Source organism: Fulvimonas sp. R45, assembly GCF_030504985.1.
In the GTDB taxonomy this organism is placed as follows: domain Bacteria; phylum Pseudomonadota; class Gammaproteobacteria; order Xanthomonadales; family Rhodanobacteraceae; genus Rhodanobacter_A.
Window position 1 is genome coordinate 224,911 of sequence record NZ_JASERU010000005.1, and the last position, 46,125, is coordinate 271,035.

Here is a 46,125-nt window from a genome sequence, read left to right on the forward strand (position 1 = left end):
GAACGCGCGCGCGCGGGCGTCGATGGTGCGGGTCTGGTCGCACAGCACCACGCCTTGCGTGCGCGTGCCGCTGCCCATCAGGGTGACGCTGAAGCCGGTTTCGCGCGATGCGCTGCCGCCCTGCGTGATGGGTGCGACCAGCAGCAAGCCAGAAGCCTTGTTGAAGGCGTCGGCGGAGAGCACCAGCACCGGCCGCGTGCCGCGGATTTCATGCCCCTTGGTCGGATCGAGGCTGAGTTCGAGGATGTCGCCGCGCGCGGGCACACCGCGGCTCACAGCAGCTCGCGCCCGGCAGGTGCATCTTCAAGCGAAGCTTGGTCGCGATGCCATGCGGCCGGGGATTTGGGGCTTTGTGCCAATCGATCCGCCAGACTGCGGCGAGCCGGTGTCACCGACAACTTGCGGCCCTCAACCGCCAGCTCGACGACCGACCCGGCTTCGACCGCCATGGTCTGGGCAATGCTCTTGGGAATGGACAGGATGATAGAACCACCCGATTGGCGCAGGGTTGCGGCACAGGACATGGTGTTTCCCTCAAGTTTTACTGTTGTAAAACTTTAGCATTTACATCCCACTCTTGCAACGGCACGGCGGCATGGCTCGAGGCCGGGCCGCCGCGGAAAATCGGGACGGCTGCCCGTCAAATCGCGAGCACCTTGCGCACTGTCTTCGGCGCTGCCGCAGCACGTGCGGCAGCGCCTTGCGGGTCATCAAACCATCGGCAACTTCAACCCCTGCTCCTTCGCGCACTCAACAGCAATCTCGTACCCCGCATCCGCATGCCGCATCACGCCGGTACCCGGATCGTTCCACAACACCCGCGCAATGCGCTTGTCCGCCTCGGCGCTGCCGTCGCACACGATCACCACGCCGGCGTGCTGGCTGTAGCCCATGCCCACGCCGCCGCCGTGGTGGAAGCTCACCCAGGTGGCGCCGCCGGCAGTGTTGAGCAGCGCGTTGAGCAACGGCCAGTCGGACACGGCGTCGCTGCCGTCCTTCATCGCCTCGGTTTCGCGGTTCGGTGACGCGACGGAGCCAGAGTCGAGGTGGTCGCGGCCGATCACCACCGGTGCCTTCAGCTCGCCCTTGCGTACCATTTCGTTGAAGGCGAGGCCGAGCTTGTGCCGCTGGCCCAGGCCCACCCAGCAGATGCGCGCTGGCAGGCCCTGGAAGCTGATGCGCTCCTTCGCCATGTCCAGCCAGTGGTGCAGGTGCGGGTCGTCGGGGATCAGCTCCTTCACCTTCTGGTCGGTCTTGTAGATGTCCTCCGGGTCGCCGGACAGCGCCACCCAGCGGAACGGGCCCACGCCGCGGCAGAACAGCGGACGCACGTAGGCGGGCACGAAGCCGGGGAACGCGAACGCGTTGTCGCAGCCTTCGTCCTTCGCCATCTGGCGGATGTTGTTGCCGTAGTCGAAGGTGGGGATGCCCTGTGCGTGGAACGCCAGCATCGCTTCCACGTGCTTCTTCATCGATTGCTTGGCGGCCTTGGTGGTGCCGGCCGGGTCGCTCTTGCGGCGCTCGGCCCACTGCTCCAACGTCCAGCCCTGCGGCAGGTAGCCGTTGACCGGGTCGTGCGCGCTGGTCTGGTCGGTGACGGCGTCGGGCTTGACGCCACGGCGCACGAGTTCGGGCAGCACGTCGGCGGCGTTGCCGAGCAGCGCGATGGATTTCGCTTCGCCGGCGGCGGTGTACTTGGCGATGCGCGCCAGCGCATCGTCGAGGTCCGTGGCCTGCTCGTCCACGTAGCGGGTCTTCAGGCGGAAGTCGATGCGGCTCTGCTGGCACTCGATGTTGAGGCTGCACGCGCCGGCGAGGCTGGCTGCCAGCGGCTGCGCGCCGCCCATGCCGCCGAGGCCCGCGGTGAGTATCCAACGCCCTTTCAGCGAACCGCCGTAGCTCTGCCGGCCCATCTCCACGAAGGTTTCGTAGGTGCCCTGCACGATGCCCTGCGAGCCGATGTAGATCCACGAGCCGGCCGTCATCTGGCCGTACATCATCAGGCCCTTTTTATCCAACTCGTTGAAGTGCTCCCAGTTCGCCCAGGCCGGCACCAGGTTGGAGTTGGCGATCAGCACGCGCGGCGCGTCCCTGTGCGTGGGGAACACGCCCACCGGCTTGCCGGACTGCACCAGCAGCGTCTCGTCGTCGCCCAGCTTGCGCAGGCTGCGCAGGATCGCGTCGAAGCATTCCCAGTTGCGCGCGGCGCGGCCGATGCCGCCGTACACCACCAGCTCCGCCGGGTTCTCCGCCACCTCGGGATCGAGGTTGTTCTGGATCATGCGGAACGGCGCCTCGGTGAGCCAGCTCTTGCAGCTCAGCTCGGTGCCGCGCGGCGCGCGGATGGTGCGGGTGGTGTCGATGCGGGTGGGGGCGTTCATGGCGATCTCCGACAGGACAGACCGTGAGTATACGGCCCGACCGAGGGCACGACCTCAGGCATCGACCATGCGCCGCAACATGCCCGCGCCGGCGCGCAGCGGCCGTGTTCCGCGCCAGCGTACGCAAGGAGAAACCGGCATCGCATTCGGTTCCAAGCGCTGCATGATGCGATGTAACCGCGCACCGTGTTGGCGCGAAAAGCCCTCCATCGACATCGTGAGGAGGCGACGTGACGCAACCCGTATCATCCCGAAAATATCGCCATGGCCGCTGGCTCCGCTGGGCGCCCGTCGTCGCCGTGCCTGCCGCCTTCGCGCTCGCCTTCGGCTACGCCGGCGGCTGGCTGGCGCCGCACCGGCTCACGCCGAAGCGGCTGATCGACCAGTTCCAGGCCAACGCCGGCGTGCATCCCGGCTACCGGCGCAACCATGCCAAGGGCGTGTGCGTCAGCGGCTATTTCCAGAGCAGCGGCCAGGCCGCGGCGTATTCGGTGGCGCAGGTGTTCACGCCGGGGCAGCGCACGCCGGTGGTCGGCCGCTTCGCGATCCCCGGCGGCAACCCGTATGCACCGGACAGCAGCGTGCCGATCCGCAGCATGGCGCTGCGCTTCACCCAGGCGGACGGGCAGCAATGGCGCACCGGCATGAACAGCATGCCGGTGTTCCCGGTCGCCACACCACAGGCGTTCTACGCGCAGCTGCAGGCGGGTCAGCCCGACCCGGCCACCGGCAAGCCCGACCCGGCGAAGCTGGCGGCGTTCTTCGCGGCGCACCCGGAAACGGCGGCGTTCCGCGCCTGGGCCAGGACCGCGAAACCCTCGGCCAGCTTCGCCACCGACAGCTACTGGGGTTTGAACGCATTCGAATTCGTCGATTCCGACGGCACCCGGCACGCGGTGCGCTGGCAGATGGTCGCGCAGGCGGCCGCCGACGGCGCGACGCCCCCGGACAACCCGGATTACCTGGACGCCGACCTGCGCCGGCGCCTGGCACAGGGGCCGCTACGCTGGACATTGCGGGTGACCCTGGCCAACCCCGGCGACCCCACCGACGACGCCACCAGGGCCTGGCCCGCCGACCGCACGACGATCGACGCCGGCACTCTGGTGCTGCAGGCCACCGAAGCGCAGGACAGCGGCCCCTGCCGCGACATCAACTACGACCCGACGGTGCTGCCGGACGGCATCGCCATCTCCGACGATCCGCTGCTGCCCGCGCGCTCGGCCGCCTATGCCGATTCCTACCTGCGCCGCACTAGCGAGGAAGCGCACCTGCCGGGTGCTGCCCGCCCATCCGCGAACACGCAACCGGAGGCACGCCGATGAAGACCACCCCCGGCATGTTCGCCCTGCCCGCCCGCATCCTGCACTGGCTGATGGCCGCGCTGATCCTGGCGATGCTGTTCATCGGCGTCGGCATGGTGGCGTCGGTATCCGAACGCCACGCGTGGCTGCTGCGCATCCACAAGCCGCTCGGCATCGCGATCCTGCTGCTGGCCGTGGTGCGCCTCGCCGTGCGCCTGCGGCATCCGCCGCCGCCGCTGCCGGCGGACCTGCCGGCGCCGCAGAAGCTTGCCGCGCACGCGTCGCACTGGCTGCTGTACGCGCTGATGATCGCGATGCCGCTGGTCGGCTGGGCGATGCTGTCGGCCGGAGGCTACCCAGTGATGCTGAGCGAATCGCTGCGTCTGCCGCCGATCGTCCCGGCCAGCGCGACCGCGTTCGCGATCCTGCGCCACCTGCACGGCTGGCTGGCGATGCTGCTGTTCCTCACCTTCCTCGCGCACCTGGGCGCGGCGCTGTACCACGGGCTGATCCGGCGCGACGGGGTGCTGGCGAGCATGCTCGGCGGAACGCGCAAGTCGTGACGCGGCCGCGGTAGCGGAATCTCAGTGGCAGCCCTGCGGCGGCTGCAGCTTCGCGTGGAACAGCACGTCGTAGGCCAGCGTGCCCATCACGGCGTAGCCGCGGTCGTTCGGATGCAGGCCCGCGTCGCCCGCGCAGACGGTCGCCATGCCGACCGGCAGCGGCGACTGCTTCGCGACCCGCGGCGGCGGCGTGTACGCGCCCGCCACGGCGCTGGCGAAATCGACCACGCCATCGAACGTGCCTGAGTGACGTATCCATTCGTTGAACTGCAACCGTACCGCTTCCCGCTGCGGGCTGTACCAGTCCTCCACCCCGGCGAACGGCGTGACCGTGCCGGCGTAGATGCGCAGGTGGTGCCGGTGGGCGACGTCGGCCAGCATGCGCATGGATGCGATCAGGTCGCCGGCCGATGCGCCGTTCGGATAGCCGGCGGCATCGATGCCACGGTTGATGTCGTTCGCGCCGAACAGCACGACCACGTCGGTGACGCCGGGGCGGTCGACCACGTCGCGCAGGAAGCGCTTCAGGCCCGAAGCGCCGGCGCCGGGCGCGCCGATCTGGTCGGTGCTCAGCTCGTCGGCGCTGATGCCGGCGTTCACGACCGCCGCCGCGTCGCCGTGACGCTGGGCGAGGCCGGCCAGCACCGCGGGCCAGGTCGTGCCGGGTGCGCTGGCGAGCGCGCCGTCGGTGATCGAGTCGCCGAACGCGACGATGCCGCGCGTGTCCGCCGGCGCCTCGACCTCGACGCCAGCAAGCAGATAGACGTGGTCGCCATCCGTGCGGGGCAATGTTTTCGCGACGGGGCGTTGCGCCAGCGACGGTTGCCGCGTGGCGTCGCCGTCGACCGCGTACGTGGTGTGCGCCTGCTCCATCGGATGGACATCGGCGAGCTGGGCCGGCTCGTCGAAATACAGGCTGACGACCACGTTCGACAGCGCCGGCACGCGCAGCGCGACCGGATCGCTGACCGCCTCGCTGCCGGGCGCGATCGTGACCGCGGGCTTTCCGCCGTCGAAGCTCAGCGGCCGGTCGCTGCGGGGATCGATCGCGGACAGGTCGCCGGCATCGCCGGCGCCGAGCGCGATGCGCGCGGCGCTCACGGTGAGCGGCACACGGCCGTAATAGTTCGACAGCCGGATGCGCACGCGCCCGCCGCCGGCGCTCGCGTTCACGCTCTGGCGCAGGGTCAGGTGATCGACGGTGGGCGCGCGCACGAGCGGCTGTCCGTAGGCGTCCGGCACCGGCTTGCCGTCGCTGCCGGTGACCTGCTTGAACCGCGACGTCATCGCCTGCCCCCAGGTGGCGACCCACTTCTGCGCCACGGGTTTCGCGGGAGCGGCGCAGGCCGGGAACAGCAGGCACCCCGACAGCAGCGCCGCCAGCACGACGGCGAACCGCGCATGGGTATTGCGAACTGCGTGTGTCATGCGTGCCTCCTCGGGAAACGAACGGGTCGCCGCCCGGATCGTTCGGCAGCCCGCCGCCGCTTGTCAATGCGGCGGACCATCGCCGCGGCGCGAAAGGCCGGTGCCATTGATGTCCGAAAACGGCGAGTCGCGCCGCCGTTCCGGTGCTAGCCTGCATGCATGAACGATCCCCATGCCAGCCACCTGCCCGATCCGCGCAGCTGCGAACAGGCGCGGCTCAGCCGCGACGCCCGCTTCGACGGGCTGTTCTTCACCGCCGTCAGCAGCACCGGCATCTATTGCCGACCGGTGTGTCCCGCACCGTCGCCGAAGCGCGAAAACGTGCGCTATTACGCGAGCGCGGCGGCGGCGGAGGCGGCGGGTTTCCGGCCCTGCCTGCGCTGCCGGCCGGAACTGTCGCCGGGCAACGACGTGTGGCAGCGCGGCGACCACGTGGTGGCGCGCGCGCTGAAGCTGATCGAGCACGGCGCGCTGGAGGACGGCTCGCTGGAACAGCTCGCCACGCGCGTCGGCCTGGGTGCGCGGCAGTTGCGCCGGTTGTTCACGGAACGGCTCGGCGCATCGCCGCTCAGCGTGCACACCACGCGCCGCCTGCTGTTCGCGAAGCAGCTGCTGACGGAGACGAACCTGCCGGTGACGGAAGTCGCGCTCGCGTCCGGCTTCCGCAGCCTGCGCCGCTTCAACGCCGCGTTCGCGCAGGCGAACCGCATCGCGCCGCGCGAACTGCGCCGCCAGCCACGCGCGGCGACGACGGACGGTGCGCTGGTGCTGCGGCTGGCGTACCGCCCGCCGTTCGATTTCGCGTCGCTGCTCGGCTTCCTGCGCGGCCGCGCCTTGCCCGGCATCGAGCAGGTGGACGAAACCTCTTACGCACGCATGTTCGGCCCCGCCGACGCGCCGGGCTGGCTGCGCGTTTCCGCCTGGCCGCGCGGCGAGCATGCGCTGAAGCTGGAGCTGCATTGCCCGCAACCGGCGCAGATGCTGGGCGTGGTGGCGCGCGTGCGCCGCCTGTTCGACCTGGACGCGGATCCGCGCGCGATCGCAGACGCGCTGCGCGGCGAGGCCACGCTGCGCCCGCTGCTGCGCAAGCGCCCGGGCCTGCGCCTGCCGGGCAGCTGGGACGGTTTCGAGATCGCGGTGCGCGCGATCCTCGGCCAGCAGGTGAGCGTGGCCGCGGCGCGCACGCTGGCCACGCGCCTCGTGCAGCGCCACGGCGTGGCGCTCGCGACAGCCCCGCTGCCGGGGCTGGACCGGCTGTTCCCCACGCCGGAAACGCTGGCGGATGCGGACCTGCGCGAGCTCGGCGTGACCGGCGCGCGCGCGGAAACGATCCGCGGCATGGCGCGCGCGCTGCTGGACGGCCGCGTGGATTTCCGCGCCGAGCAGTCGCTGGACGACTTCGTGGCGCGCTGGGTCGCGCTGCCCGGCATCGGCGAATGGACCGCGCACTACATGGCGATGCGCGCGCTGAGCCATCCCGACGCGTTCCCCGCCGCCGACCTGATCCTGCGCCGCGCGGCCGCCGCCGACGGCGGAACGCTGCCCACCAGGGCGCTCGCCGCGATGGCCGAGGCCTGGCGGCCGTGGCGCGCCTACGCGGTGATCCACCTGTGGCGCGGCATGGCCGACGCGGCGCCCATGGCGCGCGCCCCACCGAAGCGAACCCGGGGAGCCGCCGCATGACCCACGCCCACGAAGCCGTCTGGTACGACGAGCTGCCCACGCCGATCGGCCGCCTGCGCCTGGTGGCCGACGGACAGGGCCTGCGCGAGGTGTGGTTCGAGACCGGCCGGCATCAGAGGAAGCCGGCGTCGCACTGGATCCGCGACGCGGCGAAACTCGCCTTCGCCCGCATCCAGCTCGGGGAATACTTCGCCGGCACGCGACAGGTGTTCGACCTGCCGTTGCATCCGCTCGGCACGCCGTTCCAGCTCGCCGTGTGGCGGGCGCTGGCCAGGATTCCCTACGGCAGCACGATCAGCTACGCCGAGATGGCCCGCCGCATCGGCCAGCCGCAGGCGGTGCGCGCGGTGGGCGCCGCGAACGGCCGCAACCCGCTACCCATCGTGCTGCCCTGCCACCGCGTGATCGGCAGCGACGGCAGCCTCACCGGTTTCGGCGGCGGCCTGCCGACCAAGCGCTTCCTGCTCGCAATGGAAGACCGCATCGCGCGCGGCGACCTGTTCGCCATGCCCTGAGGGGCCGTCGGCGATCCCCGGGCACCGCATGAGGCGCCCGCCCCCGCGCATCCGCGCCCGTCATCCGGACGAAAGCTCCCGCCGACATCGCTTCGGCTCGTTATCTCCGCGCAGCCTTGCCACGGAGCTGCGCCTCGTCGTTCTGGCACGGGCTGCCTGTCATGGAGCCATGGTCCGTCAACCCGGCGCTGGCCGCGTGCCGTGGAGCCATGGCTCGTCATCCCAGCGCAGACCGCGTGCCGTGGATCTTTGGCCCGTCATCCCGGCGCAGGCCGGGATCCAGTGACGTTGGTGCAAGGTTGTCGCGAAAATCCGTTGCTTCCGCTGCTGGATCCCGGCCTGCGCTCGCTACTATCCGGAATAATTTCAAACACCCGTGGCCGCCTGTGATATGTACCGGCACCTCGCTCTGGCCCGTCATCCCGGCGCAGGCCGGAGGCGCCTTATCAACAGACGAAGGTCTGGTCATCCAGTAACCGTGCGGCCTGAGCGAGCGTGGTCGCTACTGGATGACTCGCTGCGCTCGCCCCTTCGGGGCCGCCCTGCGGGCATTCTGCGCGCTGCGCGCTTGTCCGGCCTGCGCCGGGATGACCAGCCGGGGAGGTGGTCGCTACCAGAAATGAAATCGCCCCTTGCTGCATCTCGTTAAACAGCCTGGACATTCACTCTCCAGCGGCGTCTCCGAATTATCCCGGACAGCAGTGGGCCTGCGCCGGGATGACGCCCCCGACCGATGGCCTATGGCGTCGTGCCGCGCACGATGTATACACTGTATACATGCCACGCCCGACCACCGCCGAGAAGATCCTGCACGCCGCGCACAAGCTGTTCGACCGCGAAGGCGCGGATGCCGTCACCATGCGCCGTGTCGCCGATGCGGTGGGCATCACGCCGATGGCGATCTACCGCCACTTCGCCAACCGCGAGACGCTGCTGAAGCGCATCTCCGACGACAGCTTCCAGTCCGTGGCGGACGCATGGCGGCAGCAACCGGACCGCGGCGGCATCGTCGAACGCCTGCTCGCCACCCAGATGCTCTACCTCGACTACGCGTTGGCCCATCCCCACCTGTTCGACCATGCCTTCTCGATGCGCCGCGACGACGCACGGCGCTACCCCGAGGATTTCAGGGCGCGCCGCTCGCCCACGCTGAACGTGGTGGCCGACACGCTGGCCGAAGGCATGCGCGAGGGCGTGCTTCGCCGTGACGACCCGTGGGACGTGGCGATGACGCTCTGGGCGCACACGCACGGCCTGGTCGCGCTGTACCGCGCCGGCCGCTTCAACTACGACGACACACGATTCCGCGCGTTCTACCGCGCATCGATCGGGAGATTGCTCGATGGCCTCAAGGCTTGATCGACGGCGGCTCGCCGCCGGGCTTGCGGCGACGGCACTGTCCGCACTGTGCTGGTGGTTCGGCAGCGGCCTGCATCCGCTGTGGTGGCTGACCTGGCTGGCGCCGTTGCCGGTGCTGTGGATGGCGCCGCGCACGCGCGCACGCTGGGCGGCGCCGGCGGCCTTTGCGGCCTACGCCATCGGCGGGTTCAACCAGTGGAGCTACCTGCACGGCGACATCGGCCTGCCGATGTCGACGATCGTGCCCGCCATCGGCGGGCCGGCCCTGGTGCTCGCGCTGGCCGTCCTGCTGTACCGACGCCTGCTGGCGCACGGCCGGGTGCTGGCGGCGACGCTGGCGCCGGCGATGCTGTGGGTAGCCGCCGAATACGCCAACAGCCTGCTCTCGCCGCACGGCACGTTCGGCTGCATCGCCTATTACCAGATGGGCGCACCGGTGGCGATCCAGGTCGCCGCCGTCACCGGGCTGTGGGGCATCGGCTTCCTGCTGCTCCTGTTGCCGACTGCGCTGGCGATGCTGGCGACGCCCCGGCAACCCGCCTGGCGTGGCCGGACGCCGGCGCTGGCGCTGGTGGCGCTGCTGGTCGCCGCCAGCCTGGCCTACGGCGTCCTGCGCCTGCGGGCGCCCGCCACCGCCTCGCTGCGCATCGGCCTGGTGTCGCTGGAGAAACCGATCCGCCCCGCGCTGGACGAAGCGGCGGGCCAGGCGCTGGAAGCGCGCTATCTCGCCGCGATCGACCGCCTGGCCGACGCAGGTGCGAAGGTGATAGTGATCCCGGAAACCTCGTTCGCCACGGATGCGACCACCGTGCCGGCCTTCGCGCGGCTGGCGCAGCAGCGCGGGCTGACCATCGATGCCGGCATCGACGCCCGGGCCGACCCGCACACCGAGCGCAACATGGCGATGGTGTTCGAGCCGGGCGCCGTGTCGCCCGCCACCTACAGCAAGCACCACCTCATCCCCGGCTTCGAGCGCCAGTACACGCCGGGGCGCGGCTACCGCATGCTGGACGGTGCGCCACGGATCGGCTTGGCGATCTGCAAGGACATGGACTTCCACGACATCGGCCAAGCCTATGCGGCGCGCGACGCGCAGCTGCTGCTGGTGCCCGCCTGGGATTTCCACACCGACGGCTGGCTGCACAGCCGCATGGCGATCATGCGCGGGGTGGAGAGCGGCTTCGCCATCGCCCGCGTGGCCCGCTCCGGCCGCCTCACCCTGAGCGACGACCGTGGCCGCGTGGTGGCCGAGGCTTCCAGCGAGAAGCACGACGCCGAACGGGTGGGCGACCTGCCGCTGCGCACGACGCATACGCTTTACGCGCGCTGGGGCGACTGGTTCGCCTGGCTGGACCTGGCCGGGCTGCCGGCCCTGCTGGTGCTGGCATGGCGGCCCGCGCGTGCGGACCGCTGAGCCGGCGGAGCGTCAACCGCCCGACGGCTTCCCGTGCCCGGAGCTGCCGCCCGACTTGCGCGCATGCCGCTCCACCGGCTGCGGCGTCACCGCGTTCTGGTAGCTGTCAAGCAGGCTCTGCTGGCGCGACTGGTAGCCGTTGCGGCGCGCCTGGTCGGCCTGCTCGATCTGCTGCGTGGCGTTGGCGTTGTTCGCGTAAGGGCGCTTGATGCTGTCGGAAATCCGCTGGCGCTGCTGCTCGGCGATGCGGTTGTCGCGCAGCTGGTTGCTGATCTGCTGCTGGCTGGTGTTCTGCTGCCACTGCATGCGCTGCTGCGTGGTGTCGTGCTGCACCACGGGCCGCGACTGCGCCGCGGCCAGCCCGGCCCATGCCAGCGCTACGGTCCCCAGCACGAACAGGGCGCCGCGGACATGCCGGTGCAAGGAACTTGTCATGGCCATTATCGAGCCTCTGCGCGATCATGGAAGGATGTTTTCCATCCTGAGACATGCCTCATGAAATTTCCGTTTCGCGTGTTGTGGTGCCTGCTGGCAGCCGTCGGCGCCGGCTGCGCCACCCACCCGGCCGCGCAGCGGCCCGCGGCGCCTTCCGTGGCCACCGCCCCGGCGCGGGCGCGCACGCCGCTGCTGCTGGTCTCCATCGACGCCTACCGCGCCGACTACTACGACCGCGGCCTCAGCCCCACGCTGGCGATGCTGGCGAAGACCGGCGTGCATGCCGATGCGATGCAGCCCTCGTTCCCTTCGCTGACCTTCCCCAACCACTACACCCTCGTCACCGGGCTGCGCCCCGACCACCACGGCATCGTCAACAACACCATGGTCGACCCCGTGCTCGGCAAGTTCTCGCTGGGCAACCGCAAGGCGGTGAGCGATGGCCGCTGGTGGGCCGAGGGCACGCCGATCTGGGAGACCGCCGATGCGCACGGCCTGCGCACCGCCACCATGTTCTGGCCGGGCTCGGAAGCGGACATCCATGGTCACCATCCTGATTACTGGAAGCCTTTCGACGACAGCGTCACGGCCGACCAGCGCGTTGACCAGGTGCTGGCATGGCTCGACCTACCTGCCGCGCAGCGGCCGGCCTTCCTCACCCTGTACTTCGACGCCGTGGACCACGCCGGCCACAAGTACGGCCCGGATTCCCCGCAGGTGGACGACGCGCTGCGCCACGTCGACGCCGCGATGGCCCGGCTGGTGCAGGGCCTGAAGCAGCGCGGCCTGTTCGACCGCATCAACCTCATCGTGCTGGCCGACCACGGCATGGCCGCCACGCCGCTGGCGAACAGCGTGCTGATGGACAAGCTGATCCCGCTGGACGACGTGCGGGTGGTGAGCTTCGGCATCGTGGCCGGCTTCAACCCGAAGCCGGGCCACGACTTCGCCGCGATCGAGCGCCAGCTGGAGCAGCCGCAGCAGCACATGCGCTGCTGGGACAAGACGCGTATCCCCGCCCGCTTCGCCTACGGCCACAACCCACGCGTGCCGCAACTGGTCTGCCTGGCGGACACCGGCTGGCGCATCACCACCACCGATTACCTGGCCAGCCACAAGGGCCACGTCAGCCTGGGCGAGCACGGTTACGACAACGCCGACCCGCGCATGCGGGCGCTGTTCATCGCGCACGGCCCGGCGTTCCGCGCAGGCCTGCGCGTGCCGGAGTTCCCCAACGTGGACGTGTACCCGCTGATGGCGCACCTGCTGGGCATCCCGCCCGCGGCCAACGACGGCGACTATGGCGCGGTGGAAGGCATGCTGAAGCCGACGGCACGCTGAGCCGGCTGATGCACTGAACCCTCTCCCGCTCGCGGGAGAGGGGTTGGGGAGAAGGCACGGCATCGCCGCCACGCCCCGCTCCGCCCGTACCCTCTCCCGCCTGAGGCACCCTCTCCCGCGAGCGGGAGAGGGGTTCACCGGGGCAGCATGAGGCAAGCAGGGCTCAGTAACCGATCACCTCGCCGTCCTTGCGCATCTCGGTGGCGCCCCAGTACACGTGTTGCCGCGCGTCGTAGCGGATCGCTTCGTAGCCGCCAAAGGCGCCATGGCCGGGCTTCACCCACTGCACCTTGTAGCCGCGCTTTTCCAATGCGGCGCCCAGCGCCGGGTCGAAGCCCGACTCCAGTTGCACCGTGCCGATGCCGCGCGACGGTTGGCCGGTGGGCTCGGCGTTGCCGAAGTGCCGCCAGCGCGCGGCGTCGCCGGCTTCCTGCACGTTCATGCCGAAGTCGATCATGTTCACCAGCACCTGCACCTGGCCCTGCGGCTGCATGTCGCCGCCCATCACGCCGAACGCCAGCCATGGCTGGCCGTCGCGGGTGACGAAGGCGGGGATGATGGTGTGGAACGGGCGCTTGCCGGGCGCATAGACGTTGGCGTCGCCGTCGTGCAGCGAGTACAGCGCGCCGCGGTCCTGGAACATGAAGCCCAGTCCGTCGGCGACCAGCCCGGAACCCATGCCGGCGTAGTTGGACTGGATCATCGACACCATCATGCCGTCGCTGTCGGCGGTCTCGAAGTCGGTGGTGTCGCCCTGGTACAGGCGCGGGTCGCCGGGGCCGATGGACGGGTTGGCGTGGTCGAGGTGGATCAGCTTGCGGCGCGCGTCGGCGTACTTCTCCGACAGCAGGCCCTGCATCGGCACGTCGTAGAAGCGCGGGTCGGCGTAGTACCTGGCCAGGTCCTCATAGGCCAGCCGCTTGGCCTCCAGTTCGGCGGTGAGCGTGTCGGCGCTGCCGGCGCCCATCGTCTTCAGGTCGAAGCCCTTCAGCAGGTTCAGCATCTCCAGCGTGGCGAAGCCCTGCCCGTTCGGCGGCAGCTCGTAGACCCGGTAGCCGCGATAGTCCACCGAGGCCGGCGTCACCCATTCGCCGTGGAAGCCGGCGAAGTCGGCGTAGCGCAGGTCGCCGCCGATGCGTTTGAAGTAGGCATCGATGGTGTGCGCGATGCGTCCCTTGTAGAACGCGTCGCGGCCGCCCGCGGCGAGCTCGCCCAGCGTGCGCGCGAGGTCGGGGTTGCGGAACACCTCGCCCTGGCGTGGCGTGTGGCCGTCGACCAGGTAGGTCTTGCGCGCGTTGTCGAGTTCCTCGATCAGGCCGTGCTCGCGCTCGAACGCGGCGAAGTTGCCGCGCCAGTAGCTCGCCACGATCTCGGTCACCGGGAAGCCCTCGCGGGCATAGCGGATCGCCGGGGCGAGGTCCACGGCCATCGGCAGCTTGCCGAATTTCGCGTGCAGCGCGAACCAAGTATCCACCGTGCCCGGCACGGTGACCGGCAGCGAGCCGAACAGCGGGATGGTGCCCTTCGCCGGCAGTCCCGCGCGCGCGTAGGCGGCCTTCACCTCGGCGCGCATCCTGGCCAGGTCGCGGCCCTTCGCCGACGGGCCGGAACCGTTGTAGCCGTAAAGCTTGCGCGTCTTCGGGTCCCACACGATGGCGAAGCAGTCGCCGCCGATGCCGTTGAGCACCGGCTGGGTGAGGCCGAGCACCGCGTTGGCGGCGATCGCCGCGTCCACCGCGCTGCCGCCCTTCTTCAGGATCTCCACCGCCGCCAGCGAAGCCAGCGGCTGCTCGGTGGCGGCCATGCCATGCTGCGCCAGCACCGGCGAGCGCGTGGCCCACGGCAACCCCGCGTAGCGGTCGCCGCGGCCCGGCGCGGCCTGCGGCGGCGAGGCGCCCGCCACTCCCGCGCACAGGCCCAGCAGCAGGCCCGGAAGACAACGGCGCAACGACTCGGCAACGACAGGCATGGCGACTCCCCTACGGACCAAAGCCGTGGTCTAGCACGCCGCGGCCGTCGCCTCCAGTGTCACTCGTCCCTGTGTCCGCTCAGGGCATTGCGCCCTTGCTCATCGGTGTCGGCGGGGTGGCCACGTTCACCAGCGGCTTCAGCCGCACCAGGCCCAGCGAGATGGCGAGGCCGGCCAGCACCAGCAGCCCCACGAACACCGCCACGCCGTGCCAGCCGTGCGCCGCATAGAACAGCCCGCCGCTGGCGCCGGCCACGCTGGAACCCATGTAGTAGCAGAACAGGTACATCGACGAAGCCTGCGCCTTCGCCGCGCCGGCGCGTCGGCCCACCCAGCTGCTGACGATAGAGTGGCCGCCGAAGAAGCCGAAGGTGACTGCCACGATGCCCGACATGATCAGCCACAGCGACGTGGCCAGGGTCAGCAGCACCCCGGCCAGCATCAGCGCGAACGCCGTCCACAGCACCTTGCGCCGGCCCAGCTTGCCGGCGAGGTGGCCCATCCACGCCGAACTGAAGGTGCCGATCAGGTAGATGCCGAAGATCAGCCCCACCACCGCCTGGCTCAGGCCGTACGGCGGCGCCAGCAGGCGGTAGCCGAGGTAGTTGTAGACGGTGACGAAGGCGCCCAGCAGCAGGAAGCCCTCGACGAACAGCCACGGCAGGCCGCGGTCGTGGAACATGCCGCCGAAGCGCGCGGCCAGTGCACGCGCGGAGAGCGGCTGGCGCACGAAGTGCCGCGATGGCGGCAGCGCGCGCCAGAACGCCAGCGCGCACCCGAGGCCGATCAGGCCCACCACGGTGACACCCACGCGCCAGTCGAAGAAGTCGGTGAGCACGCCGGTGACGAGGCGCCCGCCCATGCCGCCCACCGCGCTGCCGCTGATGTAGAGCCCCATGCCGAGGCCGATCGAGTCGACGTGCATCTCCTCGCCGAGGTAGGTCATCGCCACCGCGGGCAGGCCGCTCAGCGTGAGCCCCAGCAGGGTGCGCACCGCGAGCAGCGAGCCCCATGTCGGCATCGCGGCGCTGGCCAGCACCAGCACCGCCGAGGACAGCAGCGAGGCCACCATCACCGGCTTGCGTCCCCAGGCATCGGACAGGCCGCCCGCGAACAGCATCGCGAACGCCAGCACGCCGGTGGTGAGCGACAGCGACATCGCCGCGCCCGCCTCGCTCACGCCATAGTCGCGGCTGAACTCCGGCATCAGCGGCTGCACGCAGTACAGCAGGCCGAAGGTGGCCAGGCCCGCGGCGAACAGCGCGAGGTTGGTGCGGCGGAACGCGGGCGTGCCGTGGCGGATGAAATCATCCGCCGCGGCGGCCGGAACGGGAGGGGCATCCATGGAACGGCTCGGCGATTGCAGAGGCGCCAAGGATAAGCCCGCCTGCGACGGGCTTCGACCAAAGGATGACTGGGCCACGCTTCTGCCGTCATTCCGGCGGGCCCACTGCTGTCCGGAATAGTTGCTGATGGCGATCGAGAACCTGCGCCAAGGATCGGCAAACGGAGTGTGGCGAAGACGGCCCGCCTGCCTTGATGAGAGAGCGAAGAAGGCTCCCTCCCCTGCATGCAGGGAGGGTTGGGGAGGGGTGCTCTTGGTTTGAAAGCCAGAGCGTCACCCCCTCCCAACCTCCCCCTGCACGCAGGGGGAGGAGCTCATCCGGCAGCGGAAACATTCCGGACAGCAGCGGGCCCGCGCCGGAACGACGGGCAGCGAGACGGCTACGCGGAGAAGCGATCCGCCGCTACCCGCGATGCGCATCCAGCCACGGCGCCAGCGACACCGACCACAGGTTGTCCTTGCCGTTGTTCCAGTCGCCGCCGGCGCCGGCGAGCTTCATGCCGCTGGTGAAGTACAGCGTGCGATGGTCCGGGCCGAGGTGGCCGCCCCAGGGCTGGTAGCGGTTCAGCGCGTCGCCGAGGTCGACCGGTTGGCCCCAGCCGGCGCCTTGGCGGAAGGCGATGTACAGGCGTTCGGGCGCGTTGCTGCCGGCCGGGCCGGCGTCGAACACGATGAACGACTCGTCCGGCGCCACTGCGGGGTCGAGCATGTGCATGGCCGGGTCGCCCAGCGCCACCGCCACCGGTGGCAGGTAATGGCCGTCGCGGTACTGCGAGCGGTACAGGCGGAAACCGCCGGCGCGCGGGTCCGGCCGCTGGAAGTACACGCTGCCGTCGGCCACCACGTACGGCGCGTAGGTGCGCGAGCTGGCGTTGACGGTGTCGGGCAGGCGCACCGGCGTGCCCCAGCCGTCGCCCTTGCGGTCCACCCGCCACAGGTGCCCGCCGCCGCCGCGCACCACCTTGCCGTCGGCGCGCACCGCGTCCAGCGGCTTGCCGTCCGGCGTGTCGGGGCGGTTGGAGGTGAACACCAGGAACGAGCCGTCCGGCGCCATCGCCGGATCGTGGTCCAGCCAGTGGCCGGAGAACGGCGCCGGCTTGGGCGCGGACCAGCCGGTGGCCGTGCGGTGCGATTCCATGATGGTGCCGCGCGGCCAGTCCATGCGGTCGAAGTACACGCTGCGGCCGTCCGGAGCGAACGCGGCCGAGTCCTCGTTGGCGGCGCTGGAGATCGTGCCGGGCGCGAACAGCTGCGGCGCCACGGCGGCTTGCGCCGCATACAGCGGCACGGCGATCGAAAGCATGGAGACGGCGAACGGGACCAGCGTGATCGGACGCATGCGTCGCTACCTTTGCGGAGATGGGGCCGCCGTGCGCGGCGGCGCGGCCGGCGGCCGCATCAGCGGTATAGCATCCTCGCCGACGCGCGTCGGCGCCACGGTGACGACCGCGCCGCCCGGCATGACGAGCGGGGCGACGCCAGTGGCGAGCGGCACCGGCACGCCACTCGCCACGGCGCTCAGCCGCCCATGCCCGCCTCCAGCAGCCAGCCCTTGCCGGGCTCGACCGGGATCGGCTCGCCCGGCGCGAAGCTCGCCGCCGGCTGGAAGCCCGGGATCGCCGGCGCGACCAGCCGGCCCGGCTTCAGCCCCAGCGCCTTCCAGTCGACGCGCAATTTCACCTTCGTCGCGCCCGGCGCCCACGAGGCCAGCGCGACCAGGGTCCGGTCGCCCTTGCGCACGTAGCTGGTGGCGAGCACGTCCTTGTCGTCCGTGGTGACCGGCGTGTCGTGCACCCACCAGCCGATCATCGCGGCCCGTTCGATGCCGAACGCGTCCCACAGCTTCCACAGCGGGCGCGGGTCGCTGCCCTTCGACCAGCCCAGCCGGCTGGTCATGCCGAACAGCATGCCGCGCCACGGGTTGCCATCGTGCTGCAGCATCTCGCCCATCAGGCCGTAGGGAATGCCGGAAAGCTCGGTGAGCCAGTACGCGGGCGAGGTCTTTTCGTAGTCGAATTCCTCGCCGAACCATAGCCGGTCGATGTACGGGAACAGGCCCATGTAGAGCAGCGCGCTGTTGATGTAGCCGTCGCGCGGGTTGTACTGGTTGGCCGAGTGCAGGTCGATCAGCGGGTGCGGGCGGTGCGCGTCCAGCACCTTGCGCACGCGCTTCATGGTGGTGCGGCCGTAGGCCACGTCGTCCAGGTACAGGCCGTCGATGCCGACGTTGCGCGCCAGCCAGTCCAGGCCCTCGATGTAATAGTTGTGCCAGCGGCTCTGGCCGGCGTCGATCACCGCCGCGTCGCGGTTCTCCGGCACGTGCCAGGCGGCGATGTAGTCGCCGTCCAGGTGTTCCTGCAGCCAGGAGAAGCCGCCGCCCTTGCCGCGGCTGACCACCTCGCTGCACGGTCCCGGCGCGGCCTTGCCGTCGGCCCCGATGCGGCAGCCGGTGAGGCTTTCCAGCACCGGCAGCTCGGGCGCGCGGTCGGACAGCTCGCGCACGGTGTCGTAGATCTTCACTTCCATGCCCAGCGCATGGGCCTGGTCGACGTAGGCCTTCATCGCCTTCGGCGTGAGGAAGGGGTAGTTGATCCACGGGTTGATCGGCGTGGCGTGGTGGATGTTCACCACGTTGGCGCCGTCGGCCTTGATCGCGGCAAGGTCGGCGTACTTGTGGAAGTAGCGTTCGGCGAAATGCTGTGCCGGCTTGATCGTCTTGAACGGCGTCACCCGCAGCACGAGGTTGTAGTGCAGCGTCTGCCCCGCCGCCATGGTGCGCGCGCCGCTGAACGCCTTGACCAGGTAGCGTGCGCCATCGCGAGCGAACGTGATGCCACCCTGCCCCGCGTTGTCCCATGACGTCGGCATCACCAGCGGCTGCTGGTGGTAGAAGTTGGTGTTGAGCGGGCGGCGGTAGTGCGCGTCGCGCAGGTGGAACTCCAGGCCCGCGTTCACCGCGCCGATCCAGGCGCCGTCCTGGTTGTTCTCCACGTTCCACTTCCACGCGAAGCTGTCGGGCGCCGGCGAGCCGGTGCGGCCCAGGCCCAGCTCGTACTGCGCCACGTCATTCTTCAGCGGGATCTCCAGCCGGATGTCGTCGAGCTTCACTGCCTGCGTGGCGGTGAGCGCGATGGCGTAGCTGAGCGTGCCGTCCATCTCCAGGCTCGCCGTCACCTCGCCGCGCAGCGGGCCGGCCCGCCCCGCCACCTGCCAGTGCACCCTGCCGGGGCCGTCGACCTGCACGGCCGGCGTGCCCGCTGCGTCCAGCGCATGCGCGCCGCCCGCATCCTGCACCACGAGGCGCATCGGCGCGGCGAGCAGCGCGCGCGGCGTCTTCGCGTAGCCGGTCATGCGCTCGTCGAAGAAGCTGTCGATCTGCGCCGGCAAGCCGCTGGGCGCGAGCCGAACGTCGCGGCCGAGGATGCCGAGCCGGTCGCCGTGCACGGTCACCGCGGTGTACGGCTTCACCAGCGCGTCGTCCTGCGCCAGCGCGGAATCGAGCCAGCGCAGGCGGGTGAGCTTGAACGGATCGTCGTCGCCATGCGCCACGGCTTCGCCCGCATCCACCGTGATCGCCAGCGGCACCTCGCGCGGCGGCACGCCGTCCGCGCTGATCGTGAGCGTGCCGCGGTAAACGCCGGGCTTCGCATCGGCGGGAATGTCCAGCCCCATCCACAATGGCTGCACGCGGCCTTGCGCCACGTCGAGGCGGTTGGCGAACGGCTTGCCCGCGTAGTCGATGCCGCCGAGGTTGAAGCAGGTGAACTTCGTGGCGGGAATCGTCGCGCCGCCCGGGCCGCGCAGCTCGCCGAAGCCCACGCGCACGTCGTTCGCCGCGGCGCGGGCGGCCCACAGGCCGACCTGGAAGCTCAGGTATTCGCCGCGCAAGGCATGGTCGGCCAGCGTGCCGCCCGCGCCGCGTTCGGCCCAGCGTCCGGGGATCTGAGCGAACATGCGCACCGGGTGTTCGCGCGTCTCCGGGAACAGCAGCCACGGCGAGCCGGGATTCGCCGCCAGCAGGCGCCGCCGTTCCGCCGGCGTGGCGGTGCGCTCCATGTCGGTGTAGGCGTCGAAGTCGTCCACCGCCTGGTAGCCCAGCACGCGCGCCTGGGGCAACTTCGCCACGCGGCGCGGGTCGGCGAGGCCGTTCTTCTCCACCCAGGCCGCATCGGCGGCGTCCGCCGGGGCGCGGTAGGTCACCGTGGGGTAGTTGCGCGAACCGCTGCTGGCGTAGGGCTGGTAGTAGACCGCATAGGTGCCGGCCTGCCGGGCCTCGAACGCCAGCACGCCCTCGGCCTGGTCGATGCGCTCGCGCACCACGTTGGCCACCGCCTGCCCGTCCGGGCCGACGACGAGGGTGGCCACGTTCTCCGGATGGCGGTCGCGCCGGTGCCAGGGGATCGTCACCCGCACCGCGGCGGCCGGCCGGTCCACCGCGACGGTGTAGCGGTGGTTGCCGTACCGGTCAGCGTCCCAGCGCAGCCCGGCGACGGTGGCGGCGGACGGCTGCGCCTGCAGTGCGCCGCCCATGGCGGACAACAGGCCGGCCAGCAGGCAGGCGTGATGTGGCTTGAGCATGGTGGAGACGGCCCCTTGCGACGTGTCGATACGGATATGTAACCCGTATGCGAGTCATACGCAAGTAATCGAATCAATCCGCAACGAAACGAAGTTCCAAACCTTCAGGCAGGCGCGGCGAGCGGCAGTTCCAGCCGGACCTCTAGGCCGCCGTCCGCGGCGTTCGCGGCCGCGACTTCGCCGCCATGCGCGTCGGCCACGCGCCGCACGATCGCCAGGCCGAGGCCGTGCCCCTCGGCGCGCGCGGCGTTGCTGCCGCGGAAGAACGGGCGGAACAGCGAGGCCAGTTCGTCGGCCGGCACGCCGGGGCCGTGGTCGCGCACGCGCACGACGGCGCGACCGGCTTCGACGTGCAGCGCCAGCGCCACCTCGCCGCCCGCGGGGCTGAACTTCAGCGCGTTGGACAGCAGGTTGTCCAGCGCGCGTTCCAGCAGCATCGCGCTGCCCGACACGCAGGCCGTGGCCGTAGCGTCCACCCGCAGGCGGACGCCATGCGCCTGCGCTTCCAGTTGCCCCCGCGCGGCGCAGTCGCGGACGAGCGCGGCCAGGTCCACGCGTTCGCGCTCCATGCCGGGCAGCCCACCTTCCAGCCGCGACAGCGCCAGCATCTCACCGGCCATGCGGTCCAGCCGCACGATCTCCTGCTCGGCCTGCTCGAAGTAGCGGCCCGCCCGGGCGGGGTCCTCGCTGCGCCGGGCCAGGTCGAGGATCAGCTGCAGCCGCGCCAGCGGCGAACGCAGCTCGTGCGAGAGGTCCTGCAGCACGCGGCGGTCGTGCGTCACCAGCGCCTCGATGCGTTCGGCCATGGCGTCGAAGTCGCCGGCGAGCTGGGCCAGTTCGTCGCGCCCGGCATGGCCGACGCGCGCCGACAGCTCGCCGGCGGCCATGCGCCGCGTCGCCTCGCGCAGGGCCTGCACCGGCTTCGCCACGCTGCGCGCCACCCACCAGCCCACCAGGCCGATGAACAGCAGCGACAGCACGAGCTGCACGCCGAGCAGGATCTTCTCGCGCGTCTGCGGGCGCAGGCGGGTGTGCGAGCGGCTGATCGCCACCAGCTGGCGCAGGCGACCGTCGGCCCCGGTGACCGGCTGCACGGACACGTACACGCCCATCCCGCGCCACGGCCGCAGCACCAGGCCGCGGTCGGCCGCCAGCATCGACGGCAGCGAGCGCCAGATCGATGGCGGCAGGCGGATCGGGTGCAGCGGCTGGCCGTCCTCGAACAGGGTGGCCTCGACGCCCTCGCGGCGCTGCCGCGCGGCCCACGCGTCCAGCCCGTCCGCGCCGCCCTGCTCGTAGGCCTGGTCGGCCGACTGCGCCAGCGCGCTCCAGTCGATCTCCACCGCGGTGGTGTACTCGACGAAGCGGCGGGTGAGGAAGCCGCCGAGCACCAGCACCAGCAGGTTCACCGCGCAGAACCACAGCAGCAGGCGCCAGTACAGCGAGCTCTTGAACGGGTTCATGGCGCGCCCGCCACCAGCACGTAGCCGGCGCCGCGCACCGACTCGATCCGCGGCGCCCGCGGCGAGGCGTCCGCCAGCTTGTGGCGCAGGCGGCTCACGTGCACGTCGATGCTGCGGTCGAAGCGCTCCAGCTCGCGACCCAGCGCCTGGCGCGTCAGCGCGGCCTTGTCCACCAGCTCGCCCGCGCGCTGGGCCAGCGCCTGCAGCAGCAGGAACTCGGCGCCGGTGAGCGCCAGTTCGCGGCCGTCCACGCTGGCACGGCGCTCGCCCGGCTGCAGTTGCAGCGCGCCCACCTGCAGCGTGCCGCTGGTGGCCGGCGCGTTGCGGCGCAGCTGCGCGCGCACCCGCGCCAGCAGTTCGCGCGGCAGGCAGGGCTTGGCGAGGTAATCGTCCGCGCCCAGCTCCAGCCCCACCACGCGGTCCACCGGCTCGCCGCGGGCCGACAGCATGATCACCGGCAGGTGCGACTGCGTGCGCAGCTCGCGCAGCGTCTCCAGCCCGTCGCGGCCCGGCATCATCACGTCGAGGATCAGCAGCTCCGGCCGCCGCGCCGGGTCGCGCAGGCGTTCCAGCGCCGCCTCGCCGTCGTGCACCGCCTCCACCTCGTAGCCCTCGCGGCGCAGGTATTCGGCCAGCAGGGCGCACAGGGCGCGGTCGTCGTCGGCGATCAGGATGCGTGGCATGGAAGGTATGTAGCCCATCGCCCGTGGCCTGCCCAAGGGCTTTACCCAACTTTACCTTCCCGCAAAGAACATACACGCGGGCCTGTCGTCCAATGGACACACCCCCACGCACCCGAGGTGCCTGTCATGCGCAAGTCCCTTTTCCACGGCCTCATCCTCGGTTCGGCGCTCGCCCTCGGCGGCGTCGCCTATGCCGCGTCCGACGCGGCCGCCCCCGGCCCGCACGCCGGCTGGCACCACGGGCACGGCCACCACGGCATGTTCGCCCTGCGCAAGCTGGACCTGAGCGACGCGCAGAAGGCCAGCATCAAGCAGATCATGCAGAACAGCTTCGCCTCGACCAAGGCGCAGCGCCAGGCCCTGCGCGAACAGCGGCGCGCGTTCGAGTCGCTGACGCCGGACCAGGCCGGCTACCAGGCCGCCGCCGACCGCCTCGCCCAGGCCGAGGCGGATGCCACCAGGGCCCGCGTCGAGCAGCAGGCCAGCGTGCGCGCCCAGGTCTACGGCGTGCTGACCTCGGCGCAGAAGATGAAGCTGGCCTCGCTGAAGGCCGAGCGCGAGCAGCGCATGCAGGAGTGGAAGCAGTTCCGCGCCCAGCATGCCTCCGGCGCCTCGCAGTCCCCGGGCCAGTAGGTTCGGCTGCAGGCATCACCCCGCCCTCCCCCGTTCGCGGGGGAGGGTTTTTCTTGCCCGGCATCAGGCCGTCGCGCGCCGCTCCCGGGCGTCGTCCGCATGGGCTGCCAGCCAGCGGCGGATCTCGGCCAGCACCGCGTCCGGCGCCTCCATGTTGGCGTGGTGCCCCGCGCCCTGCACCCGCAGCAGTTGCGCGCCGGGAATGCCATCGGCCATGCGCTCGGACAGCGCGATCGCCTCGGGCTGGTCCTCGCTGCCGACGATCAGCAGGGTCGGCGCGGCGACTTCGTGCAGGCGTTCGAGCGCCGGCGGCTGCGGCTCGCGCTGGTCGAGCGCGGCGCGCTTCCAGTAGTTCGACTCGCGCTGCATGGTCCGCGCCGTCATCTCGCGCGTGCGCCGGCGCACCGCGGCATCGACCTCGTCCGGCCGGCGGCGCGGACCGTCGGTGAAGGCACGCAGCGAGCCGTCGATCATGCCCGCCGCGTCGCCGCTGCCCAGCGCCTGCAGGAAGGCGCGCGCGGCCGGCGTGGTATCCGCGATCTGGCCCCAGTAGCCGGCACCCACGAACACCATCGCGCCGACCCGCCCGGGGTGCGCCAGCGCGAAATCCAGCGCGGTGGCGGCGCCGCCCGAGCAGGCCAGCAGCGCGGTGCGCCGCACGCCGCAGGCGTCGAGCACGGCGGCGAGGTCGTCGTGGTGGGCATAGGCGCCCGGTTCGATGGTCGAACGGCCGAAGCCGCGCGCGTCGTAGCGCAGCACGCGATGGTCGCGCGACAGCGCGGCGAACTCGTGGTCCCACTGGCCGCTGTCGACCAGGAAGCCGTGCAGCATGGTGACGGTCTCGCCGGCGCCGGCTTCCTCGGCATGCAGGCGGGCGCCGTCGACGTCGATCGTGTGGGCGGTCGTGTTCATGGTGATGGCTTCCCGGTGAGTGGTGTGGTCCATGGCAGTCTCCTCAGCGCGCATGCGTCGCCACCAGGCCCTGCGTGGCGCTGACCGCGGCCGCGGCCACGCGCACCGGCGCGTGGTACCCGTCGGGCTTGTCGCCCACCGCGGCGCCGCCGTGGATGCGCTCCTGCTGCGCCTGCTCGAAGAAACTGTAGGGGAACTGCTGCGGCAGCGCGGAGACTTCGTCCAGCATGCGCAGGGCCGCGTCCGGCAACGGCTTGTCCAGCGCGGCCAGGTTGTCCTCGAACTGCTCCAGCGTGCGCGCCCCCAGGATCACCGAGCCGATGGCCGGCCGCCGCACCGCCCACTGGATCGCCACCTGCGCCATCGACAGGCCGTGCTCGCGCGCCACCTTCTCCACTGCTTCCACGATGGCCCAGTTGCGCGGCGTGAACTTGTCCAGCAGCGACACCAGCCCGCTCCCCTTCAGCGCCTGGATGCGGCCATCGCCCGCGCCGTCCGCACCGGCCTCGCTGGGCTTGTACTTGCCGGAGAGCAGGCCCATGCCCAGCGGGCTCCAGGCGGTGATGCCGTAGCCCAGCTCCTGCGCCAGCGCCACGTATTCGCGCTCGATGTTGCGTTCGACCAGCGAATACTGCAATTGCAGGTTCACCAGCGGTTGCAGGTGGTGCGCATGGGCCAGGGTCTGGATCTGCGCGGCGTACCAGGCCGGCACGTCGGACAGGCCGGCGTAGCGGATCTTGCCGGCGCGCACCAGGTCGTCCAGCGTGCGCAGCACTTCCTCCGCCGGCGTCACGCGGTCCCAGGTGTGCAGCAGGTAGAGGTCGATGTAGTCGGTGCCCAGGCGGCGCAGCGAAGCCTCCACCGCGCGCAGGATGTTCTTGCGGCCGTTGCCGCCGGCGTTGGGGTTGCCCGGCTCGGCGCTGTAGCTGAACTTGGTGGTCAGCACCACGCGGTCGCGGCTGCCGCTGTCGGCGACGAAGCGGCCCAGCAGGGTTTCGCTCTGGCCTTCGGTATACAGGTCGGCGGTGTCGATGAAATTGCCGCCAGCGGCCAGGTAGCGGTCGAACATCGCGCGGGCGACGCCTTCGTCGGCGCCCCAGCCCCAGCTCTCGCCGAAGGTCATCGCGCCCAGCGCGAGGCGGCTGACGTGCAGGCCCGAACGGCCGAGGGTGTAGTACGAATCGAGCGACATGGCAGGCTCCGGTGGTGGTGGTGGACAGGCGGCAGTCTGCGCCTTGCCATTGCCACGAAAAACCGCCAGCATCTTCATGCACTTTCAAGCACGGCTAATCAATCGGGAAATCCGCCATGCGCGACGACTACGCCCTGCGCGCGTTCCGCGCGATCGCCGGGCACGGCAGCTTCACCCGTGCCGCGGCGGCGCTGGACGTCACCGCGTCCGCGCTGAGCCAGACCCTGCGGCAGCTGGAGACCCAGCTCGGCACCCGCCTGCTCCACCGCACCACGCGCCGCGTGGGCCTCACCGAGGCGGGCCACGAGCTGCTGCAGCGGATCACCCCCGCGCTGAAGGAACTGGACGCGGCGATGGATGCGCTGCGCCAGCACGGCGACCGTCCCGCCGGCCTGCTGCGCCTCACCGTGCCGGACGTGGTGGCCACCACCCTGCTCGACCCGCTGCTGGGCGAGTTCATGGCGCGCTGGCCGGACGTGCGGCTGGACATCCACGTCGACAACGGCCTCAGCGACCTGATCGCCGATGGCTTCGACGCCGGCATCCGCCTCGGCGAACGCCTGCAGCGCGACATGGTGGCGGTGCCGGTGGGCGGGCCGATGCGCTCGGTGGTGGTGGGCTCGCCCGGCTACTTCGCGCGGCACGGCCGGCCGAAGCAGCCGCGCGAACTGGAGGCGCACGACTGCGTCAACTTCCGCCAGGTCAGCAGCCGCGCGCTGTACCGCTGGGAATTCGCGCACCGCAGCGGCCCGCGCAAGGGGCAATGGTTCGAGATCGCCGTGAACGGCCGGCTCACCGTCAACAGCATTCCGCTGGCGGTGCGCGCCGCGATCGAGGGCGCGGGGCTGGCCACCGTGCTCGAGCCGTTCGCGCGCGAGGCGCTGGCGGACGGGCGCCTGGAGAGCGTGCTGGACGACTGGCTGCCGCCGTTCGACGGCTTCTACCTGTACTACCCCAGCCGCTTCCAGGTACCACCGAAGCTGCGCGTGTTCATCGACTTCCTGCGCGAACGCGGCGCGGCGGCGCACGCCACCGCGCCCGTGCCGGAGCGCCGCCTCAGCGGTAGCGCCAGTGGCCGCCGACCCACACGTGGGCGGAACCCCAGTAGCCCGGCACCCAGACCCGCGCGCGATGGGCCGGCACGATCACGCAGCCGCTGAGCGAAAGCGCGCTGCCGAGCAGCGCGACGGAAACCAGCAAGGTGGACAGCAGGCGACGCATGGCGGGCACTCCTCGTGGGAAGGTGCCTGCCAGAACGCGGCGGCGACGGCACGCGATGACGCCCGTGCCGACGCGCGATGGCTGCCGTTCATTCGACCGGCAGTCAGGAACGCGCGAGCGTCGCGACCGCCTGCCGGTAGCGCGCCGCGATGCGCGCCTCGTCGCGGTGCCGGAAATCGCGCACCACCCACTGCCCCCCGCGCATCACGTGGCGCACCAGCGGCGTGTTGCCGGCGAACAGGAAGCTGTCCAGCACCGAGCGTTCGTCGCGCGCGGCCAGCAGCGGCGATTCGTCGTCCAGCACCAGCAGGTCGGCGCGCGCGCCCGGGCGCAGCTCGCCGACGGGCAGGCCCGACGCCTGCGCGCCGCCGCGCAACGCCGCGCGCCACAGCGTCTCGCCCACGCTGTCGCCCGGGTGCCGCGCGGCCACGTTGCGATGGCGCGTGGCGAGGCGCTGGCCGTATTCCAGCCAGCGCAGTTCCTCCACCGGCGAGACCGAGATGTGCGAGTCCGAGCCGATGCCGAGCGTGCCGCCCGCGTCGAGATAGTCGGCCAGGGGAAACAGGCCGTCGCCCAGGTTGGCCTCGGTGACCGGGCACAGGCCGGCCACCGCGCCGCTGCGCGCCAGCCGCGCGGTCTCGTCGGCGGTGAGGTGGGTAGCGTGCACCAGGCACCAGCGCGCGTCCACCGCGGCGTGGTCCAGCAGCCATTCCACCGGACGCGCGCCGCGCGTGGCGAGGCAGTCCTGCACCTCGCCGACCTGCTCGGCGATGTGGATGTGGATGGGGCAATCGCGCGCCGGCGCGGCCGCCAGCACCTCGCGCAGCGCCGCCCCGGGCACCGCGCGCAGCGAATGCAGCGCCACGCCCGTGCGCAGGCCGTCGCCCTCGTGCGCGCGCAGGGTTTCCAGCAGGCGCAGGTAGGCATCCACCGCGTGGCCGAAGCGGCGTTGCCGCGCCGACAGCGGCCGGCCGTCGAAGCCGCCGCTCATGTACAGCACCGGCAGCAGGGTGAGCGCGATGCCGGCCTCGCGCGCCGCCTCGACCAGCGCCAGCGACATCGTTTCCGCCGGCGCGTAGGGCGTGCCGTCCGGCCGGTGGTGCAGATAGTGGAACTCGCACACCTGGGTGTAGCCCGCCTTGAGCATCTCCACGTAGAGCTGCGCGGCGATGGCCTTCAGTTCGTCCGGGCCGATGGCGGAGGCGAACGCGTACATGGTCTCGCGCCAGCTCCAGAAGCTGTCCTGGGGAGCGCGGCCAGGGATGGCCGTTTTTGGGTCTTCGTGCCCGGGGGCGGGCGCAATGGATGGCTCCCCGCGGCGCTCGGCCAGCCCGGCCATCGCGCGCTGGAACGCGTGCGAATGCAGGTTGGGCATGCCCGGCAGCACCCAGCGGCCGATCGTTTCGCCACGCTCCCCCGCGGCGGCAAAGCGGCCGCCGGCGTCGATGCCGAACGTCGCGTCCTGCGCCCAGCCATCGGCCTGCCATGCGCTGCCGGCGCGGAAATTGCGGATATCGGCCATGTCGCCGGGCACCTCGTCGTGGGAGGGCCGCAGTGTACCGCTCGCCTGCGCTTCACTCCCGTGCCGGCACACTGGTGCGGTTCGGTCGGATGGCCGACTCTGGAATAATGCCCGGATGCCCGACGCACCCACGCCGCCACGTTCGTCCAATCCCCGCCTGCAGGCCCTGCTGGGCCACGAGTTCTTCGCGCCGATGCAATGGAAGCGGCGCATCGCGCTGTGGAGCGGCGCGGTGCTGGTGGCGCTGGCGGCGATCCTGTTCGCCAAGGCCAGCAACTGGGCCTACGCGCTGTTCCTGCGCATTCTCGCGCACGGCGCGTGGATCCCGCTGATCCTCACGCCGGTCGTGTTCGGCCTGCTGTCGTGGGTGACCGAGGGCCGGCTGCGCGCCACGCGCGGCAGCGGCATCCCGCAGGTGATCGCCACCATGCACGTCGAGGACGAGGGCTTCCGCGCGCGCATGCTGGCGCTGCCGGTCGCCGCGGGGAAGATGATCCTGACCCTGCTTGCGCTGATGGTCGGCGCCTCGATCGGCCGCGAAGGGCCGACCGTGCACGTGGGCGCCGGGCTGTTCTACTCGCTGGGCCGGCGCTTCGGCTTCAGCGACCCCAAGGCCGCCTCGCGCTTCATCCTGGCCGGCGGCGCGGCCGGCATCGCGGCGGCGTTCAACACGCCGCTGGCCGGCGTGATCTTCGCCATCGAGGAACTGGCCGGCACCTTCGAGCACCGCTTCAGCGGCCTGCTGCTCACCGCGGTGTTCGTCGGCGGCGTGGTGTCGCTGGGCATCATGGGCAACTACGCCTACTTCGGCGAGGTGCAGGCCAGCCTGCCGCTGGGCCATGCCTGGCTGGCGGTGCTGCTGTGCGGGCTGTTCTGCGGCCTGTGCGGCGGGCTGTTCGCGCGGCTGATCCTGCTCGGCCGGCACGGGCCGCTGGCGCTGGTCGGCCGCCTGCGCACGCGCTGGCCGGTGCTGTTCGCCGCCGGCTGCGGACTGGCGCTGGCGCTGATCGGGCTGCTTTCGCACGGCAACGTGTACGGCACCGGCTACAGCCAGGCGCGCGCCTTCGTGCAGGAGGCCGCGGTGGCGCCGGGCGAGGGCTTCGGCGTCGCCAAGCTGCTGGCCAACACGGTGTCCTACTGGGCCGGCATCCCGGGCGGCATCTTCTCGCCGGCGCTGGCCGTGGGCGCGGGGCTGGGCCACAACATCGCCTGGTTCCTGCCGCACGTGCCGGCCGCGGCGGTGGTGCTGCTGGGCATGAGCGCCTACCTGTCCGGCGTCACCGGCGCGCCGCTCACCTCGGCGGTGATCGCGATGGAGCTGACCGACAACCAGGACATGGTGATCCCGATCATGGCCGCCTGCCTGCTCGGCCGCGCGGCCGCGTCGATCTTCAGCCCGACGCCGGTGTACAAGGACTTCGCCGAACGCATGGTGCGCGACTTCGAGCGCCAGCTGGCGGTGCAGGCGCAGGCCGACGACGACGCGGCGGACGCTGCCACCGGGCATACCGGCGCCACCAGCGCCTACAGCGAGCCGGTGGCGCCGGACGAACCGGTGGAGAAACCATGAACGACGCCCGCTGGGACCTGCTGCTGACCCACGCCACCCTGGCCCGCATGGAAGGCGCCGCGCCGTTCGGCCTGCTGCCCGACGCGGCGCTGGCCTGCGCCGGCGGCCGCATCGCCTGGCTCGGCCCGATGGCGGAACTGCCCGCGGCGCAGGCGGCGCAGGCGCGGCGGCACGTGGACCTGGGCGGCGCGCTGCTCACGCCGGGCCTGGTCGACTGCCACACCCACCTGGTGTTCGGCGGCGACCGCGCGCGCGAGTTCGACCTGCGCCTCAACGGCGCCAGCTACGAGGAGATCGCCCGCGCCGGCGGCGGCATCGTCGCCAGCGTGCGCGCCACCCGCGAGGCCGACGAGGACGCGCTGCTCGCGCAGTCGCTGCCACGCGCCCGCGCCCTGCTCGCCGACGGCGTCACCACGCTGGAGATCAAGTCCGGCTACGGGCTGGAACTGGAGGCCGAGCGCCGCATGCTGCGCGTGGCGCGGCGCATCGGCACCGAGCTGGGGATCGACGTGCGCACCAGCTTCCTCGGCCTGCACGCGCTGCCGCCGGACTACCGGGACCGCCGCGACGACTACGTGGCGCTGGTTTGCGACACGATGCTGCCCGCGCTGGCCGGCGAAGGTCTGGTCGACGCGGTGGATGCGTTCTGCGAAGGCATCGGCTTCAGCCGCGCGGAAACGCAGCGCCTGTTCGAGCGCGCGCGGCAACTCGGCCTGCCGGTGAAACTGCACGCCGAGCAGCTTTCCGACCTCGGCGGCGCGGCACTGGTGGCGAGCTTCGACGGCCTCTCCGCCGATCACCTGGAATACCTCGGCAACGACGGCGTGGCCGCGATGGCCCGGGCCGGCACCGTCGCCGTGCTGCTGCCCGGCGCGTTCTATGCCCTGCGCGAGACAAAGCTGCCGCCGGTCGCGAGCTTGCGCGGACACGGCGTGCCCATCGCCATCGCCACCGACTGCAACCCCGGCACCTCGCCGCTGCTGTCGCTGCGGCTGGCGGCGAACATGGCCTGCACGCTGTTCCGCCTCACGCCGGATGAAGCGCTGCGCGGCGTCACCGCCAACGCCGCCCGCGCACTGGGCCTGGCCGACCGCGGCACGCTGGCGGTGGGCCGACGCGCCGACCTGGTGGCCTGGAACGCGAAGCAGCCCGCCGAGCTGTGCTACTGGATCGGCGGCGACCTGGTGCGGCAGGTGTACGTGGCGGGGCAGCCGGCCTGAGCGGAAATCAGCGCGCGGCTTGCGGCTTCGCCCCGTCCACCGGCTTGCCGTCCGCGTCCAGCATCCGGATCGACGGCGTGCCGTCGCTGCCGACCTTCAACACGATGCGCGGGCGCCCCTGCTCGTCGTTGAGCCCGAGCATCACCGAGCCGTCGGGCTGCCGGGCCATGACCAGGCGCCGATGCGACTCGGGGTGGTTGACGCGGAACGCGCGCATCGCAGCCTCCTGCTGCGCCCTGGGAAGGCCCTTGGTGCGCGCCATCAGATCGATCAGGTCGGTGATCGGATAATCCGGCCGGTCCATCATCTCCAGGCCGGTCTGGCTGCTGCCATCGGGATTGTCGGCGGCGTCGAGGGCCAGCACCTGGTCTTGCATGTAGCGGTCGAAACTGAGGTGGACGGCGGATCTCACCTTGCCGTCCTTGTCCTTGTAGCCGGCGAACGTCAGACCGCCCGTCTCGGTGCCTTCGTCATCGTAGAACAGCATGCCCGCCGTGGGACGCTCGTGCGGGTACTCCTTGCCCTTGATGATCGCTCCCGGAAAGCGGGCCTTGTCCGAGATCACCATGCGCAGCGTGCCGTCGGGTTCGACCACGTCGATGCGGTGTACCTGCAGCTCGTCCAGCGCCAGCTTCTTCGGCGCCGCCACGAAACCGCCCAGCACGGTCACCGCGAACACGGCGGTGAGGACGCCGGCGTAGATCATCAGGAAGCGCTGCCCGACCTGTCCTTTCATGTCGATCCTCCTTCGATGGGATGGACCGACATTGCAACACGACCCCGGCAACGCGCCCGTGCCGCAGGTCATTCCCACGGGCAAACAAAAACCCCCGCCGGAGCGGGGGTCTTCGTGGAACCCGAGTTTCAGTGAGGCCCGGGCTCATGAAGCCCTGGTTCAGGCCGACTTCTTGCGGGTGGCGGCCTTCTTCGCCGCCGGCTTGGTCACGGTCGCCTTGGCGCCGGCCACGGCCGGCTTGGCGCCATGCGGGCGGCTGTTGCCGTAGCTGCTGCGGTAGGTCTTGCCGCGAAGGGTCTTGCGGTCGCCCTTGCCCATGAGGAACTCCTTGATTCGCAATGGTTGTCGATGGCCGATCATCGTAGCAGCGGGCGGCCAAAGCGCAAGCCTCGCCCGGGTTCCGGCGGGGGATCAGTGGTGGGCGTGGTCGCCGCAATCGTGGTGCCCGTCGGGGCAACCCGCTGGGTCGATCTGCACCGTGACGTGGCGGATGCCGAAACGCTCGTCCAGCACGCGCCGGATCGCGCCCAGCGCCGCGGCGCCCTCGCTGCCCTCATGCAGCTCGACGTGCAGGGTGGCCATGCGCGAACCCGAGGCCAGCTGCCACACGTGCAGGTGGTGCACGTCGCGGATCGAGGCGTCGGCGCCGCGCAGCACCGCGGTCACCTCGGCCGGGTCCAGGCCCTCGGGCGCGCCTTCCAGCAGGATGTGCGCGGAACGCCGCAGCAGGCGCCACGCCCCGCCCAGGATCAGCAGCGAGACCAGCAGCGAGAGCAGCGGGTCGGCCCAGTTCCAGTCCAGCCAGCGCACCGCCATCGCCGCCAGCACCGCGCCCAGCGAGCCGAACAGGTCGCCCAGCACGTGCAGGCTGGCGGCGCCCATGTTGACGTCGTCGTGGGCGTGCCCGTGCAGCAGCCGCAGCACCAGCAGGTTGACCAGCAGCCCCGCCAGCGCCACCGCCAGCATCACGCCGGACAGGATGTGGATGCGGTCCAGGTGCAGCAGCCGGTCGACCGCCTCCCAGGCGATGAAGCCCACCAGCACGAACTGGGTCAGCGCGTTGACGAAGCCGGCCAGCACTTCCATCCGTCCGTAGCCGTAGCTGCGCCGCGCATCGGCCGGCCGCCGCGCCAGCCAGGCGCCGAGGAAGGCCAGCAGCAGCGCAAACGCATCCACCAGCATGTGGCCGGCGTCGGCCAGCAGCGCCAGCGAGCCGGACCACAGGCCACCCGCGGCTTCCATGGCGAGCATCAGCAGGGTCAGCGCGAACGCCAGCAGCAGGCGACGCTCGCGTCCGCCGACCGCGTCACCGTGGTCGTGCGCATGATGCGCGTGGGAATGCTCGTGCACGGTACTCATGCGCGGATGCTAGGCAGCGTGGCCGGCGTTACACAATCACCGCCCGGAGCACGCGATTCAGTGCGCGCAGTGCGGGCCGTGCACGTGACCGTGCAGGCGGTCCAGCCGCAGGTTGCTGAAGTGCGCCGACGCCACCAGCAATCCACCGCAGGTCACCAGCGTGCTGTGCAGCGCGACGGAAGGGCCGTCGATCAGCGCGATGCCCAGCAGCAGCAAGGCCAGCCCCGGCAAGGCCAGCATCAACGGCAGCGGACGACGATGGCGACGGTAGCCGTTGACCAGGCTGAGCAGCGCCAGCACGCAGGCGAACAGCACGAAGCCGCGCTCGAACGCATGGCTGGCCAGGAAGCCCAGCCCCAGCACCGGCAGCAGGGCCAGCACGAACGGCAGCAGGGCGCAGTGGACGGCGCACAGGAACGACGCGGTGGCGCCGAGGCGGTCGGCGAAATGCCACCAGCGCGAGGGGGTCGGCTGCGCGGGGTCGGTCGACATGGAACGCACCAGGGAAAGGGGGCCGTCCGGCGGACGGTTTTGATACATTATAACACTCGGCGCTCGGACACAAGCCCGCGCCGGGAGCGCGGGGCCGGTCAACGCTTGCGGCAGTCCTTGCAGATGCCGTGCACTTCCAGCGTCTGCGCCTGCGGCCGGAAACCCAGCGCCTTGGCCTGCGCCTCGATCAGCTCGGCCACGCGCGGGTCGCACACCTCCTGCGCGCCCGAGCAGGCGTCGCAGATCAGGAACGGCACCTGGTGCGCCTCGGCCGGGTGGTGGCAGGAGACGTAGGCGTTGATCGACTCCAGCTTGTGGATGAAGCCGTTCTCCAGCAGGAAATCCAGCGCGCGGTACACCGTGGGCGGCGCCGCGTTGCCGTGCCGTTCGCGCAGCAGGTCGAGCAGGTCGTAGGCCTTCACCGGCTTGCCGGCGGCAGCGACCAGTTCCAGCACCTCCTTGCGCAGCGGGGTGAGGCGCAGGCCGCGCGCCTCGCTGGCGTGCTCCACCGCGGCCACCAGCGTCTTCGGCGTGTCGTGGTGGTGATGGTGGGCGTGCGGCTTGTCGACGGCGCTGTTCAAGGGACCCCCGGGTAGGCGGCGGCGACCGGGCCGGCGCCGCCCATCCAAGATGAGGCCCGCGACACGGAAAGGCAAGCCGACCGCTTCAGCGCGGCAGCGGCGGCGGCCCCGGCCGGCGCCGGCGCAGCAGGAACACCGCCCAGCCGACCGGCCCCAGCACGAAGGCCCAGGCGATGCCTTCGGCCAGCCGCCCGCGCCACCAGCCCAGCAGCGCGCCCACGGCGACGAAGCCCAGGTTCCACCAGAACAGCGACGCCCACGGCACCATCGCCAGCAGGTTGAGGTAGACGTGCCAGAACGCCCCGGGCGCGTCGAGGTCGACGCCCTGGGTGGCCCTGGCGAACAGTTCGTCCACGGCGCCGGAGGTCAGCCCTGCGCGATGGCCAGCGCCGTGTCGATGCGCTTCAGCGCCTCCGCGCGGCCGGCCAGGTAGATGGTGTGGTCGATCGACGGCGATACCTGCGTGCCGGTCATCGCCACGCGCAGCGGCTGGGCGATCTTGCCCATGCCCAGCTCCAGTTGCGCCGCCACCTGCTCGATGGCCTGGTGGATCGGCTCCGGCTTCCATTCCACCCCGGCCAGCCGCGCCTTCGCCGTGGCCAGCACTGCGGCGGCGCTGTCGTTCTTCAGGTGCTTGGCGACCGCCTTGTCGTCCCACTCGGTGATCGGCCCGTACCAGATGCCGGCCTTCTCGGCCATTTCCTTCAGCGTGTGCACGCGGTCGCGCAGCGCCACGATCACGTCGGCCGGCGCCGGTCCCCGGGCGGGATCGATGCCGATGCGCTCCAGGTGCCACTCGAACTCCGGCGCCAGCGCCTGCGGGTCGTCGGTCTTGAGGTAGTGCTGGTTGAGCCAGTTGAGCTTCTCGGTGTCGAAGCGCGAGGCGGCCTTGTTCACGTCGGCCACGTCGAACAGCCGGGCCATCTCCTCGCGCGAGAAGATCTCCTGGTCGCCGTGCGACCAGCCCAGCCGCACCAGGTAGTTGAGGATCGCGTGCGGCAGGTAGCCGTTCTCGCGGTACTCCATCACGCTCACCGAGTTGGTGCGCTTGGAGAGCTTCTTGCCTTCCTTGTCGAGGATCATCGGCAGGTGCGCGAACTCCGGCACCGGCGCGCCCAGCGCCTTGTAGATGTTGATCTGGCGCGGCGTGTTGTTGACGTGGTCGTCGCCGCGGATCACCTCGGTGATGCCCATGTCGATGTCGTCGACCACCACCGCGAAGTTGTAGGTGGGCCAGCCGTCGGAGCGGAAGATGACCAGATCGTCCAGTTCGCCGTTGGCGAACTCGATGCGGCCCTTCACCTTGTCCTCGAACACCACCGAACCCTGCTGCGGGTTCTTGAAGCGGATCACCCGGTTCGGGTCCTCGCGATACGGTTCGTTGCGGTCGCGGTAATAACCGCTGTAGCGGGGCTTCTCGCCCTTCGCCATCGCGGCCTCGCGCATCGCCTCGATCTCCTCCTTGCTTTCGTAGGCGTAGTAGGCCTTGCCCTCGGCGAGCAGGCGCCCGGCCACTTCCCGGTAGCGGGCCAGGCGCTGGGTCTGGTACACCGGCGCCGCGTCGGCGTCGAGGTCCAGCCAGGCCATCGCGTCGAGGATCGCCTGCACGGCTTCGTCGGTGGAGCGCTCGCGGTCGGTGTCCTCGATGCGCAGCAGGAACTCGCCGCCGCGCCGCCGGGCTTCCAGCCAGCAGTACAGCGCGGTACGCGCCCCGCCGATATGCAGGAAACCAGTGGGACTGGGGGCGAAGCGGGTACGGAAGCTCATCGGGATCGCGGCGCAAATGAAACCGCGATTTTACCCGATGCGGGCCACCCGTTTAACGCTGGTCGGCAATCTCGCAGGCCCAGGCCCGGCAGATTTCCACGTTCGGGCTGAAGGCGAAGGGATGGAACGCCGTGGCATCCTGCCTGCCCAGCTGCAACGGCGCGATGGCGGCGGACCGGTCGCTGTAATCGATCCGCGGCACGTCGCCCGTCGTCTTCGGGGCGGGCCGCAGGACGAACTTCACCTCGAACAGGGGCTTGTGCGCGACCGGTTTCGCCGGTGCCACGGTTTGCGGTCCGGGAATGCCGGCGGCCCATGCGGCAACCGGGGCCATCAGGGCCAGGGCGAGCCATGCGCGTTTCACGGGGGCACCTCCGCGGGGATTCGGTCGGCTTGCGTCGATAGTACGCTGATCCGCCCCGCCGCCATGCCGGCATTGCAGCACCGCGAAACGCAGACATGAGAACCCTCCGACTCGGCCGCGCCTTCCGCCCTTTCCGCCGGCTCGCTTTTTTGCTGGCCATTCCGCTCGTGTCCGCCCTGCCCTCCGGCGCGCGCGCCGACGGCAACCCGGGCTACGACCGCCCCGGCCTGGGCTTCACGCCGGCGGTGCTGCGCGCGGGCGATGTCACCTGGGAACAGGGCCTGCCGGACTGGAGCCGCGCCGACGGCGCCTCGCAATACGCCGCCGACACCCTGCTGCGGCTGGGCCTGGGCGGACCGCTGGAACTGCAGCTGGGCACCTCGTACCAGCGCATGGCGGCGGCAGGCATCGACCATGACGGCCGCGGCGACAGCTCGCTCGGGATGAAATTCGCCCTGCCCGCGTCGGGCACCTTCAGCTGGGGGCTGCTGGGCAGCGTGGAATTCACCGACGGCGCGCGCGCTTTCCGCAACCCGCGCCGGCAGTACCTGCTCGGCGCCGATTTCAACTGGCAGTGGAATACGCGCAACACCGCCGCGCTGTACCTGGAGAACGTGCGCAGCGGCGGCCGCGACAGCCGCCTGCTGGCGGTCAACGACGGCTACGCCTTCAGCGGGCGCCTGAGCGGCTACGTGGAAGCGGCCGTGCAGCACGCGGCGGGCACGGGCGCCGGCAGCATGGCCGGTGCCGGGCTGGCCTGGCTGGTCACGCCGCGCGTGCAACTCGACGGCAGCTTCCGCCATCGCCTCGGCGGCCACGCCGACCTGTGGGAGGCGGGCCTCGGCGTGTCGGTGTATTTCGGCCGCTGAGCGTCGGGCGCCTACTTCACGTGCACCGTGATCTTCTTCGACACCAGCGGCGGGTCGAACGGCACGTGGTTGGCGTCGCCCAGCTCCAGTTGCAGCGTATGCGTGCCGGGCGCGAGCTTCAGCACCGTCTCGGTCTGGCCGCCGCCGAAGTGCAGGTGGTGCGCGTCCTTCGGGATCGGCTGGCCGGCGGCGGGCGGTTCCTGCACGTCCACCAGCAGGTGGTGGTGGCCGGTATGCGCCTTGTCCACGCCGGCCGGCGCCACGCCCATGCCTTTCAGGCCGAAGCGCACGGCGAAGCTCTGCGGCACGGTGGCGCCGTCGCGGGGCGAGACGATGTAGACCTGCGCCCCGGCCGGCGCCTTCGTCGTCGGCAGTCCATCCGCGCACGCGGGGCCGGCGGCGGACACCATCGCCAGGGCGGATGCAAGCAGCATGCGTTTCATCGGCAGGTCCTCGGGACGGAAGAAGCGCCAGTGTAGCCCGTCGCAGGATATTGCGACGAGAGAGCGTCATCGCCCCGTCACCCGCCCGCCATCCATGCGCAACCGCCCGCGCCGATGCTGCGTCCGGGCCACCCGGGGAAGCGCGCATGCGCATCGGCATCATCAGCGAAACATGGCCGCCGGAGATCAACGGCGTGGCGCTCACCGTGCATGGCCTGGCGGTCGGCCTGGCCGCGCGCGGGCACGGCATCGACCTGGTGCGCCCACGCCAGCCGCAGCCCGGCGCGGGTGCGGACGGCATGGACGAAATGCTCACCCGCGGCTTCGCGCTGCCGCACTATCCCGGCGTGCGCCTGGGGTTGCCCGCTACGCGCGCACTGCGACACCGCTGGGAACGGCAGCGTCCCGACGTCGTCTACATCGCCACCGAAGGGCCGCTGGGCGGCAGCGCGCTGCGGGTCGCTCGCCGGCTGGGCATCCCGGCGGCGACCGGATTCCACACCCGCTTCGACCACTACGCGGGCCACTACGGCCTGGGCTGGGCCACGCCGCTGGTGCGCGCCTACCTGCGCCGCTTCCATCGCCGCGCCGCGGCCACCCTGGTGCCTACCGCGGCACTCGGCGCGGAGCTGGCCACGCTGGGCGTGGACAACGTGCGCCTGCTGCGCCGCGCGGTGGACACGCGGCTGTTCCACCCGGACCGGCGCGACCCCGTGCTGCGCGCACGATGGGGCGCGGGCGAGGACACGCCGGTGGTGCTGTACCTCGGCCGCATCGCCGCGGAGAAGAACCTGGCGCTGGCGGTGCGCGCCTTCGAGGCGCTGCGGCAGGAAGCGCCCGCGGCGCGCTTCGTCTGGGTCGGCGACGGCCCGGAACGCGCCGCGCTGCAGGCCGCCCATCCGGACTACGTCTTTACCGGCATGCAGGTGGGCGAGGCGCTGGCGCGGCACGTCGCCAGCGCCGACCTGTTCCCCTTCCCCAGTCTCAGCGAGACCTTCGGCAACGTGGTGCTGGAGGCGCTGGCCGCCGGCGTGGCGCTGGTGGCCTTCGACACCGGCGCCGCGCACGAGCACCTGCGCGACGGCGTGGGCGGCGCGCGCATCGCCCCCGGCGACGCGGACGCCTTCGTCCGCGCCACCGTGCGGCTGGGCGCCAACCCGGCGCGGCTGCGCCGGATGCGCCGCGCCGCGCGCGGCAGCATGGCGCAGCTCTCGCCCGACGCGGTGGTGCGCGAATTCGAGACCCTGCTGCACGAACTGGCCGGAGAACCTGACCATGCACACCACGTCCTCGCCGCCCGTGCCTGAGACGCCGCGCCGTGCACTCGACGCGCGCCTGTGCCTGCTCGCCAACCGCTGGGGCGCGCGCCACACGGTGGGCGCCTTCTTCGCGCTGATGAGCCGGCTCGGCGATGGCGTGTTCTGGTACGCGCTGATGGCGGCGCTGGCCGTGCTGGGCGGCGTGCGCGGGTTGTGGGCGGCCGCGCACATGGCCGCGACCGGGCTGGTCGCGCTGCAGCTCTACCGCGTGCTGAAGCGCCGCACGAAACGGCCGCGCCCGTTCCGCGCCTGCCCGGGCGTGATCGCGCACCTGCCGCCGCTGGACGAGTTCAGCTTCCCCTCCGGCCACACCCTGCAGGCGACCGGCTTCACCATCGTGGCGCTGGCCTGGTACCCGATGCTGGCGCCGCTGCTGCTGCCGTTCACCGCGCTGGTGGCGGCGTCGCGCGTGGTGCTGGGGTTGCACTATCCCAGCGACGTGCTGGCGGCGCTGGCCATCGGCAGCGGGCTGGGCGGGCTGTCGCTGTGGCTGGTCGCGGGAATCATGCCGCCGATGGTCTAGCACCGGGCGGCTGGGCAAAAACTGCGCAGCGCGTCACGAGGTGCTTTGCGCTCAGGCAGATAGGCCACCTATCCACAGGCTTTGCCCAGCCGCTTCCACACCGGCTGTGGAAAAAGCGCGAGATCCTGCGCAAATTTTCGTCAGCGCGTGCCAAGTGCCTGTCGCCCAAGGCCCCGGGGCGGCTTGTCCACAGGCTTGTTCCACGATCATCCACACGCGCTGTGGAAAACCACCCGGCGGAAACGGCGATGCCGCCCGGAGGCGGCATCGCGACGTGGTGCGGAATGGCGGCAGGCTCAGGCGGCGCGCGGCGCCTTCGCCAGCAGGCCGAACAGGTCGGCCAGCGTGTCGCGCATCTCGCGGCGGTCGACGATCATGTCGATGGCGCCGTGCTCGAGCAGGAACTCGGAACGCTGGAAGCCTTCCGGCAGCGTCTCGCGCACGGTCTGCTCGATCACGCGCGGGCCGGCGAAGCCGATCAGCGCCTTCGGCTCGCCGACGTTGATGTCGCCGAGCAGCGCCAGGCTGGCGGACACGCCGCCGGTGGTGGGGTTGGTCAGCACGCTGACGTAGGGCACGCCCGCGTCGCGCAGGCGCGCCAGCGCGGCCGAGGTCTTGGCCATCTGCAGCAGCGAGAACAGCGCCTCCTGCATGCGCGCGCCGCCGGTGGCGGAGAAGCACACCAGCGCGCTGCGGTCCGCCAGCGCCTTCTCGGCGGCGCGGGTGAACTTCTCGCCCACGACCGAGCCCATCGAGCCGCCCATGTAGGCGAAGTCGAACGCCACCGCCACCAGCGGGCGGCCCTTGAGCCGGCCGTTCATCGCCACCAGCGCGTCCTTCTCGCCGCTGGACTTCTGCGCGGCGACGATGCGGTCGCGGTACTTCTTGGAGTCGCGGAACTTCAGCGGATCGGTGGCCTCCATGCTGGCCCACAGTTCCTGCGTCGAGCCCTCGTCGAACAGCGACAGCAGCCGGGCGCGGGCGCGAATGGCGTGGTGGTGGCCGCACTTGGGGCAGACCATCAGGTTGCGTTCCAGTTCCGGCTTGTACAGCACCGTGCCGCAGCCGGCGCACTTCTCCCACACGCCCTCCGGCACCTTGCCCTTGCCGGCGGCGGTGGCCTGCGTGCGCGCACGTGGGGTCATGATCTTCTGCAACCAGTTCATAGCGGCACCTCGGGTGAGGCGGGCATTCTAGCCGAGTTCGGCGAGGCGCTCCGGACGCGGGCGTGTGGAATGCCGCGCGGCGCAGGCAGCTTCATTCCAGGTGGCGACCACCTGTCCAAGTCGTCATCTCGGCGCAGCCCATTGCTGTCCGGAATAATCTCGAAACCGGACCATTGTGCGCGGCGCATGCCGCCTCACGTTTTTGCTCGTCATCCCGGCGTAGGCCGGAGGCGCTTTATCAACAGACGAAGGTCTGGTCATCCAGTAGCGAACACGCTTGATCAAACCGCGCGGCTACTGGATGACTCGCTGCGCTCGCCCCTTCGGGGCCGCCCTACGGGCGTTCTGCGCGCTGCGCGCTTGTCCGGCCTGCGCCGGAATGACGCTTCGGATCGGTGGTCGCCATCAGGAATGAAGTCGCCTCCTGGCTGCCTCCTGTGTAAACGGCGTGGGCATTCACTCTCCAGCGGCGTCCCCGGATTATCCCGGACAGCAGTGGGCGCAGGCCGGAATGACGGGCGAGAGCGCGATGTCGGCGCGACGACCGTGCCGCACCACGTCGTCGTTCAACCGTTGAAGTGGCCGGCCAGGTCCGCCAGCAACCCGGGGCCCGTCGGCTGCCAGCCCAGTTCCTGCCGCGTCCAGGCGCTGGAGGCCGAGAGGTCATGCCCGGTGAACATCGCCATCCAGCCGAAATGGTCCGCCGCCGCGTCGGCCGGCAGGGAAACCACCGGCACCTGCAGGCCGCGGCCGATCGCCTCGGCGATGTCGCGCAACGCCACGCCTTCCTCGGCCACCGCGTGGTAGCGCGCGCCGGGCGCGCGCCGCTCCAGCGCCAGCCGGTAGAGCCGCGCGACGTCGGACACATGTGCCGCCGAATAGCGGTTGCCACCCTCGCCCACGTAGGCGGAGACGCCCTTCTCTCTCGCCACCTCGATGAGGATGCTGACCAGGCCGTGCCGGCGGGTGTCGTGCACCTGCGGCAGGCGCATCACCGACACGTTGGCGCCCGCGGCGGCCACCGCCGCGGCCGCCAGTTCCGATGCCCGGCGCGGGTTGGGTGCGTCGGCGTTGAACACGTCCTCGGTGGCGAGCCGGTCCGGTGCCGCCTGCCCCATGCCGACGCCCGAGGTGACGACCAGCGGATGGTCGGTGCCCGCCAGCCCGGCACCGAGCGCCTCGATGGCGCGGCGGTCCTTCTCGCAGTTGGCGACGAAGTTGGAGAAGTCGTGGTCGAAGGCGCAGTGGATCACGCCTTCCGCCAGGGCGGCGCCGCGGCGCAGGCTGTCCGGGTCCTCCAGGTCGCCGCGATACGCTTCCGCGCCGGCGGCCTCCAGTGCCCGGGCGCCCGCGTCCGAACGCGTCATGCCGAGCACCCGATGCCCTGCCCCGATGAGTTCCGCGACGATGGCCGAGCCGATGAAACCGGTCGCGCCGGTAACGAAGACACGCATGGGTCAACTCCCGTTCCATGATGGATGGAGGCCACTCTCGGCGCCGGCGCCATCCGGGTAAAGTAGTGACGTCATACGGGTAATGGAACCAACAGGATGGATCTGCCGGCCAACGCCCATCGCCTTGGCGCCTATCTGCGCGACCGCCGCGCCCGGCTCGACCCGGCCGCCTTCGGCCTGCCGCTGGCGCGCCGCCGCACGCCCGGCCTGCGCCGCGAGGAAGTGGCCCAGCGCGCCCATGTCAGCGCGACCTGGTACACCTGGCTGGAGCAGGGCCGCGGCGGCGCCCCCTCGGCCGACGCGCTCGACCGCATCGCCCGCGCGCTGCTGCTGACCGAAGTGGAACGCGAACACCTGTTCCTGCTCGCCCTGGGCCACCCGCCCGAGGTGCGCCAGCGCGAAGCCGAGGGCGTCTCGCCGCGGCTGCAGCGCGTGCTCGACGCGCTGGAGTGGAGTCCCGCCATGGTGAAGACGGCCACCTGGGACATCGTGGCCTGGAACCGTGCCGCCGCCGCGGTGCTGACCGACTACGCCACGCTGCCGCCGGAACGGCGCAACGTGCTGCGGATGATGTTCTGCGATCCGCGCGTGCGCGCGGCGCAACCCGACTGGGAAGGCGTGGCGCGCTTCGTGGTGGCGGTGTTCCGCGCCGACGCCGTGCGCGCCGGCGCCTCGGCGAGCGTGCAATCGCTGGTCGACGAACTGAGCCGGCAAAGCCCCGAGTTCGCGGCGATGTGGCGCGACCACGACGTGCGCCAGTTCGGCGAGGGCAGCAAGCACCTGATCCACCCGCACGCCGGCCCGATTGCGCTGGAATACTCGGCCTTCGCGGTCGACGGCCGGCCCGACCTCGGCATGGTGGTGTACACCCCGGCCACGCCGGAGGACGTGGCGCGGGTCAGGGCGTTGATCCGTGCGCGCGAGGCGGGCTGACGGGGCCGCCACGCCAACTGCACGCCTACTGGCACAGGCCTTTGGCCTGTCACTTTCCGGGATGGCTTCCTGCTGCCGGGTGAGCGCCTCCCCCTGCGTGCAGGGGGAGGTTGGGAGGGGGTCACGCTTTGGCTTTCAAGCCAGAAGCACCCCTCCCCAGCCCTCCCCTGCACGCAGGGGAGGGAGCCTTCCCCCGCCCTTCGAGGCAAGCGACAAGCTTCTCCGCGCGACGGGCGAAAGCACCTCAGCGTGCGTCGAGCGCGGTGCGGATCGGCGCCAGGAATGCCTGCACCCGCTGCGCGATCTCCGCCGCGGACGTCGCGCCGGCCAGCCGTTCCACCAGCGCGCTGCCGATCACCACCGCGTCGGCGAAGCCGGCGATGGCCTTCGCGCTTTCGGCATCGCGCACGCCGAAGCCCACCGCCACCGGTGCGCTGGCGTGGCTGCGGATGTCCGCGACCCGCGCGGCGATGTCCGTGGTGCTGAGCCGCGCCGCGCCGGTGATGCCGGCGAACGACACGTAGTAGAGGAAGCCCTCCGCCGCCTTGCACAGGTGCGCCAGGCGCTCCGGCGCCGTGGTGGGCGCGGCGAGCAGGATCTGCTTGAGGCCCGCCTCGCGCAGCGGCGCCAGCACGGCGGATTCCTCCAGCGGGCAATCCACCAGCAGCGCGCCGTCGACGCCAGCCTGCACGGCTTCCTGCGCGAAGCGCACGTAGCCGTGGATCTCGACCGGGTTGAGGTAGCCCATCAGCACCACCGGCGTGTCGGGGTCCTGCTGGCGGAACTGCGCCACCCAGCCGAGCACGTCGGCCAGCCCGACGCCCGCGGCGATGGCGCGCTCGCTGGCGTGCTGGATCACCGGGCCGTCGGCCATCGGATCGGAGAACGGCACGCCCAGCTCGATCAGGTCGGCGCCTGCCCCGACCAGGGCGTGCATCAAGGCCACCGCGTGTTCCGGCGACGGGTCGCCCGCGGTGACGAACGGGATCAGCCCGGTGCGGCCGGCGGCCTTGAGCGCGGCGAAGCGGCGATCGATGCGATTCATACCTCGACTCCTTCGCGCGCGGCGATGGTGTGCACGTCCTTGTCGCCGCGGCCGGACAGGTTGCACAGCACGAGGCCGTCCTTCGGGTACTCGCGCGCCAGCTTGATCGCCTGCGCCACCGCGTGGCTGGATTCCAGCGCCGGCAGGATGCCCTCGGTGCGGCACAGCAGGTGGAAGGCTTCCAGCGCCTCGTCGTCGGTGACGCCCACGTACTCGGCGCGGCCGGCGTCCTTGAGGAAGGCGTGCTCGGGGCCGACGCCGGGGTAGTCCAGGCCGGCGGAGATCGAATGCGTCTCGGTGATCTGGCCGTCGTCGTCGCACAGCACGTAGGTGCGGTTGCCGTGCAGCACGCCGGGCCGCCCCGCCGCCAGCGACGCCGCGTGGTGGCCGCTGGCCAGACCCAGGCCCGCCGCCTCGGCGCCGACGATACGCACGGCGCGGTCGTTGAGGAAGGCATGGAACAGGCCCATCGCGTTGGAGCCGCCGCCCACGCAGGCGGTGAGCGCGTCGGGCAGCCGGCCGTACTGCTCCAGCAGCTGCGCGCGTGCCTCGCGGCCCACGATGGCGTTGAAGTCGCGCACCATCAGCGGGTACGGATGCGGGCCGGCCACGGTGCCGATGATGTAGAAGGTGTCGGCCACGTGGGTGACCCAGTCGCGCATCGCCTCGTTCAGCGCGTCCTTCAGCGTCTTCGAGCCGGACGTCACCGGCACCACCTCGGCGCCGAGCAGCTTCATGCGGTAGACGTTGATCTTCTGCCGCTCGATGTCCACCGCGCCCATGTAGACCACGCACTTGAGGCCCAGCCGCGCCGCCACCGTGGCGCTGGCCACGCCGTGCTGGCCGGCGCCGGTCTCGGCGATGATGCGGGTCTTGCCCATGTGCCGCGCCACCAGCGCCTGGCCCACGGTGTTGTTGATCTTGTGCGCGCCGGTGTGGTTGAGGTCCTCGCGCTTGAGCAGGATGCGCGCGCCGCCCACGTGCTTCGTCAGCCGCTCGGCGAAGTAGACCGGGCTGGGCCGGCCCACGTAGTTCGTGAGGTCGCGGTCCAGCTCGGCGATGAAGGCCGGGTCTTCGCGCAGGCGCAGATAGGCCTCGGTCAGCTCGGCCAGCGGCGCCATCAGCGTCTCGGCCACGTAGCTGCCGCCGAACCGGCCGAAGCGGCCGTGCTCGTCGGGGTAGGCGTGGAAATCCCGGATGTCGGGCATGATGGTCTCTCTCGGAACGACGCGACAGGCTCACACCTTAGCGCGGGGCATCGAGGCAAAAAAGCGAAAAGATCGCTCCGACACTTGAGCTAAACTCACACCATGACCGAGCGCGGCCTGCCCTCGCTGAATGCCCTGCGCGCCTTCGAGGCCGCCGCCCGGCTGGGCAGCATGAGCCTGGCCGCGCAGGAACTGCACGTGACCCACGGCGCGGTGAGCCGGCAGGTGCGCGCGCTGGAGGAGGCGCTCGGCCAGCCACTGTTCGTCCGCCAGGGCCGCGGCGTGGAACCCACCGCCGCCGGGCGCCAGCTGCAGGAAAGCTGCCACGACGCCTTCGCCCAGTTGCGCGAGAGCTGGGCGCGGCTGCGGCGCGCGCAGGCGGACGCGGCGCTGGTGCTGGGCTGCTCCGGCAGCGTGCTGGCGCGCTGGGTGATCCCGCGGCTGGAACGCCTGCGCCACGAGCTGCCCATGCTGACCCTGCACCTGGCCGTGCAGGAAGACACGCCTGCCGCCGCCCTGCCCGGCCAGGACGCCGCCCTGCTGCTGGCCGCGCCGCCCTGGCCCGCGTCGTGGCAGGTGCACGAGCTGGCGCCGGAACGCATCGGCCCGGTATTCAGCCCGCGCCACCCGGATGCCGAGCGCCTGCGCGCGCTGTCCGCCAGGGCGCTGTGCGACGAACCGCTGCTGTACACCGCCTCGCGTCCGCAGGCGTGGCCGGACTGGGCGCGCGCCAGCGGGCTGCCGCCGGAGTCGCTGCGCCAGGCGCAGGCGCTGCCCCATCTCTACTTCCTGCTGGAGGCCGCGGCGGCGGGGCTGGGCGTGGCGATCGCGCCGCAGCCGCTGGTGGCCGACGACCTCGCCAGCGGCCGGCTGCTGGCGCCCTGGGGCTTCCGCGAAACGCCGGCGCGCTGGATGCTGGCCACCACGCGCGCCGGCGACCCGCGCATCGCGGCGCTGGCCGGCTGGCTGCAACGGGAGCTGGCGGAAGGCTGAAGCCGGGTCGCCGTTTCGATGCAGGAGCGGGGCGCCCCGGCCTCAGAGCCTGTTCACGATCTCCGCGTGGCCCGCGTTGCCTTGCTTTGGCCGCCAGGTGGGAGTGCGTGGCGCAGCGCCTGCCTGGCTGGCAGGCCAAGCC

At 71.4% G+C, this 46,125-nt stretch carries 43 protein-coding genes (1 of these 43 only partly in view); 16 read left to right on the plus strand and 27 right to left on the minus strand.

Features of this window, described 5'->3' with window-relative positions; all coding sequences use genetic code 11:
* From QMK61_RS06940 to hutU, 3 genes are all read right to left on the minus strand, one after another.
* On the minus strand, positions 1 to 276 hold the 5' portion of the coding sequence (locus QMK61_RS06940; protein WP_302071410.1) for a type II toxin-antitoxin system PemK/MazF family toxin. Its footprint begins 72 nt before the window's first position; only the first 276 of its 348 coding nucleotides appear in the window; its start codon is at positions 274 to 276; its stop codon lies off the left edge, out of view.
* Positions 273 to 524, minus strand: coding sequence for an AbrB/MazE/SpoVT family DNA-binding domain-containing protein (locus QMK61_RS06945; protein WP_302071411.1), 252 nt, complete (start codon positions 522 to 524; stop codon positions 273 to 275). The genes QMK61_RS06940 and QMK61_RS06945 overlap by 4 nt, the downstream gene beginning before the upstream one ends.
* Positions 525 to 710: 186 nt before the next feature.
* Positions 711 to 2,381, minus strand: a complete 1,671-nt coding sequence (gene hutU / locus QMK61_RS06950; RefSeq protein WP_302071412.1) for a urocanate hydratase — start codon at positions 2,379 to 2,381, stop codon at positions 711 to 713.
* Between the two features lie 230 nt (positions 2,382 to 2,611).
* On the opposite strand from hutU, the gene QMK61_RS06955 reads away from it, so the two are divergent.
* Positions 2,612 to 3,706, plus strand: a complete 1,095-nt coding sequence (locus QMK61_RS06955) for a catalase family peroxidase (protein WP_345783620.1) — start codon at positions 2,612 to 2,614, stop codon at positions 3,704 to 3,706.
* A complete protein-coding gene (locus tag QMK61_RS06960) occupies positions 3,703 to 4,248 on the plus strand; it encodes a cytochrome b (RefSeq protein ID WP_302071414.1) in 546 nt (181 codons plus the stop codon). The genes QMK61_RS06955 and QMK61_RS06960 overlap by 4 nt, the downstream gene beginning before the upstream one ends.
* A 21-nt stretch (positions 4,249 to 4,269) precedes the next feature.
* On the opposite strand, the gene QMK61_RS06965 is transcribed toward QMK61_RS06960, so the two are convergent.
* Complete coding sequence (locus tag QMK61_RS06965; protein ID WP_302071415.1) at positions 4,270 to 5,676, minus strand: GDSL-type esterase/lipase family protein; 1,407 nt, start codon at positions 5,674 to 5,676, stop codon at positions 4,270 to 4,272.
* Positions 5,677 to 5,835: 159 nt separating this feature from the next.
* On the opposite strand from QMK61_RS06965, the gene QMK61_RS06970 reads away from it, so the two are divergent.
* The 4 genes from QMK61_RS06970 (at position 5,836) to QMK61_RS06985 (ending at position 10,647) form a co-directional block, all read left to right on the plus strand.
* Positions 5,836 to 7,359: a DNA-3-methyladenine glycosylase 2 gene (locus tag QMK61_RS06970; protein ID WP_302071417.1), complete on the plus strand. Its 1,524-nt coding sequence runs from the start codon at positions 5,836 to 5,838 to the stop codon at positions 7,357 to 7,359.
* Positions 7,356 to 7,874 carry a methylated-DNA--[protein]-cysteine S-methyltransferase gene (locus tag QMK61_RS06975; protein ID WP_302071418.1) on the plus strand — a complete coding sequence of 173 codons (519 nt, stop codon included), beginning with the start codon at positions 7,356 to 7,358 and terminating at the stop codon, positions 7,872 to 7,874. Before QMK61_RS06970 ends, QMK61_RS06975 begins: the two co-directional genes overlap by 4 nt.
* Before the next feature lie 777 nt (positions 7,875 to 8,651).
* On the plus strand, positions 8,652 to 9,233 hold the full coding sequence (locus tag QMK61_RS06980) for a TetR/AcrR family transcriptional regulator (RefSeq protein ID WP_302071419.1): 582 nt from the start codon (positions 8,652 to 8,654) through the stop codon (positions 9,231 to 9,233).
* The gene (locus QMK61_RS06985; protein WP_302071421.1) at positions 9,217 to 10,647 is read left to right on the plus strand and encodes a nitrilase-related carbon-nitrogen hydrolase; all 1,431 of its coding nucleotides are present in this window, start codon (positions 9,217 to 9,219) and stop codon (positions 10,645 to 10,647) included. The genes QMK61_RS06980 and QMK61_RS06985 overlap by 17 nt, the downstream gene beginning before the upstream one ends.
* Before the next feature lie 12 nt (positions 10,648 to 10,659).
* Here QMK61_RS06985 and QMK61_RS06990 read toward each other — a convergent pair whose 3' ends face one another.
* Positions 10,660 to 11,082, minus strand: coding sequence for a hypothetical protein (locus QMK61_RS06990; protein WP_302071422.1), 423 nt, complete (start codon positions 11,080 to 11,082; stop codon positions 10,660 to 10,662).
* Positions 11,083 to 11,142: 60 nt separating this feature from the next.
* On the opposite strand from QMK61_RS06990, the gene QMK61_RS06995 reads away from it, so the two are divergent.
* Positions 11,143 to 12,423, plus strand: a complete 1,281-nt coding sequence (locus tag QMK61_RS06995; protein WP_302071423.1) for an ectonucleotide pyrophosphatase/phosphodiesterase — start codon at positions 11,143 to 11,145, stop codon at positions 12,421 to 12,423.
* Between the two features lie 163 nt (positions 12,424 to 12,586).
* Here the strand turns inward: QMK61_RS06995 and QMK61_RS07000 are convergent, their stop codons facing one another.
* From QMK61_RS07000 to QMK61_RS07025, 6 genes are all read right to left on the minus strand, one after another.
* Positions 12,587 to 14,392: a gamma-glutamyltransferase family protein gene (locus tag QMK61_RS07000; RefSeq protein ID WP_302071424.1), complete on the minus strand. Its 1,806-nt coding sequence runs from the start codon at positions 14,390 to 14,392 to the stop codon at positions 12,587 to 12,589.
* A 79-nt stretch (positions 14,393 to 14,471) separates the two neighbouring features.
* On the minus strand, positions 14,472 to 15,737 hold the full coding sequence (locus QMK61_RS07005) for an MFS transporter (protein ID WP_302071425.1): 1,266 nt from the start codon (positions 15,735 to 15,737) through the stop codon (positions 14,472 to 14,474).
* A 403-nt stretch (positions 15,738 to 16,140) separates the two neighbouring features.
* Positions 16,141 to 17,076 (minus strand): hypothetical protein, encoded by a 936-nt coding sequence (locus QMK61_RS07010; RefSeq protein WP_302071426.1) that lies wholly within the window; start codon positions 17,074 to 17,076, stop codon positions 16,141 to 16,143.
* A 179-nt stretch (positions 17,077 to 17,255) separates the two neighbouring features.
* Positions 17,256 to 20,315 (minus strand): glycoside hydrolase domain-containing protein, encoded by a 3,060-nt coding sequence (locus tag QMK61_RS07015; protein WP_302071427.1) that lies wholly within the window; start codon positions 20,313 to 20,315, stop codon positions 17,256 to 17,258.
* Positions 20,316 to 20,419: 104 nt separating this feature from the next.
* Positions 20,420 to 21,778 carry an ATP-binding protein gene (locus tag QMK61_RS07020; RefSeq protein WP_302071428.1) on the minus strand — a complete coding sequence of 453 codons (1,359 nt, stop codon included), beginning with the start codon at positions 21,776 to 21,778 and terminating at the stop codon, positions 20,420 to 20,422.
* Positions 21,775 to 22,461: a response regulator transcription factor gene (locus tag QMK61_RS07025; protein ID WP_302071429.1), complete on the minus strand. Its 687-nt coding sequence runs from the start codon at positions 22,459 to 22,461 to the stop codon at positions 21,775 to 21,777. The genes QMK61_RS07020 and QMK61_RS07025 overlap by 4 nt, the downstream gene beginning before the upstream one ends.
* A 126-nt stretch (positions 22,462 to 22,587) precedes the next feature.
* On the opposite strand from QMK61_RS07025, the gene QMK61_RS07030 reads away from it, so the two are divergent.
* Positions 22,588 to 23,094, plus strand: a complete 507-nt coding sequence (locus tag QMK61_RS07030; RefSeq protein WP_302071430.1) for a Spy/CpxP family protein refolding chaperone — start codon at positions 22,588 to 22,590, stop codon at positions 23,092 to 23,094.
* Positions 23,095 to 23,157: 63 nt separating this feature from the next.
* Here QMK61_RS07030 and QMK61_RS07035 read toward each other — a convergent pair whose 3' ends face one another.
* Complete coding sequence (locus QMK61_RS07035; RefSeq protein ID WP_302071431.1) at positions 23,158 to 24,039, minus strand: alpha/beta hydrolase; 882 nt, start codon at positions 24,037 to 24,039, stop codon at positions 23,158 to 23,160.
* Positions 24,040 to 24,049: 10 nt separating this feature from the next.
* Entirely contained in the window at positions 24,050 to 25,198 is a 1,149-nt protein-coding gene (locus QMK61_RS07040) for an aldo/keto reductase (RefSeq protein ID WP_302071432.1), read from the minus strand.
* Positions 25,199 to 25,314: 116 nt separating this feature from the next.
* Here QMK61_RS07040 and QMK61_RS07045 point away from each other — a divergent pair, with 116 nt between their 5' ends.
* Positions 25,315 to 26,358: a LysR family transcriptional regulator gene (locus QMK61_RS07045; protein ID WP_302071433.1), complete on the plus strand. Its 1,044-nt coding sequence runs from the start codon at positions 25,315 to 25,317 to the stop codon at positions 26,356 to 26,358.
* Positions 26,359 to 26,522: 164 nt separating this feature from the next.
* Here the strand turns inward: QMK61_RS07045 and QMK61_RS07050 are convergent, their stop codons facing one another.
* Positions 26,523 to 27,941, minus strand: coding sequence for a formimidoylglutamate deiminase (locus QMK61_RS07050; RefSeq protein ID WP_302071434.1), 1,419 nt, complete (start codon positions 27,939 to 27,941; stop codon positions 26,523 to 26,525).
* 115 nt (positions 27,942 to 28,056) lie between these two features.
* Between QMK61_RS07050 and QMK61_RS07055 the strand changes: the two genes are divergently transcribed.
* Positions 28,057 to 29,511 carry a chloride channel protein gene (locus QMK61_RS07055; protein WP_302071435.1) on the plus strand — a complete coding sequence of 485 codons (1,455 nt, stop codon included), beginning with the start codon at positions 28,057 to 28,059 and terminating at the stop codon, positions 29,509 to 29,511.
* Entirely contained in the window at positions 29,508 to 30,731 is a 1,224-nt protein-coding gene (hutI, locus tag QMK61_RS07060; RefSeq protein WP_302071436.1) for an imidazolonepropionase, read from the plus strand. Before QMK61_RS07055 ends, hutI begins: the two co-directional genes overlap by 4 nt.
* A 7-nt stretch (positions 30,732 to 30,738) precedes the next feature.
* Here the strand turns inward: hutI and QMK61_RS07065 are convergent, their stop codons facing one another.
* The 8 genes from QMK61_RS07065 to QMK61_RS07100 form a co-directional block, all read right to left on the minus strand.
* The gene (locus tag QMK61_RS07065) at positions 30,739 to 31,467 is read right to left on the minus strand and encodes a hypothetical protein (protein WP_302071437.1); all 729 of its coding nucleotides are present in this window, start codon (positions 31,465 to 31,467) and stop codon (positions 30,739 to 30,741) included.
* A gap of 159 nt (positions 31,468 to 31,626) precedes the next feature.
* The gene (locus tag QMK61_RS07070) at positions 31,627 to 31,785 is read right to left on the minus strand and encodes a 30S ribosomal protein THX (RefSeq protein ID WP_302071438.1); all 159 of its coding nucleotides are present in this window, start codon (positions 31,783 to 31,785) and stop codon (positions 31,627 to 31,629) included.
* Between the two features lie 93 nt (positions 31,786 to 31,878).
* Positions 31,879 to 32,826 (minus strand): cation diffusion facilitator family transporter, encoded by a 948-nt coding sequence (locus tag QMK61_RS07075; RefSeq protein ID WP_302071439.1) that lies wholly within the window; start codon positions 32,824 to 32,826, stop codon positions 31,879 to 31,881.
* A gap of 57 nt (positions 32,827 to 32,883) precedes the next feature.
* Positions 32,884 to 33,318: a MerC domain-containing protein gene (locus tag QMK61_RS07080; protein ID WP_302071440.1), complete on the minus strand. Its 435-nt coding sequence runs from the start codon at positions 33,316 to 33,318 to the stop codon at positions 32,884 to 32,886.
* 98 nt (positions 33,319 to 33,416) lie between these two features.
* Entirely contained in the window at positions 33,417 to 33,899 is a 483-nt protein-coding gene (locus QMK61_RS07085) for a transcriptional repressor (RefSeq protein ID WP_302071441.1), read from the minus strand.
* A gap of 85 nt (positions 33,900 to 33,984) precedes the next feature.
* Positions 33,985 to 34,254: a hypothetical protein gene (locus tag QMK61_RS07090; protein ID WP_302071442.1), complete on the minus strand. Its 270-nt coding sequence runs from the start codon at positions 34,252 to 34,254 to the stop codon at positions 33,985 to 33,987.
* An 11-nt stretch (positions 34,255 to 34,265) separates the two neighbouring features.
* On the minus strand, positions 34,266 to 35,666 hold the full coding sequence (gltX, locus tag QMK61_RS07095) for a glutamate--tRNA ligase (protein ID WP_302071443.1): 1,401 nt from the start codon (positions 35,664 to 35,666) through the stop codon (positions 34,266 to 34,268).
* 52 nt (positions 35,667 to 35,718) lie between these two features.
* Entirely contained in the window at positions 35,719 to 36,030 is a 312-nt protein-coding gene (locus tag QMK61_RS07100) for a hypothetical protein (RefSeq protein WP_302071444.1), read from the minus strand.
* 167 nt (positions 36,031 to 36,197) lie between these two features.
* On the opposite strand from QMK61_RS07100, the gene QMK61_RS07105 reads away from it, so the two are divergent.
* A complete protein-coding gene (locus tag QMK61_RS07105; RefSeq protein WP_302071445.1) occupies positions 36,198 to 36,899 on the plus strand; it encodes a transporter in 702 nt (233 codons plus the stop codon).
* Positions 36,900 to 36,910: 11 nt separating this feature from the next.
* Here the strand turns inward: QMK61_RS07105 and QMK61_RS07110 are convergent, their stop codons facing one another.
* Positions 36,911 to 37,342 carry a DUF4399 domain-containing protein gene (locus QMK61_RS07110; RefSeq protein WP_302071446.1) on the minus strand — a complete coding sequence of 144 codons (432 nt, stop codon included), beginning with the start codon at positions 37,340 to 37,342 and terminating at the stop codon, positions 36,911 to 36,913.
* Between the two features lie 146 nt (positions 37,343 to 37,488).
* On the opposite strand from QMK61_RS07110, the gene QMK61_RS07115 reads away from it, so the two are divergent.
* Together QMK61_RS07115 and QMK61_RS07120 are read left to right on the plus strand one after the other, a co-directional pair.
* The gene (locus tag QMK61_RS07115; protein WP_302071447.1) at positions 37,489 to 38,649 is read left to right on the plus strand and encodes a glycosyltransferase family 1 protein; all 1,161 of its coding nucleotides are present in this window, start codon (positions 37,489 to 37,491) and stop codon (positions 38,647 to 38,649) included.
* A complete protein-coding gene (locus QMK61_RS07120) occupies positions 38,618 to 39,184 on the plus strand; it encodes a phosphatase PAP2 family protein (protein ID WP_302071448.1) in 567 nt (188 codons plus the stop codon). Before QMK61_RS07115 ends, QMK61_RS07120 begins: the two co-directional genes overlap by 32 nt.
* 296 nt (positions 39,185 to 39,480) lie before the next feature.
* On the opposite strand, the gene accD is transcribed toward QMK61_RS07120, so the two are convergent.
* Both accD and QMK61_RS07130 read right to left on the minus strand, forming a co-directional pair.
* The gene (gene accD / locus QMK61_RS07125; protein ID WP_302071449.1) at positions 39,481 to 40,350 is read right to left on the minus strand and encodes an acetyl-CoA carboxylase, carboxyltransferase subunit beta; all 870 of its coding nucleotides are present in this window, start codon (positions 40,348 to 40,350) and stop codon (positions 39,481 to 39,483) included.
* 566 nt (positions 40,351 to 40,916) lie between these two features.
* A complete protein-coding gene (locus QMK61_RS07130; RefSeq protein WP_302071450.1) occupies positions 40,917 to 41,804 on the minus strand; it encodes an SDR family oxidoreductase in 888 nt (295 codons plus the stop codon).
* A 96-nt stretch (positions 41,805 to 41,900) separates the two neighbouring features.
* Between QMK61_RS07130 and QMK61_RS07135 the strand changes: the two genes are divergently transcribed.
* Positions 41,901 to 42,737, plus strand: coding sequence for a helix-turn-helix transcriptional regulator (locus QMK61_RS07135; RefSeq protein ID WP_302071451.1), 837 nt, complete (start codon positions 41,901 to 41,903; stop codon positions 42,735 to 42,737).
* A gap of 244 nt (positions 42,738 to 42,981) precedes the next feature.
* Here QMK61_RS07135 and trpA read toward each other — a convergent pair whose 3' ends face one another.
* The gene (trpA, locus tag QMK61_RS07140) at positions 42,982 to 43,782 is read right to left on the minus strand and encodes a tryptophan synthase subunit alpha (RefSeq protein WP_302071452.1); all 801 of its coding nucleotides are present in this window, start codon (positions 43,780 to 43,782) and stop codon (positions 42,982 to 42,984) included.
* The gene (trpB, locus tag QMK61_RS07145) at positions 43,779 to 44,990 is read right to left on the minus strand and encodes a tryptophan synthase subunit beta (protein WP_302071453.1); all 1,212 of its coding nucleotides are present in this window, start codon (positions 44,988 to 44,990) and stop codon (positions 43,779 to 43,781) included. The genes trpA and trpB overlap by 4 nt, the downstream gene beginning before the upstream one ends.
* Positions 44,991 to 45,092: 102 nt before the next feature.
* On the opposite strand from trpB, the gene QMK61_RS07150 reads away from it, so the two are divergent.
* Positions 45,093 to 45,983 (plus strand): LysR family transcriptional regulator, encoded by an 891-nt coding sequence (locus tag QMK61_RS07150; RefSeq protein WP_302071454.1) that lies wholly within the window; start codon positions 45,093 to 45,095, stop codon positions 45,981 to 45,983.
* Positions 45,984 to 46,125: the final 142 nt, after the last annotated feature.

Coding starts and splice junctions, on each gene's coding strand:
- QMK61_RS06975 (WP_302071418.1), top strand. CDS start 7,356: ATGACCCACGCCCACGAAGCCGTCTGGTACGACGAGCTGCCCACGCCG.
- QMK61_RS07130 (WP_302071450.1), bottom strand. CDS start 41,804: ATGCGTGTCTTCGTTACCGGCGCGACCGGTTTCATCGGCTCGGCCATC.
- QMK61_RS07080 (WP_302071440.1), bottom strand. CDS start 33,318: ATGTCGACCGACCCCGCGCAGCCGACCCCCTCGCGCTGGTGGCATTTC.
- QMK61_RS07135 (WP_302071451.1), top strand. CDS start 41,901: ATGGATCTGCCGGCCAACGCCCATCGCCTTGGCGCCTATCTGCGCGAC.
- QMK61_RS06945 (WP_302071411.1), bottom strand. CDS start 524: ATGTCCTGTGCCGCAACCCTGCGCCAATCGGGTGGTTCTATCATCCTG.
- QMK61_RS07040 (WP_302071432.1), bottom strand. CDS start 25,198: ATGTCGCTCGATTCGTACTACACCCTCGGCCGTTCGGGCCTGCACGTC.
- hutI (WP_302071436.1), top strand. CDS start 29,508: ATGAACGACGCCCGCTGGGACCTGCTGCTGACCCACGCCACCCTGGCC.
- QMK61_RS07115 (WP_302071447.1), top strand. CDS start 37,489: ATGCGCATCGGCATCATCAGCGAAACATGGCCGCCGGAGATCAACGGC.
- trpA (WP_302071452.1), bottom strand. CDS start 43,782: ATGAATCGCATCGATCGCCGCTTCGCCGCGCTCAAGGCCGCCGGCCGC.
- QMK61_RS06990 (WP_302071422.1), bottom strand. CDS start 11,082: ATGACAAGTTCCTTGCACCGGCATGTCCGCGGCGCCCTGTTCGTGCTG.
- QMK61_RS07075 (WP_302071439.1), bottom strand. CDS start 32,826: ATGAGTACCGTGCACGAGCATTCCCACGCGCATCATGCGCACGACCAC.
- QMK61_RS06995 (WP_302071423.1), top strand. CDS start 11,143: ATGAAATTTCCGTTTCGCGTGTTGTGGTGCCTGCTGGCAGCCGTCGGC.
- QMK61_RS06970 (WP_302071417.1), top strand. CDS start 5,836: ATGAACGATCCCCATGCCAGCCACCTGCCCGATCCGCGCAGCTGCGAA.
- QMK61_RS07020 (WP_302071428.1), bottom strand. CDS start 21,778: ATGAACCCGTTCAAGAGCTCGCTGTACTGGCGCCTGCTGCTGTGGTTC.
- QMK61_RS07010 (WP_302071426.1), bottom strand. CDS start 17,076: ATGCGTCCGATCACGCTGGTCCCGTTCGCCGTCTCCATGCTTTCGATC.
- QMK61_RS07110 (WP_302071446.1), bottom strand. CDS start 37,342: ATGAAACGCATGCTGCTTGCATCCGCCCTGGCGATGGTGTCCGCCGCC.
- QMK61_RS06980 (WP_302071419.1), top strand. CDS start 8,652: ATGCCACGCCCGACCACCGCCGAGAAGATCCTGCACGCCGCGCACAAG.
- QMK61_RS07070 (WP_302071438.1), bottom strand. CDS start 31,785: ATGGGCAAGGGCGACCGCAAGACCCTTCGCGGCAAGACCTACCGCAGC.
- QMK61_RS07035 (WP_302071431.1), bottom strand. CDS start 24,039: ATGGACCACACCACTCACCGGGAAGCCATCACCATGAACACGACCGCC.
- QMK61_RS07120 (WP_302071448.1), top strand. CDS start 38,618: ATGCACACCACGTCCTCGCCGCCCGTGCCTGAGACGCCGCGCCGTGCA.
- QMK61_RS07030 (WP_302071430.1), top strand. CDS start 22,588: ATGCGCAAGTCCCTTTTCCACGGCCTCATCCTCGGTTCGGCGCTCGCC.
- QMK61_RS07005 (WP_302071425.1), bottom strand. CDS start 15,737: ATGGATGCCCCTCCCGTTCCGGCCGCCGCGGCGGATGATTTCATCCGC.
- QMK61_RS06965 (WP_302071415.1), bottom strand. CDS start 5,676: ATGACACACGCAGTTCGCAATACCCATGCGCGGTTCGCCGTCGTGCTG.
- QMK61_RS07015 (WP_302071427.1), bottom strand. CDS start 20,315: ATGCTCAAGCCACATCACGCCTGCCTGCTGGCCGGCCTGTTGTCCGCC.
- hutU (WP_302071412.1), bottom strand. CDS start 2,381: ATGAACGCCCCCACCCGCATCGACACCACCCGCACCATCCGCGCGCCG.
- QMK61_RS07000 (WP_302071424.1), bottom strand. CDS start 14,392: ATGCCTGTCGTTGCCGAGTCGTTGCGCCGTTGTCTTCCGGGCCTGCTG.
- QMK61_RS07055 (WP_302071435.1), top strand. CDS start 28,057: ATGCCCGACGCACCCACGCCGCCACGTTCGTCCAATCCCCGCCTGCAG.
- QMK61_RS07050 (WP_302071434.1), bottom strand. CDS start 27,941: ATGGCCGATATCCGCAATTTCCGCGCCGGCAGCGCATGGCAGGCCGAT.
- QMK61_RS07025 (WP_302071429.1), bottom strand. CDS start 22,461: ATGCCACGCATCCTGATCGCCGACGACGACCGCGCCCTGTGCGCCCTG.
- QMK61_RS06985 (WP_302071421.1), top strand. CDS start 9,217: ATGGCCTCAAGGCTTGATCGACGGCGGCTCGCCGCCGGGCTTGCGGCG.
- QMK61_RS07045 (WP_302071433.1), top strand. CDS start 25,315: ATGCGCGACGACTACGCCCTGCGCGCGTTCCGCGCGATCGCCGGGCAC.
- QMK61_RS07150 (WP_302071454.1), top strand. CDS start 45,093: ATGACCGAGCGCGGCCTGCCCTCGCTGAATGCCCTGCGCGCCTTCGAG.
- accD (WP_302071449.1), bottom strand. CDS start 40,350: ATGAACTGGTTGCAGAAGATCATGACCCCACGTGCGCGCACGCAGGCC.
- gltX (WP_302071443.1), bottom strand. CDS start 35,666: ATGAGCTTCCGTACCCGCTTCGCCCCCAGTCCCACTGGTTTCCTGCAT.
- QMK61_RS07065 (WP_302071437.1), bottom strand. CDS start 31,467: ATGAAAGGACAGGTCGGGCAGCGCTTCCTGATGATCTACGCCGGCGTC.
- trpB (WP_302071453.1), bottom strand. CDS start 44,990: ATGCCCGACATCCGGGATTTCCACGCCTACCCCGACGAGCACGGCCGC.
- QMK61_RS06960 (WP_302071414.1), top strand. CDS start 3,703: ATGAAGACCACCCCCGGCATGTTCGCCCTGCCCGCCCGCATCCTGCAC.